The sequence below is a fragment of the Virgibacillus ihumii genome (assembly GCF_902726655.1).
Classification (GTDB): domain Bacteria; phylum Bacillota; class Bacilli; order Bacillales; family Amphibacillaceae; genus Lentibacillus; species Lentibacillus ihumii.
The window spans coordinates 2,882,941-2,940,611 of record NZ_CACVAN010000001.1 but is presented as its reverse complement, the minus strand read 5'-3'; the positions used below and the strand labels follow the sequence as shown (position 1 = coordinate 2,940,611).

54 protein-coding genes, 10 tRNA genes, 3 rRNA genes, 1 pseudogene and 1 riboswitch (1 of these 69 running past the window's edge) are annotated in these 57,671 nt (G+C 42.9%); of the genes and pseudogenes, 9 read left to right on the top strand and 59 right to left on the bottom strand.

Annotation, left to right across the window (positions count from 1 at the left end):
- The 7 genes from HUX68_RS14370 to sigW all read right to left on the bottom strand — a co-directional run.
- Positions 1 to 132 carry the 5' portion of a sensor histidine kinase gene (locus HUX68_RS14370; RefSeq protein ID WP_174615461.1) on the bottom strand. Its footprint begins 1,248 nt before the window's first position, so the window shows 132 of its 1,380 coding nt (coding positions 1–132); it begins with the start codon at positions 130 to 132; the stop codon falls past the left edge of the window.
- Positions 132 to 824 (bottom strand): response regulator transcription factor, encoded by a 693-nt coding sequence (locus HUX68_RS14365; protein WP_174615460.1) that lies wholly within the window; start codon positions 822 to 824, stop codon positions 132 to 134. Before HUX68_RS14365 ends, HUX68_RS14370 begins: the two co-directional genes overlap by 1 nt.
- A gap of 239 nt (positions 825 to 1,063) precedes the next feature.
- Positions 1,064 to 2,410 (bottom strand): phosphoglucosamine mutase, encoded by a 1,347-nt coding sequence (gene glmM / locus HUX68_RS14360; protein WP_174615459.1) that lies wholly within the window; start codon positions 2,408 to 2,410, stop codon positions 1,064 to 1,066.
- Positions 2,411 to 2,492: 82 nt separating this feature from the next.
- Positions 2,493 to 3,722 (bottom strand): CdaR family protein, encoded by a 1,230-nt coding sequence (locus HUX68_RS14355; RefSeq protein WP_174615458.1) that lies wholly within the window; start codon positions 3,720 to 3,722, stop codon positions 2,493 to 2,495.
- On the bottom strand, positions 3,715 to 4,536 hold the full coding sequence (gene cdaA / locus HUX68_RS14350; RefSeq protein WP_174615457.1) for a diadenylate cyclase CdaA: 822 nt from the start codon (positions 4,534 to 4,536) through the stop codon (positions 3,715 to 3,717). Before cdaA ends, HUX68_RS14355 begins: the two co-directional genes overlap by 8 nt.
- A 222-nt stretch (positions 4,537 to 4,758) precedes the next feature.
- Positions 4,759 to 5,397, bottom strand: coding sequence for a zf-HC2 domain-containing protein (locus HUX68_RS14345; protein ID WP_174615456.1), 639 nt, complete (start codon positions 5,395 to 5,397; stop codon positions 4,759 to 4,761).
- A 15-nt stretch (positions 5,398 to 5,412) separates the two neighbouring features.
- Positions 5,413 to 5,976, bottom strand: a complete 564-nt coding sequence (sigW, locus tag HUX68_RS14340; RefSeq protein ID WP_174615455.1) for an RNA polymerase sigma factor SigW — start codon at positions 5,974 to 5,976, stop codon at positions 5,413 to 5,415.
- Between the two features lie 148 nt (positions 5,977 to 6,124).
- Here sigW and HUX68_RS14335 point away from each other — a divergent pair, with 148 nt between their 5' ends.
- Entirely contained in the window at positions 6,125 to 6,271 is a 147-nt protein-coding gene (locus HUX68_RS14335) for an aspartyl-phosphate phosphatase Spo0E family protein (protein ID WP_246206687.1), read from the top strand.
- Between the two features lie 155 nt (positions 6,272 to 6,426).
- On the opposite strand, the gene rocF is transcribed toward HUX68_RS14335, so the two are convergent.
- From rocF to gltB, 3 genes are all read right to left on the bottom strand, one after another.
- Positions 6,427 to 7,329 carry an arginase gene (rocF, locus tag HUX68_RS14330; protein WP_174615454.1) on the bottom strand — a complete coding sequence of 301 codons (903 nt, stop codon included), beginning with the start codon at positions 7,327 to 7,329 and terminating at the stop codon, positions 6,427 to 6,429.
- Positions 7,330 to 7,518: 189 nt separating this feature from the next.
- A complete protein-coding gene (gene gltD / locus HUX68_RS14325; protein ID WP_174615453.1) occupies positions 7,519 to 9,009 on the bottom strand; it encodes a glutamate synthase small subunit in 1,491 nt (496 codons plus the stop codon).
- Between the two features lie 102 nt (positions 9,010 to 9,111).
- Positions 9,112 to 13,668, bottom strand: coding sequence for a glutamate synthase large subunit (gene gltB, locus HUX68_RS14320; RefSeq protein WP_174615452.1), 4,557 nt, complete (start codon positions 13,666 to 13,668; stop codon positions 9,112 to 9,114).
- A gap of 134 nt (positions 13,669 to 13,802) precedes the next feature.
- Between gltB and gltC the strand changes: the two genes are divergently transcribed.
- On the top strand, positions 13,803 to 14,705 hold the full coding sequence (gene gltC, locus HUX68_RS14315; RefSeq protein ID WP_174615451.1) for a glutamate biosynthesis transcriptional regulator GltC: 903 nt from the start codon (positions 13,803 to 13,805) through the stop codon (positions 14,703 to 14,705).
- Between the two features lie 101 nt (positions 14,706 to 14,806).
- Here the strand turns inward: gltC and HUX68_RS14310 are convergent, their stop codons facing one another.
- From HUX68_RS14310 to HUX68_RS14265, 10 genes are all read right to left on the bottom strand, one after another.
- Positions 14,807 to 15,901, bottom strand: coding sequence for a phosphomevalonate kinase (locus HUX68_RS14310; RefSeq protein ID WP_246206686.1), 1,095 nt, complete (start codon positions 15,899 to 15,901; stop codon positions 14,807 to 14,809).
- 13 nt (positions 15,902 to 15,914) lie between these two features.
- Positions 15,915 to 16,892, bottom strand: a complete 978-nt coding sequence (gene mvaD, locus HUX68_RS14305) for a diphosphomevalonate decarboxylase (protein ID WP_174615450.1) — start codon at positions 16,890 to 16,892, stop codon at positions 15,915 to 15,917.
- A 111-nt stretch (positions 16,893 to 17,003) separates the two neighbouring features.
- Positions 17,004 to 17,963, bottom strand: a complete 960-nt coding sequence (gene mvk / locus HUX68_RS14300; protein WP_174615449.1) for a mevalonate kinase — start codon at positions 17,961 to 17,963, stop codon at positions 17,004 to 17,006.
- The gene (locus tag HUX68_RS14295; RefSeq protein WP_174615448.1) at positions 17,960 to 19,249 is read right to left on the bottom strand and encodes a hydroxymethylglutaryl-CoA reductase, degradative; all 1,290 of its coding nucleotides are present in this window, start codon (positions 19,247 to 19,249) and stop codon (positions 17,960 to 17,962) included. The genes mvk and HUX68_RS14295 overlap by 4 nt, the downstream gene beginning before the upstream one ends.
- 210 nt (positions 19,250 to 19,459) lie before the next feature.
- Positions 19,460 to 19,532, bottom strand: a tRNA-Lys gene (locus tag HUX68_RS14290).
- A gap of 124 nt (positions 19,533 to 19,656) precedes the next feature.
- Positions 19,657 to 19,728 (bottom strand) — tRNA-Gln (locus HUX68_RS14285).
- Positions 19,729 to 19,742: 14 nt separating this feature from the next.
- Positions 19,743 to 19,827: transfer RNA gene (locus HUX68_RS14280), tRNA-Tyr, on the bottom strand.
- Between the two features lie 46 nt (positions 19,828 to 19,873).
- Positions 19,874 to 19,949: transfer RNA gene (locus HUX68_RS14275), tRNA-Thr, on the bottom strand.
- 10 nt (positions 19,950 to 19,959) lie between these two features.
- A tRNA-Val gene (locus tag HUX68_RS14270) sits at positions 19,960 to 20,035 on the bottom strand.
- A 5-nt stretch (positions 20,036 to 20,040) separates the two neighbouring features.
- Positions 20,041 to 20,115: transfer RNA gene (locus tag HUX68_RS14265), tRNA-Glu, on the bottom strand.
- A gap of 341 nt (positions 20,116 to 20,456) precedes the next feature.
- Between HUX68_RS14265 and HUX68_RS14260 the strand changes: the two genes are divergently transcribed.
- The 4 genes from HUX68_RS14260 (at position 20,457) to galU (ending at position 25,768) form a co-directional block, all read left to right on the top strand.
- Positions 20,457 to 21,953, top strand: a complete 1,497-nt coding sequence (locus tag HUX68_RS14260; protein WP_174615447.1) for a glycine betaine uptake BCCT transporter — start codon at positions 20,457 to 20,459, stop codon at positions 21,951 to 21,953.
- A 160-nt stretch (positions 21,954 to 22,113) separates the two neighbouring features.
- Positions 22,114 to 22,920 (top strand): YwaF family protein, encoded by an 807-nt coding sequence (locus HUX68_RS14255; RefSeq protein WP_174615446.1) that lies wholly within the window; start codon positions 22,114 to 22,116, stop codon positions 22,918 to 22,920.
- 342 nt (positions 22,921 to 23,262) lie between these two features.
- Entirely contained in the window at positions 23,263 to 24,834 is a 1,572-nt protein-coding gene (locus tag HUX68_RS14250) for a glycosyltransferase family 2 protein (protein ID WP_425509521.1), read from the top strand.
- Positions 24,835 to 24,856: 22 nt separating this feature from the next.
- Complete coding sequence (gene galU / locus HUX68_RS14245; RefSeq protein WP_174615445.1) at positions 24,857 to 25,768, top strand: UTP--glucose-1-phosphate uridylyltransferase GalU; 912 nt, start codon at positions 24,857 to 24,859, stop codon at positions 25,766 to 25,768.
- Positions 25,769 to 25,927: 159 nt separating this feature from the next.
- On the opposite strand, the gene HUX68_RS14240 is transcribed toward galU, so the two are convergent.
- The 11 genes from HUX68_RS14240 to HUX68_RS14190 form a co-directional block, all read right to left on the bottom strand.
- Positions 25,928 to 27,304: an LLM class flavin-dependent oxidoreductase gene (locus tag HUX68_RS14240; RefSeq protein ID WP_174615444.1), complete on the bottom strand. Its 1,377-nt coding sequence runs from the start codon at positions 27,302 to 27,304 to the stop codon at positions 25,928 to 25,930.
- A gap of 31 nt (positions 27,305 to 27,335) precedes the next feature.
- Positions 27,336 to 27,875 (bottom strand): NADPH-dependent FMN reductase, encoded by a 540-nt coding sequence (gene ssuE / locus HUX68_RS14235; protein ID WP_174615443.1) that lies wholly within the window; start codon positions 27,873 to 27,875, stop codon positions 27,336 to 27,338.
- A 461-nt stretch (positions 27,876 to 28,336) separates the two neighbouring features.
- A riboswitch (SAM riboswitch) is annotated at positions 28,337 to 28,444 on the bottom strand.
- 159 nt (positions 28,445 to 28,603) lie between these two features.
- Positions 28,604 to 28,849 (bottom strand): hypothetical protein, encoded by a 246-nt coding sequence (locus HUX68_RS14230; RefSeq protein WP_174615442.1) that lies wholly within the window; start codon positions 28,847 to 28,849, stop codon positions 28,604 to 28,606.
- Between the two features lie 166 nt (positions 28,850 to 29,015).
- Positions 29,016 to 29,088 (bottom strand) — tRNA-Thr (locus HUX68_RS14225).
- Positions 29,089 to 29,092: 4 nt separating this feature from the next.
- Positions 29,093 to 29,167 (bottom strand) — tRNA-Asn (locus HUX68_RS14220).
- A gap of 129 nt (positions 29,168 to 29,296) precedes the next feature.
- Positions 29,297 to 29,412: ribosomal RNA gene (gene rrf / locus HUX68_RS14215) — 5S ribosomal RNA — on the bottom strand.
- A 161-nt stretch (positions 29,413 to 29,573) separates the two neighbouring features.
- A 23S ribosomal RNA gene (locus tag HUX68_RS14210) occupies positions 29,574 to 32,492 on the bottom strand.
- An 83-nt stretch (positions 32,493 to 32,575) separates the two neighbouring features.
- Positions 32,576 to 32,648: transfer RNA gene (locus HUX68_RS14205), tRNA-Ala, on the bottom strand.
- A gap of 20 nt (positions 32,649 to 32,668) precedes the next feature.
- Positions 32,669 to 32,745: transfer RNA gene (locus HUX68_RS14200), tRNA-Ile, on the bottom strand.
- A 236-nt stretch (positions 32,746 to 32,981) separates the two neighbouring features.
- Positions 32,982 to 34,546 (bottom strand): 16S ribosomal RNA (locus tag HUX68_RS14195).
- Together the 16S, 23S and 5S rRNA genes with 4 tRNA genes alongside form the textbook arrangement of a ribosomal RNA operon.
- A gap of 436 nt (positions 34,547 to 34,982) precedes the next feature.
- Complete coding sequence (locus HUX68_RS14190) at positions 34,983 to 35,204, bottom strand: hypothetical protein (RefSeq protein ID WP_077323999.1); 222 nt, start codon at positions 35,202 to 35,204, stop codon at positions 34,983 to 34,985.
- Positions 35,205 to 35,688: 484 nt separating this feature from the next.
- On the opposite strand from HUX68_RS14190, the gene pdaB reads away from it, so the two are divergent.
- Positions 35,689 to 36,447, top strand: coding sequence for a polysaccharide deacetylase family sporulation protein PdaB (gene pdaB / locus HUX68_RS14185; protein ID WP_174615441.1), 759 nt, complete (start codon positions 35,689 to 35,691; stop codon positions 36,445 to 36,447).
- A 40-nt stretch (positions 36,448 to 36,487) separates the two neighbouring features.
- Here pdaB and HUX68_RS14180 read toward each other — a convergent pair whose 3' ends face one another.
- Positions 36,488 to 37,129: a KinB-signaling pathway activation protein gene (locus HUX68_RS14180; protein ID WP_174615440.1), complete on the bottom strand. Its 642-nt coding sequence runs from the start codon at positions 37,127 to 37,129 to the stop codon at positions 36,488 to 36,490.
- 132 nt (positions 37,130 to 37,261) lie between these two features.
- Here HUX68_RS14180 and gerD point away from each other — a divergent pair, with 132 nt between their 5' ends.
- Entirely contained in the window at positions 37,262 to 37,897 is a 636-nt protein-coding gene (gene gerD, locus HUX68_RS14175; RefSeq protein WP_246206685.1) for a spore germination lipoprotein GerD, read from the top strand.
- A 55-nt stretch (positions 37,898 to 37,952) separates the two neighbouring features.
- On the opposite strand, the gene HUX68_RS14170 is transcribed toward gerD, so the two are convergent.
- Positions 37,953 to 39,011 (bottom strand): Mrp/NBP35 family ATP-binding protein, encoded by a 1,059-nt coding sequence (locus HUX68_RS14170; RefSeq protein ID WP_174615438.1) that lies wholly within the window; start codon positions 39,009 to 39,011, stop codon positions 37,953 to 37,955.
- Positions 39,012 to 39,254: 243 nt separating this feature from the next.
- Positions 39,255 to 39,980: an N-acetylmuramoyl-L-alanine amidase CwlD gene (cwlD, locus tag HUX68_RS14165; protein ID WP_174615437.1), complete on the bottom strand. Its 726-nt coding sequence runs from the start codon at positions 39,978 to 39,980 to the stop codon at positions 39,255 to 39,257.
- 138 nt (positions 39,981 to 40,118) lie between these two features.
- Here cwlD and HUX68_RS14160 point away from each other — a divergent pair, with 138 nt between their 5' ends.
- Positions 40,119 to 40,538, top strand: coding sequence for a DUF948 domain-containing protein (locus HUX68_RS14160; protein WP_174615436.1), 420 nt, complete (start codon positions 40,119 to 40,121; stop codon positions 40,536 to 40,538).
- Positions 40,539 to 40,562: 24 nt separating this feature from the next.
- On the opposite strand, the gene HUX68_RS14155 is transcribed toward HUX68_RS14160, so the two are convergent.
- The 25 genes and pseudogenes from HUX68_RS14155 to rpsE form a co-directional block, all read right to left on the bottom strand.
- Complete coding sequence (locus HUX68_RS14155; protein WP_174615435.1) at positions 40,563 to 40,895, bottom strand: DUF948 domain-containing protein; 333 nt, start codon at positions 40,893 to 40,895, stop codon at positions 40,563 to 40,565.
- 18 nt (positions 40,896 to 40,913) lie between these two features.
- Positions 40,914 to 41,372 carry a DUF948 domain-containing protein gene (locus tag HUX68_RS14150; protein WP_174615434.1) on the bottom strand — a complete coding sequence of 153 codons (459 nt, stop codon included), beginning with the start codon at positions 41,370 to 41,372 and terminating at the stop codon, positions 40,914 to 40,916.
- Between the two features lie 55 nt (positions 41,373 to 41,427).
- A complete protein-coding gene (locus HUX68_RS14145; protein ID WP_174615433.1) occupies positions 41,428 to 42,651 on the bottom strand; it encodes an efflux RND transporter periplasmic adaptor subunit in 1,224 nt (407 codons plus the stop codon).
- Positions 42,648 to 43,322, bottom strand: coding sequence for a hypothetical protein (locus HUX68_RS14140; RefSeq protein WP_174615432.1), 675 nt, complete (start codon positions 43,320 to 43,322; stop codon positions 42,648 to 42,650). Before HUX68_RS14140 ends, HUX68_RS14145 begins: the two co-directional genes overlap by 4 nt.
- Before the next feature lie 122 nt (positions 43,323 to 43,444).
- Positions 43,445 to 44,608 carry a GNAT family N-acetyltransferase gene (locus tag HUX68_RS14135; RefSeq protein WP_174615431.1) on the bottom strand — a complete coding sequence of 388 codons (1,164 nt, stop codon included), beginning with the start codon at positions 44,606 to 44,608 and terminating at the stop codon, positions 43,445 to 43,447.
- A 290-nt stretch (positions 44,609 to 44,898) separates the two neighbouring features.
- Complete coding sequence (rpsI, locus tag HUX68_RS14130) at positions 44,899 to 45,291, bottom strand: 30S ribosomal protein S9 (RefSeq protein ID WP_174615430.1); 393 nt, start codon at positions 45,289 to 45,291, stop codon at positions 44,899 to 44,901.
- Positions 45,292 to 45,310: 19 nt separating this feature from the next.
- On the bottom strand, positions 45,311 to 45,748 hold the full coding sequence (gene rplM / locus HUX68_RS14125; protein ID WP_174615429.1) for a 50S ribosomal protein L13: 438 nt from the start codon (positions 45,746 to 45,748) through the stop codon (positions 45,311 to 45,313).
- 186 nt (positions 45,749 to 45,934) lie between these two features.
- Positions 45,935 to 47,428 carry a peptide MFS transporter gene (locus HUX68_RS14120; RefSeq protein ID WP_174615428.1) on the bottom strand — a complete coding sequence of 498 codons (1,494 nt, stop codon included), beginning with the start codon at positions 47,426 to 47,428 and terminating at the stop codon, positions 45,935 to 45,937.
- A 216-nt stretch (positions 47,429 to 47,644) separates the two neighbouring features.
- Entirely contained in the window at positions 47,645 to 48,388 is a 744-nt protein-coding gene (truA, locus tag HUX68_RS14115) for a tRNA pseudouridine(38-40) synthase TruA (protein WP_174615427.1), read from the bottom strand.
- Between the two features lie 17 nt (positions 48,389 to 48,405).
- Positions 48,406 to 49,206: an energy-coupling factor transporter transmembrane component T family protein gene (locus HUX68_RS14110; RefSeq protein ID WP_174615426.1), complete on the bottom strand. Its 801-nt coding sequence runs from the start codon at positions 49,204 to 49,206 to the stop codon at positions 48,406 to 48,408.
- Entirely contained in the window at positions 49,199 to 50,071 is an 873-nt protein-coding gene (locus HUX68_RS14105; protein ID WP_174615425.1) for an energy-coupling factor ABC transporter ATP-binding protein, read from the bottom strand. The genes HUX68_RS14110 and HUX68_RS14105 overlap by 8 nt, the downstream gene beginning before the upstream one ends.
- Positions 50,047 to 50,886 (bottom strand): energy-coupling factor ABC transporter ATP-binding protein, encoded by an 840-nt coding sequence (locus HUX68_RS14100; RefSeq protein ID WP_174615424.1) that lies wholly within the window; start codon positions 50,884 to 50,886, stop codon positions 50,047 to 50,049. Before HUX68_RS14100 ends, HUX68_RS14105 begins: the two co-directional genes overlap by 25 nt.
- A gap of 102 nt (positions 50,887 to 50,988) precedes the next feature.
- Positions 50,989 to 51,105: pseudogene (locus HUX68_RS19620) on the bottom strand (hypothetical protein); the annotation flags it as partial.
- A gap of 188 nt (positions 51,106 to 51,293) precedes the next feature.
- Positions 51,294 to 51,647, bottom strand: coding sequence for a 50S ribosomal protein L17 (rplQ, locus tag HUX68_RS14090; protein WP_174615422.1), 354 nt, complete (start codon positions 51,645 to 51,647; stop codon positions 51,294 to 51,296).
- A gap of 40 nt (positions 51,648 to 51,687) precedes the next feature.
- On the bottom strand, positions 51,688 to 52,632 hold the full coding sequence (locus tag HUX68_RS14085; protein WP_174615421.1) for a DNA-directed RNA polymerase subunit alpha: 945 nt from the start codon (positions 52,630 to 52,632) through the stop codon (positions 51,688 to 51,690).
- 231 nt (positions 52,633 to 52,863) lie between these two features.
- Entirely contained in the window at positions 52,864 to 53,253 is a 390-nt protein-coding gene (gene rpsK / locus HUX68_RS14080) for a 30S ribosomal protein S11 (protein ID WP_174615420.1), read from the bottom strand.
- Between the two features lie 20 nt (positions 53,254 to 53,273).
- Positions 53,274 to 53,639 carry a 30S ribosomal protein S13 gene (gene rpsM / locus HUX68_RS14075; RefSeq protein ID WP_174615419.1) on the bottom strand — a complete coding sequence of 122 codons (366 nt, stop codon included), beginning with the start codon at positions 53,637 to 53,639 and terminating at the stop codon, positions 53,274 to 53,276.
- A gap of 21 nt (positions 53,640 to 53,660) precedes the next feature.
- Positions 53,661 to 53,774, bottom strand: a complete 114-nt coding sequence (gene rpmJ, locus HUX68_RS14070) for a 50S ribosomal protein L36 (RefSeq protein ID WP_080876116.1) — start codon at positions 53,772 to 53,774, stop codon at positions 53,661 to 53,663.
- A gap of 35 nt (positions 53,775 to 53,809) precedes the next feature.
- Complete coding sequence (gene infA / locus HUX68_RS14065; RefSeq protein ID WP_010095735.1) at positions 53,810 to 54,028, bottom strand: translation initiation factor IF-1; 219 nt, start codon at positions 54,026 to 54,028, stop codon at positions 53,810 to 53,812.
- The gene (locus HUX68_RS14060) at positions 54,015 to 54,341 is read right to left on the bottom strand and encodes a KOW domain-containing RNA-binding protein (protein ID WP_174615418.1); all 327 of its coding nucleotides are present in this window, start codon (positions 54,339 to 54,341) and stop codon (positions 54,015 to 54,017) included. The genes infA and HUX68_RS14060 overlap by 14 nt, the downstream gene beginning before the upstream one ends.
- A gap of 172 nt (positions 54,342 to 54,513) precedes the next feature.
- A complete protein-coding gene (locus tag HUX68_RS14055) occupies positions 54,514 to 55,158 on the bottom strand; it encodes an adenylate kinase (protein WP_174615417.1) in 645 nt (214 codons plus the stop codon).
- 35 nt (positions 55,159 to 55,193) lie between these two features.
- Positions 55,194 to 56,486 carry a preprotein translocase subunit SecY gene (gene secY, locus HUX68_RS14050; protein ID WP_174615416.1) on the bottom strand — a complete coding sequence of 431 codons (1,293 nt, stop codon included), beginning with the start codon at positions 56,484 to 56,486 and terminating at the stop codon, positions 55,194 to 55,196.
- Entirely contained in the window at positions 56,486 to 56,926 is a 441-nt protein-coding gene (gene rplO, locus HUX68_RS14045; RefSeq protein ID WP_174615415.1) for a 50S ribosomal protein L15, read from the bottom strand. Before rplO ends, secY begins: the two co-directional genes overlap by 1 nt.
- Before the next feature lie 31 nt (positions 56,927 to 56,957).
- Positions 56,958 to 57,140 carry a 50S ribosomal protein L30 gene (gene rpmD / locus HUX68_RS14040; protein WP_174615414.1) on the bottom strand — a complete coding sequence of 61 codons (183 nt, stop codon included), beginning with the start codon at positions 57,138 to 57,140 and terminating at the stop codon, positions 56,958 to 56,960.
- A gap of 13 nt (positions 57,141 to 57,153) precedes the next feature.
- Positions 57,154 to 57,657 (bottom strand): 30S ribosomal protein S5, encoded by a 504-nt coding sequence (rpsE, locus tag HUX68_RS14035; protein WP_174615413.1) that lies wholly within the window; start codon positions 57,655 to 57,657, stop codon positions 57,154 to 57,156.
- Positions 57,658 to 57,671: the final 14 nt, after the last annotated feature.

Genomic DNA, 57,671 nt, shown 5'->3' with positions numbered 1-57,671 from the left:
GGTCACTTTTTCATCGTTCTTCGGTTTTAAAAACTGCTGATAATAGACATTGGTCACTGCAAATGCGATGATGGCACTTGCTATCATAATCACCATTGTAATGACAATAATCCGTACATATAACGTTCGCATTAACTGCTTCCTCCATCATTATCCCGCGCGTGCAGTTTATAGCCTTTACCCCGCACCGTTTCAATCGTAAAATCACCTTTACTATCTGTGAATCGCTCCCTGAGCCGCTTCACATGAACATCAACTGTCCGGTCAAAGCCAATAAAATCATTTCCCCAAACATGCTCAATTAATTGTTCACGGGTAAAAATCTGCCCCGGATAGCTTGCCAATTGTGCCAGTAATTCAAACTCCTTTAATGGAAGAATAATCAATTTACCATTCGAATGTATTTCATAGCTTTTCCGGTTAATGACCGTCTTTCCGAGTTTTATTTCCGCTTCACTTGCCAATTGAAACCTTCTCAGCAGTGCCTTGATCCGAAATAACACCTCTTTTGGTTCAAACGGTTTAACGACATAATCGTCCGTACCTGCCGTGTACCCTTTTTCCTTGTCAGTCAGTTCCCCTTTGGCGGTCAGCATGATTACAGGAATATCATATGTTTGACGGATTTCGGCGCACAATTCATAGCCGTCAATATTCGGCATCATAATATCAACGATGGCCAGCTGAACACTCTCGACTTCAAGCACACTCAAGGCATGCTGTCCATCTTTCGCTTCCAGCACTCGATATCCTTCTTTATGCAAATAAAAGCGTAGCAACTCCCGAATATGCGGGTCATCATCCGTAATTAAAATGGAAACCATAGCCGCAATTCCTCCTTTGGCATCAGCTGTATGATATATGAATGATTCGGCGTTAACGGCGTTCAGGCAGTGCGGACCAACTTCACTTCTAAAGTGGGAATTTCATCCATTTATATCATTTTGCACACTCCGGCGTGTAGTTCGCATGTTTAACCGGGCATTTCGCACGTTTTTTGATCAGCTGTGCAGGATCAACACAAAAAATTGCTCCCGGAAATGAGAGCAATTTCACATGCCAATTATTCTTTCACACCAAGCAATTCTTCGATAACTGCTGCAACCTGGTTCGTGTATTTTTCGCAGGCTTCCTTTGTCGGCGCTTCGACCATTACCCGGACGAGCGGTTCTGTACCGGATGGCCGGACGAGCACACGCCCTTCACCGTCCATTTCAGCCTCCACCGCATTAATCTCCTCCTGAATTTTAGGATTGGTTAAAGCGTTTTTCTTGTCCGTTACTCTCACGTTTTTTAGAACCTGCGGATAAATTTCCATTTCATCAGCCAGTTCTGAAAGTTTCTTTCCTGTTTCTTTCATAACATTTACAAGTTGAATAGCTGTCAGCATGCCATCTCCGGTTGTTGTATAATCCAGGAAAATGATGTGCCCGGACTGCTCACCGCCAAGGTTATAACCGCCATTAAGCATTTCCTCGAGAACATAACGGTCACCGACTTTTGTTTTATCACTGCGCATCCCATGCTCTTCAAGCGCTTTGTAAAAACCGATGTTACTCATCACCGTGGATACAACTGTGTCATGACGAAGAACACCTTTATCATTCATAAACTTTCCGCAAATATACATGATCTTGTCACCATCAACGAGATTGCCTTTTTCATCAACAGCAATGAGACGATCTCCATCACCGTCAAAAGCCAGACCAATGTCAGCACCTTTTTCAACGACAAAAGCCTGCAATGATTCGGGATGTGTTGAACCGTAACCGTCATTAATATTAAGTCCATCCGGCGATGATCCAATGGAATGGATATCAGCTTCCAGATCTGCAAAAAGGTGTGTTGCAAGACTCGACGTTGCACCATGTGCGCAATCCAGCGCAATTACCATATCTTCAAAATCATTATCAACTGTTTCTTTCAAAAATGAGAGATACTTTTGACCACCTTCAAAATAATCATTAATAACGCCAATATCGGCACCAGTCGGACGTGGAAGATCATCTTCACCATCCATCAACTGTTCAATTTCGTCTTCCTGTACATCCGTCAATTTGAAACCATCCGGGCCAAAAAATTTAATCCCATTATCCGCCACCGGATTATGAGAGGCAGAAATCATAATACCTGCTTCAGCGCTGGTAGCCTTTGTCAGATAGGCAACACCAGGCGTTGAAACCACGCCAAGGCGCATGACCTCGGCGCCAATTGACAACAGCCCTGCTACGAGAGCCCCTTCCAGCATATGACCGGAAACTCGTGTATCACGACCTATTAATATTTTTGGTTTCTGCACACCTTTTGTAAGGGAATAACCGCCAAAGCGGCCTAATTTAAATGCCAATTCGGGTGTCAGCTCAGAGTTCGCAATTCCCCTGACACCATCCGTTCCAAAATAATTTCCCATGCTGTATCTCTCCTTTATATCCGTTCACCCACATACGAGGGTAACATTCGTTCATTCATCCGTTATCCAATACAGTGCATTATCAGGTGATTTCAACCGTCACTTGCTCGAATTCACCAGTCAGTTCCACATTTTCAGGTCCTTCGAGCGAAACCGGAAGCTGGTGCTGTCCCGGATCAAGGCCACCGGCATCAACCGTTGCTGTTATATCCTCTGCAGAAACATTACTGACAGGCTTTTGTAAGCCGTTGATTGTAACATCCATGGAAGCTGATTCCGGCTCAATAAATGTTACTTCTTGTCCATCTCCCACATTTTCCACATCAACTGGGACGTCCTGAAATGTCCTGGTCTGTTCCAATTCAATTGCCACTTCTATTTTTTTGTTTCCCTTTATATGTGCTCCATCAGGAAGGGCAAGGCCAACATCAATTGTTCCGGATTCATTTATATCATTAAGGTTGATTTTTTCTGTTGAAACCTTTTCAATCCCTGTTAAAACTTCACTCTTGCCGTGAATTTTTACTTTGTCCACATTAGCAGAAATAGATGACATTGTATACCCTTCAGGCAGCTCGCCCATTGTTGACAATGTTACCGGAACGGACTTGCTTGGGTTTTGGATATCCACTGAAACTTCAACACTTTCCGGCTCCATCTGTACATTCAATTCATTGCCTCTTGCATCATAGACATTTACAGGAACTTCCCTGTTGTCAATCGGTTCCTTTAACCCGGAAACATCAACAAACACTTTTACAATCGAAATCTGTTCGATAATATCCTTGGAGCTGGTTATTGCCACAGTTTTCGGTTCAGTTGTGCTTTCACCGAGTTCATATCCCTGTGGAAGCTTGTCCGTATTAATGAAATCTGTCGATACCGTAAATTCTTCCGTTGCACGTTCCTGAATCGTAACTTCTATTGTTTTCGGTTCGATATATGCGTTTAATTCGCGAGGTACATTTGCATGTTTCAATTCAACTGTATGTGTTCCTTCTTCCAAACCTTCCAAATCAACATATATATCAAAATTTTTCTGCCTTGCCGTTGCAGTCAGTGTGCTTTCAGAACCTTCCAACGTCACCGAAACTGTCTGAGGCACACCGCTAACAACATAGTTATCCTCATCAATACGGATACTGACCGGCATCTCTTCAATTGTTGCCACCTCTTCATTGCCACTCGGAAAAATCCGCGAATCATCGTTGTCGTACTGATCAATCTCCACCTGGACAAAAATGTATAACACTGCAGCAAAAATCAGTGAAATACCCCGGACAAACCAGCGGCTGTTAAACCATTTATCCATTATTCTTCCCCCTCCGATGTCGTGACTTTGATTCAGAGGTTTTTAATGAAGATGACAGATTTGCGCGAAGAAATTCCCGCAATGCATCCCGATCCAATTCCCTCATTAATTCACCGTTTTTGGTACAGGAAATATTACCGGTTTCTTCTGACACCACAATAGTCAGAGCGTCTGTTACTTCACTGATTCCCATAGCAGCACGGTGCCGTGTGCCGAGCTCCTTTGAAATAAACGGACTTTCGGATAACGGTAAATAACAGGCTGCAGCCATAATTTCCTCATCCTTAATGATGACCGCCCCGTCATGAAGCGGTGTGTTCGGGGTGAAAATATTCGTAAGGAGCTGATGGGTAAGCTTTCCGTCAATCAGAATACCAGTCTCCGCATAATCACCAATACCTGTTTCACGCTCCAGCGAAATCAATGCTCCAATTCTGCGCTTTGCCATATATGTACACGACTGTATAATGGCCTCAATTTTCTGTTCCAGTATTTCTTCCTCAGACCTCGATCCTCTGGAAAATATATTCCCTCTCCCCAATTGTTCCAACGCCCGCCGTAATTCAGGCTGAAACAAAATGACAATAAATACAAATCCCCAAGTAATCGCCTGATTTGTTATGTATTGAATCGTCTGCAGTTCAAAAACTCTACTGAGCACCCAGACAACCAGCACAACCAAAATGCCTTTTAAAAGCTGTATAGCCTTTGTGCCCCTGATAAGCATTATTAATTTATATAAAACATACCAGACGAGAGCAATATCTACGCCGATTCGCAACAGATTTAAAAAATCAAATCCCCCATCAAGCATGTTCACACTTCCTTCTGCACATATTCTTCTTCCCATCCATTTGGAATTCCATTGTATATTATATCATATTCTCTATCCGGTATTGAAATGTTAGCAAAACTTTAGTCAGCATCAATCTTTCAGCTGACGACCTTAGTTGCGCTTATCCGGTAAGAAAGTTATATATGCCAAAAAAAGCCTGGCAACATTGTACCAGACTTAATAATATCTTACGTTTCCAAATCATTCATCAATTGAAAAAACATTCTCAAACATGTCCTTCATATGATACCAGACCCACTCAAAGACCTGATCAACCTGCTCAAGCTCCCCATTCACTTCACCGACAGATGCCATAAGCCCTGAGCCTTCAATTGGCTGATCAATCAGTTCACCATTAATAATGGTGACATTGCCATCCACCGTTCCCTCTAATCGGAGATCACCATTTTTAACCAGCAAATCACCCGAAACGGTAACATTCTCTGGTACAATGACAGTATCACCCTGAATTACCAGATTTTCCTGTTTAGAGACAACGAGTGCGCTGTCCTGGTTCCAGGCTGAAAATATTCCGGTAAACATAAAAAAGAAAAATATTGCAGCTGAAACCAGTACCGGATGGGCTTTAAACCAGCGTTTATACCGCATACGTTTTTGCTCCACAGGCAGATTTCCCATAACTGATTCCGTAAAACCTGAAGGAGCGGAAATCCGGTCTGTGCTCTGGACAAGTGTAATCGTGCGCTTCAGTTCATGAAAATGCTTTTGGCATTGTTCACAATTCTCCAGATGATGCCGCAACTTCTCTTCTTCATCTTTCATTAAATCATTATCCAGGTATTTATGCATAAGTTCAATTGCTTCATTATCGCAGTTCAAGTTGATCACACTCCTTTACACATGGCGAAGCTTTTTGCGTAAAGCTTCGCGCCCCCGGTGGATTCGGGTTTTCACGGTACCTAACGGAATATCCATAATCTCACTGATTTCCTTAAGTGAAAAATCTTCGAGGTAACGTAAAATAATAATGCCACGGTATTTAGACGGAAGCGATGCTATTTCATGATGAATATATTGTTGCAGCTCCATGCTTTCTGCTTCTTCATCGGGTAGCCGATTGTCCGCAGCAAGCTGCGAATACATGTTCAATCCCTCTGTTCCCGTTATTTCCGCATCAAGATAATAGTCCGGTTTTCGCTTCCGTATCCGGTCAATCGTTAAATTGGTTGCAATCCGGTACAGCCAGGTGGAAAACTTTCGATTCACATCATAAGTGTGAATGTTTACATACGCCCTGATGAATGCCTCCTGAGCTATATCTTCTGCCTCATGCCGATTTCCCAGCATACGGTAGCAATGCTGATAAATCTTATGCTGATAAAACGAGACTATATCTTCAAAAGCAGTCTGATCTCCCTTTTTAACCTTTTTAATTTTCTCTTTTATTAATGTTTCCATTGATTTGTACCTCCGCCATCTATGCGGTAATACGCATACGAATAAGTCCCTCGAAAGGTTTCAAATTTTTTTCTGCTTTGAAGTTGTTTAAATATAATTGAATTTGGGTAGGTTCTAATAGTAAGTATACTAGATTGGAGGTTGTTTTGTGGATAATAATTCATTATTATTGGAAAAAATCGAAGAATGTCGGGATGAAATGATGATTTTAAGCAACCACCATGGATTAACCTCTGAAATCGTAATTGAATCCAGCAAAAGACTGGATAACCTTTTAAATACGTATCAGAATTAAATGAAAATAAAAGCATAGCATGGAGATGAAAAGACATGTCAAGCTTTGAGGTGTCTTTTTTTCATGCTGACAGAAAAAAGCCCGTACTGTCTTAACGATAGTAAGGGCTTTTTATTGTGGTTGAATCCGACTTTTGAAGTCAGTTCCTATCCATTTTATTTCAATTTCTCGCCAAACAATGATCCAATCAGTCCGACAGCCATTGTTGCTGTTTTATTTTTATCATCCAGTATCGGGTTCACTTCAACAAATTCAGCTGAAGTAAGCAGATTGGACTCTTCCAGCATTTCCATAGCCAGATGACTTTCCCGGTAGGATAACCCGCCAATTACCGGGGTACCCACGCCAGGTGCTTCTTCAGGGTCAAGCCCGTCCAAATCAAGGCTTAAATGAACACCGTCTGTCCGTTCTTTCAAGTAGTCAATCGTTTCCGTCATCACCCTGGTCATACCCATTCGGTCAATTTCATGCATGGAATAAACTTTTATTCCGCTCTCTTTAATCAGTTCCTTTTCTCCAGGGTCAAGTGAACGGGCACCGACAATGACGATGTTTTCAGGCTTAATTTTTGGTGAATAGCCCAAAATGTTTGTCAATTTTTCGTGGCCAATGCCCATGCTGATAGCAAGCGGCATCCCATGAATATTGCCTGATGGTGAAGTTTCACCGGAGTTCAAATCGCCATGCGCATCATACCAGATGACACCAAGATTCTCGTAGTGCTTGGAAATCCCAGCCAAACTTCCGATAGCAATGCTGTGGTCACCACCAAGAACGAGCGGGAACCGATTATTATTTATTTCTTTATCAACCATTTCAGCCAGTTTCTGATTACCATCAGCCACCTGCTTCAAGTTTCGTAAGTTTCCTTCCTGCGATTCATGTTTATTGTCGGGACGTGAAATTGGCACATCCCCAAGATCGCTTATCTGATATTGTAAATTTTCAAGCGTTTCCATAACACCTGCATAGCGAATGGCGCTTGGCCCCATATCAACGCCACGCCGGCTTTGACCAAGATCCATTGGCACACCGATGATTGATAAATCCTTATTCAACATTATCGCCTCCTCTGTCTGTTCATTCTACCCAAAAAAAACGCCATGACTCAACTCAACATTAAAATGTATATATATACATTAATAATTTGATAACTCAAAAATCATGGCGACAGGTTAGATTATGAACTTTTTCTTTTTGGAGGCAATCATGCACCTGTTTTAAAAGGAATTTTTCATTGTTCACACTTACAAATACGATGGCAATACAGAACTGCCCATTAAATAGCGGTCAACTTTATGAGCCACTTCACGGCCTTCATTTATTGCCCAGACAATTAAACTTTGTCCGCGTCTAGCATCGCCAGCCGCAAAAACATTTTCTGCATTTGTCGCAAAATCACCATATTTTGCTGCAACTTTATTGTTGTCTGTTTGAATTCCGTACTGCTTCAACAATTCTGATTCAGGTCCTTCAAACCCTATTGCAATAAATACAAGTTGAGCTGGCCAAACCTTTTCAGTCCCAGGTATTTCTTTCACTACAAACCTGTCATTTTCATCTTTTATTTTTTCCATCTGAACGGTATGGAGCTCCATTAAATTTCCATCTTCATCTGAAACAAATCGTTTCGTTTGGATGGAATATTGCCTTGGGTCCTCTCCAAAATTAGCTGTTGCTTCACTATGCGCATAGTCAACTGTGAAGACATTCGGATACTCCGGCCACATATTGCTTTCTGTTCTGGCCATTGGCAGCTTTGGATGTTTGCCAAATTGTACAACGCTATTGCAATTATGGCGAAGCGCTGTCGCGATACAGTCAGCACCAGTATCTCCTCCGCCAATGACAATGACATCTTTATCTTTTGCATCAATGAATTTATTTTCTTCCATACTGTTCCCCAGTATTTTTTTCGTGGAAGCTGTCAGATAATCCATTGCAAAATGAACTCCATTTGTATCTCTTCCTTCGATTATCAAATTCCGCTGTTTTTGCGCCCCCGTACAAAGAATGACCGCATCGTGCTTTTCCTTTAATGTTTCCATCGAAATATCCAACCCTACTTCGGTGTTGGTTACAAAATCAATGCCTTCCTGTTCGAGCAATCGAACCCTTCTTTCAACGACATCTTTTTCAAGTTTCATGTTAGGAATGCCGTACATTAATAAACCTCCGGCACGATCATCACGCTCATAGACTGTTACAATATGTCCTGCTTGATTAAGCTGGTCAGCACTGGCTAATCCAGCCGGTCCGGACCCTATAATCGCTACAGATTTTCCTGTTCGTTCAACCGGAACCCGCGGTGTAATCCAGCCGTTTTCAAATCCTTTATCAATAATCGTCTGCTCAATGCTTTTAATGGCAATTGCCGGATCAGTAATGGCAAGTGTACACGATCCTTCGCATGGCGCTGGACAAACCCTGCCCGTGAATTCCGGAAAATTGTTCGTTTTTAATAATCGTTCCAAAGCTTCTTTCCATCGTCCACGATAAACAAGGTCATTCCATTCCGGAATCAGATTATATATTGGACAGCCGGTTGCCGCACCATTGATTTCTTCTCCTATTTGACAAAAAGGCGTTCCACAGTCCATACAACGTGCACCCTGTCTGCTTAATGCTTCATCAGAGAAAGGGGCAGCATATTCCTGCCAGTCGTTTACCCGGGTGAGAGTATCACGCTCTTTGGCCTCTTCACGCTTGTAATCCATAAAACCGGTTGTTTTCCCCATCATTCTCACTCCATTCTTTACGAGTATAGTTATGACCATTCCATAACTATGGAATTCGGACTCAGCCGGATAGCCAAGTCCAGTGTCAATTCAAGTTTGTTCCTATAATGAAACCAGTGGAGATTTTTTTGGAATGATATTCTTGTTCCGCTTTTTGTCATCGAACGCATTCATGGCAGCCTCTTTATTTGTATAACCTTCATTCTTGAACACCTGAATTCGATTAAGCATTTGCTTGTAATCCCTTGGAATAACTTTCACAATATGCTTCACATTCTTATTCCAATTATGAAGGACAAAATTTGCTTTCTGACTTTCGGTATACTGATAATGACGTTGTATCAGCTGTTTTACTTCTTTCCTCTCTTTTACATCTGACATAGCTTCAAACTCCACCATCTCTTTATTGCACAACTGTTTAAATTGATGAGTATCTTCAGCAAGAACATAGGCAATACCACCTGACATTCCAGCTGCGAAGTTTTTGCCAACTTCACCCAGAATAATGACACGACCTCCAGTCATATATTCGCAGCCATGGTCACCGATTCCTTCAACAACAACATCTGCGCCACTATTCCGCACAGCAAACCGTTCACCGGCATAGCCATTTATATATGCTTCACCACTGGAAGCGCCGTATAACGCAACATTACCGATAATTACATTGTTGGGTTCATTAGCTTCCGCTTCCTGCGGTGAAGAGACAATGACCTTTCCGCCTGACAGACCTTTTCCGACATAGTCATTGGCATCACCGGTTAACCGCAGAGACATGCCCCTGGGAATGTAAGCACCAAAGCTCTGTCCGGCAGACCCGGTAAATCGCAATGTGATGGAATCTTCCGGCAGACCGATTTCCCCGTAGCGCTTGGAAATCTCACTGCCTGTAATCGTTCCTACTGCACGATTAATATTTTTGATCGGATAAGCCAAATCCACAGGCTGCTTAAGGACCAAGGCAGGTTTGACAGCTGGCAGAATTTCACGTAAGTCAAGTGACTCTTCAAGATGATGATTCTGTTTGGTTTGACACGTTCTTGCACCATCCACCTTGTAAAGCAATGTCGATAAATCCAAGTCTTTTGCCTTCCAATGCGCTTTCGCCCGGTCGCTTACAGCCAAAACCTCCGTCCGCCCGACCATTTCATCAAATGTTCTGAACCCTAATCCTGCCATGATTTCTCTGACTTCTTCAGCAATATAAAACATAAAATTCACGACATGATCCGAGGCACCCATAAACTTCTTACGCAATTCCGGATCCTGGGTTGCAATACCTACCGGGCATGTATTCAAGTGACATGCCCGCATCATGACACACCCCAGAACAACAAGCGGTGCGGTGGCAAATCCAAATTCCTCGGCGCCAAGCAGTGCAGCCATGACCACATCTTTTCCAGTCATTAACTTACCATCCGCTTCCAGTACAACACGGTCCCGTAAACCATTTAACATGAGCGCCTGATGTGTTTCAGCAAGGCCCAATTCCCAAGGCAGTCCCGTATGTTTGATGCTTGTTTTCGGAGAAGCTCCTGTTCCCCCGTCATACCCACTGATGGTAATCACATCTGCAGAACCTTTTGCAACACCAGATGCAATTGTTCCAATCCCGGCCTTGGCAACAAGTTTGACACTTACACTCGCATGCCGGTTTGCATTCTTCAAATCATGAATCAATTGTGCCAAATCTTCAATAGAATAAATATCATGGTGCGGCGGGGGTGATATCAGTCCTACACCAGGAATTGATCCACGTACATCGGCGATCCATGGATACACTTTATTCCCCGGCAGTTGGCCTCCCTCACCTGGTTTTGCACCTTGGGCCATCTTAATTTGCAGTTCATCGGCATTGACTAGATAATGGCTTTTCACCCCGAAACGTCCGGATGCAATTTGTTTGATGGCGCTTCGCTTCGAATCTCCATTTTCATCCATAGTGAACCGTTCGGGATTTTCTCCGCCTTCACCACTGTTACTTTTTCCGCCAATCCGGTTCATGGCAATCGCCAAGGACTCATGTGCTTCTTCACTCAATGAACCAAAAGACATTGCCCCGGTCTTAAATCGCTTCACAATCGTTTGAGCAGACTCTACTTCGTCAATTGGTATCGATGGATTTGCTTGCTTAAAGGTAAATAAATTCCGCAAAAACGTCAGTCGCTCTTCATTTGCTGCTTTGGAATATTGTTTAAACAGATTGTAATCACCTCTGCGGCACGCCCACTGCAACGTATGGATTGTTTTTGGGTTAAATGCATGATGTTCACCTGTTTTCCGCCATTGAAAATCACTGCCTGATTCCAATGTTTGATCAGGTTCATCAGCATAAGCACGACTGTGACGCAATATCGCTTCTTCCGCAATCGTATCTAACTCAATCCCGTCAAGCTGTGAAGCTGTTCCGGTAAAATAACGATCGATAACCGTTTTACTAATGCCAATTGCTTCAAATATTTGTGCTCCGCGATAACTTTGAATGGTTGATATCCCCATTTTGGACATTACCTTTACAACGCCTTCCGTAATCGCCTGGATATAATGATTTACCGCAACTTCATACCTCTCCGTTACATAATTGTCTCTGATTACCTGATGCAATGTTGCAAATGCAAGATATGGATTTACTGCATCTGCTCCATAGCCGATTAACGAAGCAAAATGATGGACCTCCCTTGCCTCGCCGGTTTCAGCAATGATGCTTACTTTCGTTCGCGTTCCCTGACGAATTAAATGCTGATGCAGTGCACTTATGGCAAGCAGTGACGGAATTGCCGCAGCCTTTTCATCCATTTTACGATCTGACAGAATAAGAAGCTGATTATTATTCGCTATGGCTTCATCAGCTTCCTTACAAACCTCTTCCAGCCTGTTTTCCAGATTATCTGCAAATAATGTGTTTATGGTATGACTGGAAAAATCCGGATAACTATCTTTCTTAATGAGTTGTAATTGGTGGTCAGACAATACTGGAGTACTCAGTTGAAGCCGGTGACAATTCATTTTTCCCGGATGGAGCAGATTTCCTTCAGGCCCTAACAAAGTTGTGGTGGAAGTAACGAGTTGCTCACGATACGCATCGATTGGAGGATTTGTTACTTGCGCAAATAACTGTTTGAAATAGGAGAATAACGATTGTGGCTGATCAGACAATACCGCTAAAGGCACATCATTACCCATTGCACCAATTGGATCCTTTTCATCCGTTACTAAAGGGATCAAATATTTATGGATATCTTCATACGTATAGCCAAAAGCTTTTTGCTTTTTCAACAAACCACTGAATGGCTTTTCTCCATTAAGTTCCACCCGGTTTTCCAATTTCACCAGCTCTTCATCCAACCAGTGGTGATAAGGTCCTGCTCCTGCCATTTCCGTTTTAATTTCCTCATCTGAAATAATCCTGCCTTCGCCTAAATCCAGCAATAACATTTTCCCAGGGCTTAACCGGTCTTTATACAGGACATTGCTTTCTTCTACATCAATGACGCCAACCTCTGAAGAAAAAATTAGATAATCGTCTTTTGTCACATAATACCGGGCGGGCCGCAATCCGTTTCTATCCAGAATCGCACCAATTTGACTGCCATCCGTAAATGAGATTGTCGTTGGTCCGTCCCATGGTTCCATTAACGTACTATGATATTCGTAAAAGGCTCTCTTTTCTTTTGACATATGCGGATTGTTTGCCCAAGGCTCGGGAATCATCATCATCGCGGCATGCGCTGGTTTTCTGCCAGCCAACACTAAAAATTCCAAAGCATTATCTAAAATGGATGAATCGCTCCCATCCTCATCCAGAATCGGATGCACTTTACCCAGATCATCACCGAAAGCTTCCGAAATCAACTGTTTTTCACGAGCCTTCATCCAGTTAATATTCCCTCTTAACGTATTAATTTCCCCGTTATGCATTAAATACCGGTTCGGATGCGCCCGTTCCCAGCTAGGAAATGTATTGGTACTGAAGCGTGAATGGACTAGCGAAAAAGCCGAAACAAAATCTTCATCCTGCAAATCTGTATAGAAGCCATCTAACTGCTCTGGTGTTAACAGTCCTTTATAGACAATAGTTTGACTTGAGAGGCTGGTAAAATAAAACCGCTCCTCCCTTTCGGATGCAAGCTTTTCCGATTGCTTGCGAATAACATATAACTTCCGCTCAAAATCAATATTATTTTCGATAGCAGCATCCGCACCAATAAATACCTGGCGGATAACCGGGCAGCTGGCTTTCGCTTTCTGACCAATGCTTTCACTATTTACGGGCACCGTTCTCCAGCCAAGCACTGTCTGCCCTTCCTGTTCGATAAATTTATTTATTTGAGTTTCCGCCTTTTTCCGGTTCTCATCTCCATTTGAGAAAAAAATCATCCCTGCTCCATACCGCCCCTTTTTTGGCAGGTTCATATCAGAACAAACTTTTTGAAAAAAACCATCCGGAATTTGCACCATTAATCCAGCCCCATCTCCTGTCGCCGGATCACTTCCATGACCTCCACGGTGATCCAATTGACAAAGCATGTGCAGACCTTTTTTAACAATATCATGGGTTGGAACTCCATTTATGTGAGCATATAAGCCAATCCCACAATTATCGTGTTCAAATTCAGGACGATAAAGACCTTGAGCTTCAGGTATCTGATTATAACGCATCATGTTACCCCCGTTTCCATACATTCCGAATTGAATGTCTTATTTAAATTATAAGGTTCTCAAACTGTTCTAAACAATATATAATTTAGATAAGATTGATCTACTTTTGAGATAAATGGAAATGAGTGACTAAAATGGAACTGCGTCAATTACGTTATTTTATGGAAGTAGCCAAGCGTGAACACGTGTCAGAAGCAGCGCTGCACTTGCATGTTGCCCAATCAGCGGTCAGCAGACAGATTGCTAATTTGGAAGATGAACTGGAGGTATCCTTATTTGAGCGTGAGGGCAGAAATGTTAAATTAACACAAATAGGCAAGATATTTTTAACACATACCGAAATCGCCATGAAAGCCATTAATAATGCCAGGCAGCAGATCGATGAATACTTGGATCCGGAACGAGGGACAATTAAAATCGGATTCCCGACAAGTTTGGCAAATCATTTACTGCCGAGCATTATTTCTTCTTTTAAGTCAGAATATCCAAATATTGCTTTTCAACTAAGACAAGGATCCTATAGATTTTTAACAGAATCCGTTAAGAATGGTGATATTGATGTTGCTTTTCTTGGACCTGTCCCTAAAAAAGACCCGGATATCGAAAGTCATATCTTATTTACCGAGAACATCTTGGCACTTTTACCATTATCCCATCCATTGGCGGAGCAAAACAGTCTCCATCTAAGTGATCTGAAAAAAGATGAATTTGTCAGTTTTCCCAAAGGATTTATCCTGGAAAAAATACTGGTGGACGCCTGTAAACAGGGGGGATTTTCACCAAACATCTCTTCAGAGGGGGAGGATTTAGACGCTATCAAAGGGCTGGTAGCAGCCGGTATCGGTGTAACCCTTCTACCTGAAAGTACATTTCACGAATCGACACCGAACATGACCGTTAAAATTCCCATCGATATACCGGAAGTTAGGAGGACGGTAGGCATTATAAAGCAAAGAGAAAAGCGTTTGGCACCTTCCGAAAAGGTCTTTTACACATTCGCAAAACAGTTTTTTGCGAGGTTGCAGCAATTTCAATAAAGCAGAACTTTTACGCAGGGAGTTCCTTTCCAGGACATTATGAATATAAAGGAGGACAGCCCGATTTGTGGCTGTCCTCCTTTATATAGAATGTAAGAGCCTTATATTTTAATCGCTCCATCAGGATGAAGTGCAAGATCAAGCGGCTTGATTCCTGCTCTCTTCCAGGCATCTTGTAATTGTTTTGCCTGTTCTTCAGATGGCAGAAAAGCAATTCCACAGTCGCCGCCGCCCGCTCCGGAAGGTTTTCCGGCACCTCCGTGCTGTTCCGCTAAATTGCACAAGGTGGTCAATGCCTGTGTTTCAATATCCACGCCGGCATTTCTGCCTACCTCCGCAAGCGCCCGCCGGTTTAATCTGACCCCTTCAATCACCTTTGCAGGTTCACCCTTTGTGACCCCATCGAGAAAGCTTCCAACTGCCGCACTGCTGTCAGAAAGAAATTGTTCGTACTGTGATGGATTCGAATCTTTTAATGTCCTGATTTTTCGAATAAGCGAAGAAGTTGATGCAGGCGAACCGGTCCAGCCGATGCAGACATGTATATTATCCGGCAGTATGATGGGTTCAACTGTAAAATACGGCCAGTCCGATACAGCAAGTTCCGTTATCGAACCAGAATTGTTATAAGCACGTTGCAGCCAGTCAGCCTGAAACGACGAATATTGCAATAAACCGCCATAAGAAGAAGCAGCAACATCAGCACCAGAGCCATTTCCTTGGGTAATCACATGGGAAATGGAAGCAAGCTTAAAAATCAGCTGTTCAGATGGTTCATTTGGCAAAAACCGCTTTAAAATCGCTGAAACTACAGCAGTAGAGACAGCCGCGCTTGAACCAAGGCCATATTTGCGACCGCCGGTATCATCCAGTTCACTGCGAACTGACAAATGACACGGCTCCGGCGGAATATTATTTTCCTGCAGATATGTATATACTACCGTCATTGTATTTTCCACAAATCGTATCCGGTCATCACCCGTTTTGACTGAAATTTTGTCCCCAGTCCACTCCCATTTAACATCTGTTAGGCCATAATTAAGCAAAGAAAGACGGTTTTCACCGCTTTGCTCCAATGCAGCATAAACAAAACGGTTAACCGCCATAACCACCAGTTTTTGATAATTTTCAAGAACAGCAAACTCTCCGGCAACCATTAATTTTCCAGGTGTTTTTACAGTTATCGATGTAGTCAAAACATTTCAACCCCTACAAATAGGATATGCCCTGGCCGGCTTTACTGACAATAACATCATTTACACCGGGGACTTCACGGAGAGACTGCTCCAATGTTTCTTCATCCTCCGGCAAATAAAGAACCTTCACGTTCGGCCCAGCATCAATTGTAAAATATGCCGGAATGCCCGATTCTCTTAATTCCTGTACTGCATGCATTACTGCCATTGTAGTATCATGCCAGTACGAAAAAGGCGGATTTGCAGCAAGTGTTGTCGCATGCATCTTCAGACAGTTCATTTCGGCAATAGATCCGACTTTTTCAAAATCCTTGTTTTGTATCCCTGCTTTAATCTGTTTCAAATCACTCGGAATGCTGTCCACCCAACTTGAATAAAACGGTGATGTCTCGACTGTCCGCTTCATTCCTTCCCTGCTGAGGACTTTTTTCGCATTCGATGACAGAACAACCGCCGCCACCCGGATGTCCCAATGATCTGCTGGTGCTACCGGCACAGCATACGAATCAGAACCATCTGCTTGTGTACCTTTTTCCCATTCAACAAATCCACCGTAAATGGAGCGGCATGCAGAACCGGATCCTTGCCTGGTTAATGCGGAGAGGGCCTTATCATCGATGTCGAGGTTCAACGCTCTTGCAGAAGCCGCTGCAAGGGCGGCAAATCCTGATGCAGAAGAAGCAAATCCGGCAGCCGTCGGCACATGATTGGTCGAGTGAACCTCTGCGAACAGATTATCCTTTCCCGCAGAGTTCCGGATAAGACTTAAAAAACTGGAAACACGATCATATTGTTTATCGACTACGGCTTTATCATTTAAATAAAAACGATCTTCAGTCAGCTCATTATGGAATTCAACAGAAGTAGTCGTATAAAATCCGTCCAATGTTAAAGAAAGGCTGTTATTCATAGGGAGAATCAGTGATTCATCCCGTTTCCCCCAATATTTTACCAGGGCGATATTCGTGTGTGCCTTAGCTGTTGCTTTCATGCGTATCCCCTCATTAGAAAACTTGGTTGTCACAAACCTTTAGGTGACAACCTTAGTTGAACTTATGCAGCAAGAAAGTTTTAATTTTCTTGACTGCTAAAACACATCTTTTTAGTTATTACGTAAAACAAATGGCCATACCGCATGTGCTCCGAATTTTCTTAGCTTCTCAGCCAATTGTCTGGAATGCACTTCATTTCGGGCCAGTGCAATAATACAGCCGCCATTTCCCCCGCCAGTTAATTTCGCACCTAATGCGCCTTCCTGCCGTGCAAAATAAATCAATCGGTTTAGACCAGCATCACTCACGCCAAGCGCTTCCAGTTCACGCTGGGCTTCATTCAGCATCTGACCAAGCAGATGTTTGCTGGCGGTTTCCAGCGCATTTCTTGCCCGATGCGTTATTTCTCCAATACGGTCCAACTTGTGTTGAATTCGCTTAGGAGCGGATCTCAGCAAGGTAGCGACTGATTCAACGGCTGAACGTGTGTCACCTACACGACCTGAATCGGCAACAATAAAATGGAAATCACCTTCCGGATTAATAAAATTAATCGGCTCATCTTTTTCATACCAAACCGGTGACCCTGAAGTAATCGTTAAGGTATCAATACCGCTGGGAACACCATGTGCATACGTTTCAGATATATTGGATAGATTAAGCAAATCCTGCTCTGAATATTTTTCGCCAAAAAACGCAAAAAGAGATTTGATTACTGCAATTGCAACAGAAGCACTCGAACCAAGCCCTTTTCCGGGTGGTATTGATGATTTAATCCGAATCATAAAATCCTCGCACGGGAGCTGCAAGTGCTTCATTGTCTCTTGAATACACGTTACAAGTCCTTCCAATGAATCGGGGGCGGATTCAATCGGACCCGTATAAAACGTACTGTTAATCTTAACCGATCCCGGTACATAATCAACAATTGACTCCACACCTACCAGCGGAAAAGGAATGGCGATTGCAGGCTGTCCGTGTACAACTGCGTGTTCGCCGATTAGAATCAATTTACTATGAGCTATTCCGATAGCTGTTTGTTCTGAAGTTGTTGCTTTTTCTGCACTCATTTTGTATATTCGTCCACCAATTCTTTAGCTTTTCCGACACGGATTTCTTTTTCATTCACCAATCGTTCAGCAATGATATCAATCATCTCCCCAGTAGCTCCTGCTGCGATTGCAACAGAACGAGAATGTAACGCCATATGACCTTTTTGAATTCCATCTGTTGCCAAGGCTTTTAACGCCCCGAGATTTTGGGCAAGTCCAACAGTTACAATAACCTGTGCGAGTTCACGGGCAGTCTCCACTCCCAAAATCTTCAATGAAACTTCAGCCATAGGATGTACGCGTATGGAACCACCTACCGTTCCGACTGACATCGGCAATTCCAGCTCACCAACAAGGTTTCCCTTATCATCTTTGGACCAAACTGTCATTGATCCATATTTTCCAAATCTAGCGGCATGAGCATGCGCCCCTGCTTCCACAGCACGCCAGTCATTCCCCGTTGCAATTACAATCGGGTCTATACCGTTCATTATACCTTTATTATGGGTAACAGCCCTATAGGGATCAGATGCTGCAAATTCATAGGCATGAATAACTCCATCCCGCACTGCTTCCCCCGAAAAATCATTCGTCGCCAGCAATTCAGGTGGTATGACACAACGTGCTTTGGCAAGACATCTATCCGGATAATTAGACAAAATCCGCAAATAAACCTTTCCACCCGTCAGTTTTTCAACTGTCGGCGCCAATGACTCGACCATTGTATTAATGATATTCGCTCCCATTGCATCACATGTGTTTATATAAACATGCAGGACAAGCATTTGTCCATACCGTGAATCGGAATTTTCATTTAAAACCCTGACTTCCAGATCCTCTGCTCCGCCGCCTCTGGCCATAAGACTTGGATATGAAGCATTGGCAGCATCAATTAATGCATCTTTTTCCTTTAGAATGGTTTCTTTTGCCGCTGCAAAATCGGAACAGCCAATTACCTGTATCTGGCCGATCATCACACGTTCACTGGATTCAGCAGTAAAACCCCCGGTTTCTCTGACAATTTTAGCAATGTGACTCGCAGAAGCAAGTATGGATGGCTCCTCCACTGCCATTGGTATAGTATATTCCTTATCATTAATCAAAAAATTCAAACCTAACCCCAATGGGAGCGGGAATGTCCCAATGACATTTTCTATCATTTTATCTGCAGTTTCGGCAGGCAGCGGCTCTTTTGAAAACAAAATTTCCATCTCATTTTCGGTAAAATCTTCCATTGTTGCGAGAAGCTCTCTGCGCTCTTCAACAGTCTTATTATAAAAGCCAGGAATTCGGGAAGTCTTCATACCATCTCATCCTTTAGATTATCATAAATTATATATGTTAATGAACTTATTTTTATAGTAATAAATTACTGTATCTATTATGTAAAAAAACAGCTAAAAATGCAAATAAACAAGGTTGTTGATAATCATAACGACCTTGTTTATCTGCTATTATAATATGTGTCATGTATTTCCGCCAGTTATTATGCTTGTATGGCACGGTCAGAATAGTGAGCCATGGAGGATTCGAACCTCCGACCCTCTGATTAAAAGTCAGATGCTCTGCCAGCTGAGCTAATGGCTCATGTTATGTAAAAGTCGTTCAGGATATCCGCAATTTTAAGTCGGTTATCCGCGTTTTTTATCGATGTATCCGCGATTTCAACCGTGATATCCGCGGATCATGAAAAAAGTGGCAATAAAAAAGGCTGGGCCACCAGGATTCGAACCTGGGATACACGGGATCAAAACCCGATGCCTTACCGCTTGGCTATGGCCCAACATGAACTAAGTATGGTGGAGGGGGAGAGATTCGAACTCCCGAACCCTGAGGGAGCGGATTTACAGTCCGCCGCGTTTAGCCACTTCGCTACCCCTCCCAATTTATTCTAGCCCGTATGGACAGTAATTATACAAAAAAATAAATGGTGCCGGCCAGAGGAATTGAACCCCCAACCTACTGATTACAAGTCAGTTGCTCTGCCAATTGAGCTAGACCGGCATTAAAAGAATGGTGGAGGATGCAGGGCTCGAACCTGCGACCCCCTGCTTGTAAGGCAGGTGCTCTCCCAGCTGAGCTAATCCTCCAATTATGGTGACCCGTACGGGATTCGAACCCGTGTTACCGCCGTGAAAGGGCGGTGTCTTAACCACTTGACCAACGGGCCCAGCAATGGTGTACGTATATATAATTGCATGTCTTGTCGGAAACCAACGAATTTTATTATATACAGATTTAATCTCTTTGTAAAGAGGTTTTTTTAATTCTCCAGAAGTTTTTCAAATCCTTGCGAGAGACCTCCAATAATCCTGCTGCTTCTTGTATAGAACATTCCCTTAATGAAATACTATTATTAGAAAACTTTGGTGCCACCAGGCCTTTGGGGGCGACCTTAATTGCATTTGTGCGGTTGAAAGTATATTACTTTCTTATCTGCCTTCGAAAAACAGGAAAAATCCCAGTCTTCAGCTGCAGAATAATAAAATTCATTTCAGGAAGGGGAGCATCATGAAGCGAGTAACATCGGAAGTGACCGCTGTATTTTGGATTACATTAGCAATTACACTGGCAATGGCTATTTGGGGTTCAGTTGCACCCGATCTTTTTGAAAAGATTTCAGGCTCCATCATGAGCTATATATCTGTTCATTTTGGTTGGTTTTATCTATTATCGGTAACGCTCTTTGTACTGATTTGTTTATATTTAATTTTTAGCCGTTACGGCAAAATAAGGCTAGGTAAACAAGGGGAAAAACCGGAATTCAGCTATCCTAGCTGGTTTGCCATGCTGTTCAGTGCCGGCATGGGCATAGGCCTTGTATTTTATGGCGTGGCATCACCAGTATCACATTATATGAAACATCCACCAATAGCCGATCCTGGTACTGTAGCAGCATTGGAGGATTCCCTGCGTATCACTTTTTTTCATTATGGGCTGCATGCATGGGCAATCTATGCGATTATTGCTTTGATCCTCGCCTATTTTACATTTCGAAAAGATAAACCAGCATTGGTCAGCATGACACTGGAACCTGTCTTTGGCGATAAAATGCATGGATTCATGGGAAAAATAATTGATGTAATAGCTGTATTTGCAACGATTGTCGGTGTAGCTACAACCTTGGGATTTGGCGCCACACAAATAAATGGTGGGTTCACTTACCTATTCGGAGTTGACAACGGATTTGTAGTCCAGTTAATAATTATATTAGTTGTTACCGTTTTGTTCATGCTATCCGCATATTCCGGACTCGGCAGAGGAATTAAATACTTAAGCAATACAAATATGGGACTTGCAACCATTTTGCTTATCGCAACACTTATACTTGGTCCAACCATGTATATTTTAAATTCCTTCACCGAAACCTTGGGCACCTACGTTAGGAGCATCCCTACCGAAAGTGTACGGATTGCTGCGAATAACCCTGAACAGCGTCAATGGGTTATGGATTGGACTGTGTTCTTCTGGGCATGGTGGATTGCCTGGTCTCCATTTGTAGGAATATTTATAGCGCGCGTATCCAGAGGGAGAACCATTCGTGAGTTTGTTTCAGGCGTCATGCTGGTTCCCAGTATTGTAAGCTTTATTTGGTTCGCGGTCTTTGGCATGACCGGTATTAATATGCAAAAAAACGGTACAGACCTTGCCGGATTGCCTGCGGAACAAATGTTATTCGGTATGTTTGATTACTTTCCAATGGGCACAGTGCTATCTATATTGGGTATTATGCTTATTGCAACTTTTTTTATTACCTCTGCTGATTCAGCCACATTCGTGCTGGGAATGCAAACGACAAACGGTTCTCTATCTCCATCAGCGGCTGTTAAATTTTCCTGGGGGATTGCCCAATCGGCAATTGCAGCAGTGCTTTTATACACCGGTGGACTGCAAGCATTGCAAAACGCCCTGATATCTGCCGCATTCCCGTTTTCAATTATCATGCTTATCATGGTTTATTCCTTTTTCAAATCACTTAAAAACGAAGGGAGATCAACAAAAGTTTAATTTAGCGGATGTATAGAAAAATCGTTTTGACAAGAATCCCTTCTGCAAATTTGTAAGAAGCGGATTCTTTTTATTCACGATGCAATTATAATTTGGGTTCCTCAACTCTTTCTTTCATCATATAATTAACATACGAATAAATATAATTGGGGAGGATTTTATGGTTGATTGGTTTGTCGGGTTGGACGGGCAGCCATTTATGACGTTTGGGGTAAGCCATATTATAATGCTGATTATTTATTTCTTAGGACTCATTCTATTTTTAACTGCACGCCACAAATTACGCAGAAATGCCAAACTGTACAATATAATCCGCTGGGGGCTGTTTGGAGTACTGGTTCTTTCAGAAATCACTTATCAGATTTGGGCTGCTGTCAACGAAATATGGAGTCTAAGCGAACATATTCCTTTGCATTTATGTGGGATAACGGGAATTACAGGGGCTATCGCTCTATTTAGTCACAATGAAAAATTAATTCATATTACATTTTTCTTCGGACTTGTCCCCGCATTTCTTGCAGTTGTAACACCTGAATTGCCATATGATATCCCACACTTCAGGTACTGGAAGTTTTTCATTCATCACATCGTTGTTTCCTGGGTCAGTTTATTTTTAGTGGTTGCAAATTCCACTAAAATAACGTTCAAATCAATGCTGGAAAGCTACGGATATATACTGCTGTATGCTGCTCTGATAGGATTTGTCGTAAACCCTGTGCTTGGATCAAATTATCTTTATTTATCACATACACCAACAGCTAGTACACCGCTCGACTTACTTGGCAGCGGATTTATATACTATTTTAATCTTTGCTTATTAGCATTAAGCGTATTTTTCGTCCAATATATAGCGTACAATTTCTCTTTAGGACTAAACAAACACCCAGGTAGTTTTGGGTGTTTGTCCCGTTATGAGTACATAAATGCAACCACCCATACGATAACAATAACTGGTAACGATACATAAAGAGACTGCCATAAAGCCATCTTTTGTTTTTTTATTAAGAAATATGCAACAAACAATTCCGCTACAGTGACAATTATGGCGAGGATAAACAGTAAGTTCATTAAAAATGCCACCTCCCTTAATTAATTTTACACATCTTCATGATTTTAGGAAATAATCTGTGCACATCTTTATGTTATTCCCTCTTAATCTTTATAAAAATATGATGAAATTTTCTAACAAAAAGGTTTACAAAGTAGGAGAAAAGTATTATTATATATTTAAATCGTTCTATATAGAAAACAAAATTAAAATAAAATACACTATATAGAACAAACGAAAGATAATTACAGGAGTGATTTAATGAAGACCCTAACGGACGTTTCAGAAGAAAAACAATCACTGCCAAACAGATTAGATTACAATCAATTACTAACGGATAACATATCAAATGCTTCCAATATCGGAAAAATTTATATGAAACCAAGAATTGCCGTTTTTATTCCGGCACATAACGAAGAAAAATCCATCCGTGATTGTTTAGGGGGGCTGCAGGATCAGAATTTACCCAAGGATATTGACCTTGATGTCTATGTAATTGTCGACAATTGTTCCGATCGAACTGAGGAAAAAGCAAGGCAAGCGGGTAAAGATTTTAATCTGAATCTTGAGGTTATCACTACAGAAAACAACAGCCAACGCAAAGTAGGTGCGTTAAACGCTGGCTGGAAGAGGATTTATGGTGATAATATGGATATCTATTTTAAACGATTGACTTCATATCAGGAAATTTATAAGCAATCGGTTAAAGCCATACTCGGCATGGATGCCGATAGCCGCTTGGCACCTGATGCATTAACTCATATGTGGGAGGGACTGATGAGTGCGAGAAACATAGGCGGCGTAATGGCTAAATACACAATGAGAATGCCAAAAAAGAAGAACTTAATTTCCAAAGATAATGTTCATTATGAGGAAATGATTGAAAGCGGCCAATATGGTGGACCAATCACACGCTGGTGGACACATCAGCAAAAGCAGGATATGGCAAGCTGGCTATTGGATTTGCAATATCACGGTGGAAGCACTTATGTTCTTGGCGGGCAAGCGACCCTGTTCCGTCCAGAGGCACTGCAGAATATTGTCGATGAAAATAAACTAGATGGACCATGGCAGAATGGTAGTGACGTGGAAGATATGCTGCTGACCTGGCAGCTGCAAAAATCAAAGTGGAAAACGCTTATCAGTCCAACTGCCCGTTGTTTTGTTGATGCAATGAGGTCCTATCATACTTTCAGACAGCAACGGAATAAATGGAATTCCGGCACTGTTGATTTACTGACAAACAATGACATCGAAGTTAAATCGAAACACAAGGGTAAGTTATGGCGTTCTCAGATGAAAATCATGATTGATTTTTCCGTACGCCTTCTATTCGTTTTATTGATGGCGGTTGCTTTTGCCACTGACCAGTTCCATTGGTCCTGGATTTGGATTACACCGATTGTTTTGGCATCTGTACTTAACATGATCCTTGCTGCAAAAACTCCGATGCATCGACCACTTGATGTTTTACTGGCAGGTTTACTGATCAGTCCTGAAATTTATTTATGGGTCAAATTAATTACATTCACACAAGTTTGGCTGGGGAAATTATCCGCCCATAAAAAAGATGGCTGGGCCAACCAATATAAGGCTGAAAGTGGAAAAACAAGCAGCAAACTTATACAAGGATTATTAATAAGCATCATTTTTGTTATGATCGTCACTTTCCTGTGTTTTCAATTCAGAGATTATTTAACAAGCTCTGCAGTTCAAACGGCTATCCATCCCTATTTAATGATAGGTTGGATCTCATTAACATATTTAACGATATTTTCATCGTTGGCAATGTTATACCAGATTTGGACGTTGAGAGGCCGGCATTCCGCTTAAAATAATAAGGAGGTAATAATTAATGAAGAAAGTAAGGAAAGCAATCATACCAGCAGCTGGTCTGGGAACCAGGTTCTTGCCAGCAACAAAAGCAATGCCGAAAGAAATGTTACCAATTGTAGATAAGCCAACAATTCAGTATATCGTCGAAGAGGCGGTTGAAGCTGGAATTGAAGATATTATTATTGTGACCGGAAAGGGTAAACGTGCCATTGAGGATCACTTCGATCATGCATTTGAATTGGAAGAAAATCTTATCCGAAAAGAAAAGTTTGAATTGCTTCAAAAGGTTCGTGAATCAGCCAAAGTTGATATTCATTATATTCGTCAAAAACAGCCCAAGGGACTTGGTCACGCTGTTTTATGTGCCAGGAAGTTTATTGGAGATGAACCGTTTGCTGTTCTGCTGGGAGATGATATTATGCAGGCAGATACACCCTGTATCAAACAAATTATCAATCAGTATGAAAAAACGGGTGCCTCTGTCCTCGGCGTTCAGGAAGTTCCCAAAAACGAAACTCATCGGTATGGAATTATCGATCCAACTAAACAAGAAGGTCGTTTATATGATGTAAACTGTTTTGTTGAGAAGCCACGTGATAATCCACCATCAAATTTGGCCATCATGGGCCGCTATGTATTAACACCTGATATATTCCGGTTTTTGGAAACAAAAGAAATCGGTGCTGACGGAGAAATCCAGCTAACGGATGCCATCCAACGACTAAATGAACGTCAAGGCGTATATGCGTATAATTTTGATGGCAAGCGATATGATGTCGGTGAAAAAATTGGTTTTATATTAACCACTATGGAAGTCGCATTAAACAATCCGGCTATCAGGCAAGATGTTATGAATGGTATTGAAGACATATTAAAGAAGGAGAAAACCATTCTTGATAGGAATTTTCACTTAATGGAAAGTAAACCGTAACTCCGGGTTCAAATTGTTCACCCTGATTTCGTGTAATTATTTCGGAATCAGGGTTTTCATGTAATTGCTTTAAGAAACTGTAAACATCAAGGATTAGCAAAAAGCGATTAAACCCTGTTTAGATTTAATCGCCTCATTGACTGTCTTCTCCCCTCTTAGTTATTTAACCAGCTCTTTTCTTGTATGTTTTCCAGGATGGTGTTCGGGAAGAAGGTCGCCTTTTTCAAACAGATTATCCCTTAATGACGTTCCGTGATAATCATGTTTCACCAACCCTCTCTCCTGTAAAATAGGAATTACCAACTCAACAAAATCTTTAAATGTCCCAGGTGTGATAGCATACGCAATATTGAATCCGTCAACACCTGTTTCATCAACCCATTCTTCCAGCTGATCTGCAATTTGTTCGGGTGAACCTGCGATATATCCGCTCATGCCGCCAATTCCGACAAAATCTTTTATCTCTCCAACGGTCCATTGTTTATCCGGGTCTATGTTTGTAAAACTTTCCAGCGCAGAGCGGATTGAATCGTTTTCGATGTACTCAATAACCTGATCCTCTTCATATGCTGACAAATCAATTCCTGTCCATCCACCGAATAAAGCAGATGCACCTTCATGACTGATATATTTTTTGTAGTCTTCCAGTTTTTCCAGTGCGTCCGATTCCGTTTTTCCAACAATTGGTGTCAGCATGGTTAATATTTTTATCTCATCCTGGGACCTGTTCGTTTTGGCAATATCCTCACGCAAGCGTCTCACCGTCTCTTTGGCGGCATTTTTGGTAGGCGAACCAATAAAGACCAATTCCGCATGCTTTGAGGCAAAAGCTCTTCCCTTTGGTGATGCGCCAGCCTGATACAATACTGGGGTTCTTTGTTTGGACGGTTCAGATAAATGAGCACCGGGAACCTTATAGTATTTTCCTTCATGATGGATATCATGTACCTTGTCTGGATCAGTGTATACACCATTTTCTTTATCCAATTTTACTGCATCACTTTCCCAGCTTTCTTCCCAGAGTTTGTAACAAACATCGACATATTCCGCTGCAATATCATACCGTTCATCATGTTTAATCTGACCGGCCCTCCCCATATTGACCGCCGCACTCTTAAGATAAGACGTAACAATATTCCAGCCGACCCGTCCATTTGTCAGATGATCAAGCGTCGTCATCCGACGGGCAAATAAATATGGATGTTCATGCGTCACGGAAGAGGTTACCCCGAACCCGAGATGATTTGTAACCGCAGCCATTAACGGTACAATCAGCAGCGGATCATTCACCGGTGCCTGAGCTCCCTGCCGTACCGCTGCATCTCTTGATCCTTTATAAACATCATACGTGCCAAGCACATCTGCAATAAATACCGCATCAAATCTTCCGCGCTCCAACAGTTTAGCAAGTTCAATCCAATAACTGCTGTCCTTATAACGATGTGACTCATCTTCCGGGTGTGTCCAAAGACCCGGTGACTGATGTCCTGGAGTATTCATATCGAATGCATTTAAGTAAATTCGTTTATTTACCATTCTATCCAGCCCCTTTCAGTATCAAATTAGATTAATTCCAAACAACCCCGCCGTTTACTAGTTCCGTAAAATAATACAACTGTTTTTTCGTCCGTTCCAAAATTTCCCGATCAATAATTGGGTTTTCACTATATTTATCTATTTGACTATCCAGCAAATAAAGTCCTTTCAGATTATACCCCTTTAATGTTGCAAGTACCGGCTTTAACGTATACTCAATTGCCAACAAATGTGAAGCACTTCCACCCGTCATCAATGGCAATACCGGGGTATGCTGTAATACATCCTGCGGCAGCACATCAATCAAGGACTTCAATGCTCCGGAATATGCACCCTTATATACAGGTGATCCCACAATCACGCCGTTTGCCTTCCGAATCATCGCCGCAATATCCTGAACGATGGGATGTTCCCAATTTCCGGTAAACAAATCTTTATAAGGCAAATCCCGGACTGAAATATGCGTCACCGTAAAATGCTCCTCTGTTAACAAGTTCCCTAAATATTTCAGCACCTGGTCCGAACGTGAAGTTACAGAGGGGCTTCCTGATAAAATAACAATTTCACTCATTTCAACCATCCTTTCCTGTTTAGAAAACTTGGTTGTCACCAAACCTTTGGGTGACGACCATAGTTGCACTTATGCAATGAGGCTGGGACAAAAGTATTTTATCAAAAGAAAATACGAATTAACTTAGTTGAGGAATCTAGCCGCTCCGGAAATATACTTCGCTTTCACTTTCGAGCATAAGTGCGACATCAGCTCAAGGAAATCACTTTCGCTGTGTCTTCTTTACCGCGGGCGGCTGTTGAGCCTCTTCGTGCTTCGCACTCAGAGTCTCACCTAGGCCTTTCCTCCCGCAGGAGTCTACGCATATTTCCTCCGCTAAAATAGAGTATTGTCCGTCTTTTCTTATACATTTATTTGTTTTGTTCCAACCCCATCTGCTAAAAAGTACGCCGAAAAAATGCGTCAAAAAACCCCCTTTCCTTGGATAAGAAAAGAGGGTTACTTGCGATTATTGGAATCCGCCCTTATCTTCCAAGAAATTAATCTTGCTGGATTTAGCACCTTTCTGACAATGTCAGAGGTTGCTGAAGCTTCACAGGGCCAGATCCCTCAGCTTCTCTGGATAAGATATTTTATTATTACAGCCCATTATATTCCAATTAGTCTGATAAATCAAGTGGGTTTTTAAATTAATTAGTGTTTTCCATTATCGGATGACATTAAAATGGTTATATGGTTTTGATATTAGGGTGGCGGCGGTTGTTTGTTTATATTTAGTAATTCCCTTGCTATTTTTCATCCTCTAGGACACCAAATACTTCAAAAGGTGAGCGACCAGGGAAAAAAGTACGCGTTATTATGAGCGCTTCTGAAAAATAGAAATCATTTCTCATCTCCCCCTCATGTTCATCAAAGATTGTTCCAATCTGATAAATCCTTTCATAAACCTCATTTGGCGTGATTTTTAAACAATCAGCTAGGTCCTCCATTGTCAATCCGGATTTCTTCATTTCAACAACCAATTTTTTATACATTAACAAAATGCCCCTTTTTTATGCCAGCTTGATAATTAAAAGCCCATTTATGGTCTTTTTCCTTCGACGGTTAGAAAAAGCCAAATTTTAGTCTGCAAAACAAACATTCTTAGAATAATTATAAAAAAACGCCTATACCTATTGGAGGATAAGCGTTTAAAATATAAGCTTCCAAGCGGACTCGAACCGCTGACCCCTTCCTTACCATGGAAGTGCTCTACCGGCTGAGCTATGGAAGCATGATGGCTCCACAGGCAGGAATCGAACCTGCGACTAATCGGTTAACAGCCGATCGCTCTACCGCTGAGCTACTGTGGAATAATAATAACTAATTGGTATGTTACCCAAATATACTGCTATTTATAGCATTTCATATTACAAAAACCTGGCTGTTCACCAAGTTTTTACTATCAGAAAGCCTGCTTAAAAACAAGCTTATTATTAATGGCCTGGCGGCGTCCTACTCTTGCAGGGGCAAAGCCCCAACTACCATCGGCGCTGGAGAGCTTAACTGCTGTGTTCGGCATGGGAACAGGTGTGACCTCTCCGCTATTGCTACCAGACCTTCGGGCTGGAACCATGACATCTTTCGTCACGATGTTCTCCCTCATTTTTCAAGACAAGATATATTATAGGCATTTTCGATAAAAAATGCAAGAGCTATTCAGGAATTTATACCCTGAAAACTGAATAAGCGTATATGCAACGCACCATCAAAAGCTGTTTAGTTAAGTCCTCGATCGATTAGTATCCGTCAGCTCCACGTGTCACCACGCTTCCACCTCGGACCTATCTACCTCATCGTCTCTGAGGGATCTTACTCACTCGAAGTGATGGGAAGTTTCATCTTGAGGGGGGCTTCATGCTTAGATGCTTTCAGCACTTATCCTTGCCACACGTAGCTACCCAGCTGTGCTCCTGGCGGAACAACTGGTACACCAGCGGTGTGTCCATCCCGGTCCTCTCGTACTAAGGACAGCTCCTCGCAAACTTCCAACGCCCACGACGGATAGGGACCGAACTGTCTCACGACGTTCTGAACCCAGCTCGCGTACCGCTTTAATGGGCGAACAGCCCAACCCTTGGGACCGACTACAGCCCCAGGATGCGATGAGCCGACATCGAGGTGCCAAACCTCCCCGTCGATGTGAACTCTTGGGGGAGATAAGCCTGTTATCCCCGGGGTAGCTTTTATCCGTTGAGCGATGGCCCTTCCATGCGGAACCACCGGATCACTAAGCCCGACTTTCGTCCCTGCTCGACTTGTAGGTCTCGCAGTCAAGCTCCCTTCTGCCTTTACACTCATGCGAATGATTGCCAACCATTCTGAGGGAACCTTTGGGCGCCTCCGTTACCTTTTGGGAGGCGACCGCCCCAGTCAAACTGCCCGCCTGACACTGTCTCCGGACCGGATTACGGCCCTGGGTTAGAAGGTCCGTACAGCCAGGGTGGTATCCCACGTGTGCCTCCACCGAAGCTGGCGCTCCGGGTTCTATGGCTCCCACCTATCCTGTACAAGCTGTACCAACATTCAATATCAGGCTACAGTAAAGCTCCACGGGGTCTTTCCGTCCTGTCGCGGGTAATGTGCATCTTCACACATCGTATAATTTCACCGGGTCTCTCGTTGAGACAGTGCCCAAGTCGTTGCACCTTTCGTGCGGGTCGGAACTTACCCGACAAGGAATTTCGCTACCTTAGGACCGTTATAGTTACGGCCGCCGTTTACTGGGGCTTCGGTTCTGCGCTTCGCACCGAAGTGCTAACGCTTCCCCTTAACCTTCCAGCACCGGGCAGGTGTCAGCCCCTATACTTCGCCTTTCGGCTTCGCAGAGACCTGTGTTTTTGCTAAACAGTCGCTTGGGCCTATTCACTGCGGCTCACTCGTAAGCAAGCACCCCTTCTCCCGAAGTTACGGGGTCATTTTGCCGAGTTCCTTAACGAGAGTTCTCCCGCTCACCTTAGGATTCTCTCCTCGCCTACCTGTGTCGGTTTGCGGTACGGGCACCTATGAACTCACTAGAGGCTTTTCTTGGCAGTGTGGATGCAGGAACTTCGGTACTCTATTTCCCTCCCCATCACAGCTCGGCATTATTGGACGGATTTACCTATCCAACTGCCTTACTGCTTGGACGCACACGTCCATCGGTGCGCTTTCCTTCTCCTCCTGCGTCCCCCCGTCGCTCAAACGCTCATGAGGTGGTACAGGAATATCGACCTGTTGTCCATCGCCTACGCCTTTCGGCCTCGGCTTAGGTCCCGACTAACCCTGAGAGGACGAGCCTTCCTCAGGAAACCTTAGGCTTTCGGTGAAAGAGATTCTCACTCTTTTTTCGCTACTCATACCGGCATTCTCACTTCCAGGTGCTCCACCAGTCCTCACGGTCTGACTTCACAGCGCCTGGAACGCTCTCCTACCATTGTTCGAAGAACAATCCGCAGCTTCGGTGATACGTTTAGCCCCGGTACATTTTCGGCGCAGCGTCACTCGACCAGTGAGCTATTACGCACTCTTTAAATGATGGCTGCTTCTAAGCCAACATCCTGGTTGTCTGGGCAACGCCACATCCTTTTCCACTTAACGTATACTTTGGGACCTTAGCTGGCGGTCTGGGCTGTTTCCCTTTCGACTATGAACCTTATCACCCATAGTCTGACTCCCAAGGCTACGTAACCGGCATTCGGAGTTTGACTGAATTCGGTAACCCGGTGAGGGCCCCTCGTCCAATCAGTGCTCTACCTCCGGTACGCTTCCCTTGAGGCTAGCCCTAAAGCTATTTCGGAGAGAACCAGCTATCTCCGTGTTCGATTGGCATTTCACCCCTACCCACACCTCATCCCCGCATTTTTCAGCATACGTGGGTTCGGGCCTCCAGTCAGTGTTACCTGACTTTCACCCTGGACATGGGTAGATCACACGGTTTCGGGTCTACGACCGCATACTCATTCGCCCTGTTCAGACTCGCTTTCGCTGCGGCTCCGTGTCTTCCACTTAACCTTGCATACGATCGTAACTCGCCGGTCCATTCTACAAAAGGTACGCCGTCACCCATTAACGGGCTTCGACTACTTGTAAGCGCACGGTTTCAGGTTCTCTTTCACTCCCCTTCCGGGGTGCTTTTCACCTTTCCCTCACGGTACTGGTTCACTATCGGTCACTGGGGAGTATTTAGCCTTGGGAGATGGTCCTCCCGGATTCCGACGGAATTCCTCGTGTTCCGTCGTACTCAGGATCCACTCCGGAGGAGACGCATTTTCGACTACAGGGCTCTTACCTTCTTCGGCCGGCCATTCCAGGCCGATTCGTCTAATGCATCTCTTGGTAACTCCATTGGAGTGTCCTACAACCCCAGAAAGCAAGCTTTCTGGTTTGGGCTGCTTCCGTTTCGCTCGCCGCTACTCGGGAAATCGCGTTTGCTTTCTCTTCCTCCGGGTACTGAGATGTTTCAGTTCCCCGGGTGTGCCTCGCGTACCCTATGTATTCAGATACACGTCCTGTTCCATTACGAACAGCGGGTTCCCCCATTCGGAAATCCCCGGATCGAAGTCTACTTACGACTCCCCGGGGCATATCGGTGTTAGTCCCGTCCTTCTTCGGCTCCCAGTGCCAAGGCATTCACCGTGCGCCCTTCTTCACTTAACTATGAATAGACGTACTTCTTCTTCGCCTTCGCTTTTGATTTGATGTCGTTGATCTTGCTTATTCAGTTTTCAAGGTACAAAAAGTGGAGCCTAGCGGGATCGAACCGCTGACCTCCTGCGTGCAAGGCAGGCGCTCTCCCAGCTGAGCTAAGGCCCCATATGAGGGTTAATTATAGATGGTGGGCCTGGGTGGACTCGAACCACCGACCTCACGCTTATCAGGCGTGCGCTCTAACCAGCTGAGCTACAGGCCCATCTATAAAATAAAATTTAATTTGGAAAGAATTGCTCTCTCAAAACTGAACCAAACAACCAAGTATGCCTTCCGTAATAATCCAGCTCCGGCGCCTATCGACTAGCAGACTTCCTTCTTCTTCCTACGATAAATCAACATCGATTCACTACGTTCATCGTGTTTCTTTTATCTCGTCAGAAGCAGTCCAGTCTGTACGTCGATGACCAGGCGCCTACGCTTTCTTATAATCCTTAGAAAGGAGGTGATCCAGCCGCACCTTCCGATACGGCTACCTTGTTACGACTTCACCCCAATCATTGGCCCCACCTTCGGCGGCTGGCTCCAAAAGGTTACCTCACCGACTTCGGGTGTTGCCAACTCTCGTGGTGTGACGGGCGGTGTGTACAAGGCCCGGGAACGTATTCACCGCGGCATGCTGATCCGCGATTACTAGCGATTCCGGCTTCATGCAGACGAGTTGCAGCCTGCAATCCGAACTGAGAATGGTTTTATGGGATTTGCTACACCTTGCGGCTTCGCTGCCCTCTGTTCCATCCATTGTAGCACGTGTGTAGCCCAGGTCATAAGGGGCATGATGATTTGACGTCATCCCCACCTTCCTCCGGTTTGTCACCGGCAGTCACCTTAGAGTGCCCAACTGAATGCTGGCAACTAAGATCAAGGGTTGCGCTCGTTGCGGGACTTAACCCAACATCTCACGACACGAGCTGACGACAACCATGCACCACCTGTCACTCTGTCCCCGAAGGGAACACGCTGTCTCCAGCGCTGGCAGAGGATGTCAAGACCTGGTAAGGTTCTTCGCGTTGCTTCGAATTAAACCACATGCTCCACCGCTTGTGCGGGCCCCCGTCAATTCTTTTGAGTTTCAGCCTTGCGGCCGTACTCCCCAGGCGGAGTGCTTAATGCGTTAACTGCAGCACTAAGGGGCGGAAACCCCCTAACACCTAGCACTCAACGTTTACGGCGTGGACTACCAGGGTATCTAATCCTGTTCGCTCCCCACGCTTTCGCTCCTCAGCGTCAGTTACAGACCAGAGAGTCGCCTTCGCCACTGGTGTTCCTCCACATCTCTACGCATTTCACCGCTACACGTGGAATTCCACTCTCCTCTTCTGTACTCAAGTCCTCCAGTTTCCAATGACCATTCGCGGTTGAGCCGCGAGATTTCACATCAGACTTAAAAGACCGCCTGCGAGCGCTTTACGCCCAATAATTCCGGACAACGCTTGCCCCCTACGTATTACCGCGGCTGCTGGCACGTAGTTAGCCGGGGCTTTCTGGTCAGGTACCGTCACGGTACCGCCTTATTCAAACGGTACTTGTTCTTCCCTGACAACAGAGTTTTACGATCCGAAAACCTTCATCACTCACGCGGCGTTGCACCGTCAGACTTTCGTCCATTGCGGATGATTCCCTACTGCTGCCTCCCGTAGGAGTCTGGGCCGTGTCTCAGTCCCAGTGTGGCCGATCACCCTCTCAGGTCGGCTACGCATCGTCGCCTTGGTAAGCTCTTACCCCACCAACTAGCTAATGCGCCGCGGGCCCATCTGTAAGTGACAGCTAAAAAGCCGCCTTTCATCACGTCACCATGCGGTGATGCGCTTCATTCGGTATTAGCCCCGGTTTCCCGGAGTTATCCCAATCTTACAGGCAGGTTGCCCACGTGTTACTCACCCGTCCGCCGCTCGTTCCACAAGCTTCCGCCCGAAGGCTTCCGCTTGCTTCCCGCGCTCGACTTGCATGTATTAGGCACGCCGCCAGCGTTCGTCCTGAGCCAAGATCAAACTCTCCATAGAAAGTTGATATATGATTGACACCAATCAACCATAGCTTAGCTTCGTAAATTGAATCCAGGGGAAAGCTTTTGCTTTCGTCCTGTTTCTTGACATACTGGTTGTTTTGTTCAGTTTTCAAAGAGCAATTCATTTATTGTCGTTTTTTGCGACAAGATATAATTTACCATGAATTATATCCGGTTGTCAATACATTTTCTGATAAAGTTTTTTGGAAAACTTGGTTATCACCAAGCCTTTAGGTAATAGCCATATTTGCACTTATGCAGTAAGAAAGAATTTTATACTCCTTTAACTGCTAAGAAAGTTTAAATGGCTCAGAAAGTGTTGTTGCTTTATTGACAACAGAAAATAATATAGCACATATATCTGTTAAGTTCAATAGAAAAAGCCAAAAAATCCTAAAAGATTTTTTGGCTGAATCAAGCTGCTGGTATGTTCATTGATTTTCTGTGCGTCTCGGCATATATTTGATGCATTCCTGCTCGCTTGCGACACGGCGGAACAGATTAAACAAAATCTGGTATCTTTCCCTCATTGCACGTTTGACCATATGATCAATCCTGTGATCTTCCAGGTCCATCAATAATTCTTCCAGTTCACGTTTCAGTAAGTACTCCATTTCCTTTTGTTCAACATCATTAATTAACAATCCAAGCATTACATTCACCTCAATACCTTCTATTAGAACAATTGGTTTTTCGCCAAGCTTTTAGCCTGAGTTGTACTTATGCAAGTACGAAATTTATGCATTCTTGTCCGCCACCCAATCAATTAAAACTTACCCTTATTTTCCGGATTAAAACGTGTATAACTTCCCCGTATGATGATTCCAATATGGGAATGCTGATTATCCGAATGGAGTAATACTTGCTATCCGCTGTACGCATAACATGAAAAAGCAACCAGACTAAAGTAATTCAGGCAACAAAAGACAGTTAAATATCTCTCTTACTAAGTTTGAACGTTATCACCATATTTATTCGAAATAATTATCGAATTAGGTCGGTTAATATTAAGTTTAAGTAAATAAACACAACATCTTTTGATTCTTCCCTTTAATAATTCAGACAAAATACAATGGCTTGTTCATATTACTGATTTCCACTCATAAAATATGATAACGACGATTGGGAGGAATTATCATGAGTCATTTTTATGTCTGGAAACTTAACAAGTGGAAACGATGGTCGGTTGTTGTCTTATTTGCCTTCTTTACCGCGTTATTATTGTGGTTTGAAAGCATAGGCTCTTTGGCTGTTTTTTCCAAAGAAGAACCTGCAGCTTTTACTAGGGGAAATGCTGACCAGTCCAATATTGCCCTAACATTTAACATAAGCTGGGGAGAAGAAAAAGCTCACGATATTTTAAAACAGCTGAAAAAGCATAATGTACAAGCTACGTTCTTTGTTAGTGGTGAGTGGGCTGAGCGCCATCCAAAAATATTGGAGAAAATTACGAAGGGCAAGCACGAGCTCGGAATGCTTGGCTACCGGTATGAGAGCTACCTGGATATGGAGCTTGAACAGGTAAAGAAGGATTTGCAGCACGCCAGAGAGGTTTTTAATAAACTAGGCTATAAAGAGGTAAATTTACTCCGACCGCCGAGTGGTCATTTTAACAAGGAAATTATTGAACTTGCTGAGGAAATGGATTATAAAGTAGTTCACTGGAATGTTAATCCGCATGATTGGGAAAATCCTGGGACACAGCAAATTGTCAACACTGTCATGAATAAAACAGAAAACGGTGATATCATTCTGATGCATGCATCGGATTCTGTGAAACAGACCGGAAAGGCGCTAAATACTATTCTTCCGGGATTAAAAAACAAAGGATTCCAATTTGTCTCCGTTTCGGAACTGATTAATCAGGCGCATGCCGAGGCTAAAATCGTGGATTAAGATTTAGGCCGTATCACCTGAACCGGTGATACGGCTTTTATCAGGCATTTTTTGAACCTGCTTGTGTTTTACTGCCATTTTCAACTTGTTCTGTGGAACTGTTTGTAATTTTGTGTAAAACAAGCAGTTGATACGTGTTACAGGCAAGCAACGGGATAATCATTAACCATGCATAATCCGCTCCACTCGTCCGAAGTCCGGGAACCCATTCAATTGCAGTCATAACGACCATTAGAAATAGTGCTGGAATAAATGCACGCTGATTCGTTGCACGAGCCTTCAGTTTAGCAATAATCCATCCATATCCAAGGATCCCCGCCGACATCAGTATGTATAAGTATAATGGAACCTCACCATTTGACGCACTATAAGGGAAATAAATCAAATCAAATACCACAAAAGCAATCAGCAGCACTTGAACCGTCGGCCAAAACGTCCGAAACAGACTAAGTCCCAACTGATTAAGAAACAAATACGCAAAAAAGCCGGTCTGACTGATTACACTGAATACAAGTCCCAATCCGACAAAAAATATGATTAGTCCAGTTAGTTCCATAAAATCAATTGGATTTAAAATTTTAGTATACGAAGCAGTTTTTACAAAAAAACTGGTAATTAATCCAGTAATCCCGCCTAAAAGAAGCGTTTTTAAAAACAACCCAACCCACTTTCGACTATTCAATCTGTTTTCCTCCTAGTGTTTGTTCAACTTTCAAGCCTATTTTATCATGAAGCATCCCACTTTTCCTCTATAATGTGCATATTTTTTCTGCTTCACACTCATATTAAACATGAGAGGAAGGAGGAATTCCAAGTGAAACGGGCACTATGTATTTTATTTATAAGCATGCTCGTTGTTGTTCTTAGTGCTTGCAATGGGGGAAGTACTGCGGGCAAAGAAGCTGATTATGATACGACCAAAAAAATGGTTGTGGATATATTACAGACAGAAGATGGTAAAAAAGCACTGAGAGAGATATTATCTGATGAAAAAATGAAACAGCAGCTTGTGATTCAGTCAGATGCTGTCAAGAAATCATTAAATGAAGTGCTTACTTCTGATAAAGCCAAAGATATGTGGACAAAGTTATTTGAGGATCCTAAATTTGTCAAAGCATATGCCGAAGCGATGGCTGATGAGCATAAAAAATTGATGAAAGATCTGATGAAAGACCCGGATTATCAAAAACAGATGCTGGAGCTGATGCAAAACCCGCAAATTGACAAACAAATGCTCAGCGTTATGAAAGGTCAGGAGTTCCGTAAACATCTTGAGAAAACAATTCAGGAAACATTGCAGTCACCAATGTTTCAGGCCAAGATGTCGGAAATATTGTTAAAGGCAGCGGAAGAACAAGGTAAACAGCAGGGAGGCCAATCAAAAAGCGGTCAAAGCGGGCAAAGTGGGCAGAGCGGTCAGTCAGGCGGATCCAACTCTGGAGGCCAATAATAAAAGAGGTGACAGTTAATTGCCACCTCTTTTTTCTTTTCAAATGCTGCTCCAGTTATTCGTCCACTTTCGCAATAACTTTTGCAGCTATTTTATGGTATTCTTTCCCGAGTGGATGGTCTTCCTGATAAACAGAAGGAGCGAACTCGTCCTCTTCTTCGTAGGGCTGCTGAAGCGGCAAATGTCCGAGCACCTGTGTTTTCAGTACTTCTGCAAGTTTTTTACCCCCGCCTTTACCGAAAACATATTCTTTCTCGCCTGTTTTTTTACTTTCAAAATATGCCATGTTTTCCACGACACCTAAAATTTCGTGTTCTGTTTTGATTGCCATCTGTCCTGCACGTGCAGCAACAAACGCAGCAGTTGGATGCGGCGTGGATACTATTATTTCTTTACAGGTTGGCAGCATCTCATGCACGTCCATGGCAATGTCACCAGTTCCCGGCGGTAAATCCAGCAGCAAATAGTCCAGGTCGCCCCATTCCACTTCCTTGAAAAAGCTGTTCAGCATTTTACCGAGCATTGGTCCGCGCCAAATAATCGGCGAATTATCCTCCACAAAGAAGCCCATGGAAATTACTTTTACTCCGAAACGTTCAACCGGGATAATCTTCTCACCACGGACAGCGGGACGTTCTTCCACACCCATCATATCAGGTACACTAAACCCGTAAATATCCGCATCAATAATGCCGACCTTTTTGCCAAGCCGCATCAGCGACATCGCAAGGTTCACTGTTACTGTAGACTTGCCAACACCACCTTTACCGCTGGAAACAGCAATAAAGTTAGGATGTTTTCCACCGCCTAACAGACTTTTCTCCTGCGCTTCCTCTGCTGCAGGCTGATACTTCCGAATTACTTCATCAGGCAATTGTTCAAAACGAAGTCCGACAGTTGATGCACCATTTTTCTTCAGGATACCGACGATTTCCTGCTGCAGCTGCATTTGCTCTGCAGTATTTGTCTTACCTATTCCTATCTTAACACTGACATGTTTTTTCTCTTCTTTAATGTTAACCTCTTTTACCCCGCCTGTTTCCCCAATCGTTCTATGTAAAAATGGATCATTAACAGAATCGAGCAATTCCTTCACTTGTTCTTTTGATAGCACGGCCAGTCACCATCCCTTTCCTAGCGTATTTATAGCAATGTCATTATATTTTTGCACACAACGCAAGTATAACACAAATCACACAATTTCTAAGTGATTTGAATCATATTTGGGAAAGTAGAAGCGACCGCTCAGCCACATGGTTCGCATCCATTCATACTGGATAGATTCCTTTTGCCAATGCATTCATTCTCTATGCTTTTATACCGTGGTTCCAAGGGTTAAGCCTGTGTCCGGCCGCAGTCAGTTTCGGTCATCTTCCGCAGGCTCTTCGGTTACATACTTCAAAATTCCCTGATAAATACTTCCGGCCATTTTCCGCTGATAATCATCTTTTTTCAGGTGTTCCCGCTCATGTTCATTCGAAAGAAACCCGGCCTCGACCAATGCACCTGGAATTTCCGCATGTTTAAGCAAGTATACCCCCTTAATTGGCAGTGCCTCTCTGTCAGTGTTTTCCAAGTTACGAATGATTTCAGCCTGAATCATTTTAGCAAGGTGCCTGCTTTTGTCATACCTCGGGAAATAAAAAGTTTGTGCACCACTCCATTTGGTTGACGATAAAGCATTTAAATGGATAGTCAGAAAAAAGTCCGCATCTTTCTCCTTAATAAATTCCAGCCGGTTGCGGATGTCCTCCGATTTTCTCCGTGACAGCCCTGCCGTATCTTCTCTTGCCAGATCTCTGTCATTCTCCCTGGTTAAATAGACGAGAGCCCCTGCCTGCTGTAAAAAATCCCGCGTTTTTTTCGCAATTGCAAGCGCAATATCCTTTTCAAGTGTCTCGTCTTTGCCGACCGCTCCGCCATCCGGACCGCCATGCCCGGGATCAAGCACAATTGTTTTTCCCGCCAGTGGCAATGTCCACGCTTTCCATGTGGAATCGACCTTATTTATCGGATATTGAATAAGAAAAGCTAAAATGATAAAACCAACACCCCATAAAAATACCTTTTTAAATCGTCCCATAGCACTCGCTCCTTATAATTCTGCTTGCACTATTGTATGGGACGAGCGAGTGGTTTATGATTAGTACAGGAAATGGTTTAGAAAAACGCAGCTGTGGTATTATAATTAGCAAAGAACATGCTGGAAGGAGTGTTTTGAATGGATTGGATAGGTATTGGCGTCATTATTATCGGACTTGCATTTTTGGGACTTGTATTTTTCTTGATTAAACCACTGAAAAATTTGACCGAACTATTTGCCAGTCTGCAGAAGACAACGGATGAACTGCCTGATCAGGTTGCTGATATTACCAGCGAGACAACCAGCGCCATCAGTGCCGGGAGAGATGCCATAAATCAGGTAAACAAGCAGATGAATGAATTAAGTCCGCTTTTTCAACTGATCGGTGATATGGGAAATACAACCCGCGGCCTGTCTTCCTCATTAATTAAAGTCAACACAACGATGAGAGAAAAATTAGAAAATGATTCTGCGATTAAACGGAATAATCTGGAATGGATTTATGGAATCATGACCCTGGGATATTGCATTTTTCAGCGAAATAAAGCATCTAATTAAAAAATCCCCTGTAATGGGGATTTTTTACTTTTCATCTGTTTTCTTTTTCCGTGATACATTGAATTTAGCCAGTGGAGTTGTCAGCTTTCTGGACATTTCACCAACATCACCTAACATATAAAATAACGGGCTCAGCGTCCGCAATTTATCATTCACATCGGAAAGTGTATCATTTGTATGGTTAATCAGGCTCCCTGTTTCCCGGAAAATATCATCAAGCTGGTCGGGAAGCGGTTCAACTGTTTTTTCGATACCCCGGAGAATGTTTGCCAGGTTGTTTAATGTCCATGCAAGGTAAATGGCAAGCACTAAAAAAGCCACTCCAATAAATATTACTCCAATTCCTGTCAATGTCATCTTTATCCCTCGTTTCTTTTATTTCTTTGCAGGCAGATTTTTTTTCTGAACCATTAACTCGTTTTTTACACTTTTCTTTTTCAATCGCCGGAAAAGCTTGAAGGCAACTTCTCCCCATTTGGCGCCCTCTGTCAGACGTGCAATCGATTCTGGTGAGTCATACTCCGGGAGCTTTTTGGTTTGCTTGTCCAAAAGCCGGCTGCCGGCATTTATTGCATGACCAGTATTGTCCATCGCGTCAAACAGACCATCTGTTGCAGTTACCTTATCATTAAAGTCGTCAACAAGTTTTTCCGTTTCCTGCAGCGTATTTCGCAGTTCCGGAGTCAGGTAATGGAGCTTTTTCTCGACTTCACCTAATGAATTGCCAAGCGATTTCATCGAATTTGAAACACGTATTAACACATAGCACATATAGATTGTGATGAGTGCAAATGCCAATGCACAAAATAGAATTCCAATATATACGAAATCCATTGGTTATGTACCTCCCTTGTAAACTGATTTACCACCAGCAGTCTGAATTAAAACGTCACCTGGCTAAAAGGCCCGTAATAAAATATCTCTTCCAACTGACATTATCATATTTCCCAATACGTTTCCATTGTATGTCTTTTACATTCAATCCCGTAATAAATACTGCTCCGTCACGAAATTGGTCCCAATCATCCTGTGCTGCCCATTCACCAGGATTTGCTCCCTGTTTTATTTCATAAAAATTGTCCATATGAATGCCTGTTTCCACCTTTTGTTTTTGCAGAAATCCTTCACTGGTCATTTTCCACACGTTCTTGTCCAACAACTGGTTTCCCTGGACAACCGTTGCATCAGGAGAGGCGTTGGTGGTGATTTTCAAATCAGCATGATAACCTGGCAGCAAACCTTCCATATCGCTATTCTCCTCAAACTTCACCTCAAACGGATACATACTGGTTGTATGAATGTTAACAGTCTCTGGCATATCGTCGATGGAGGACAAGGTTCCCTGCAAAACGCTGTCATTTTTCTGAATATCCACTTCAACAGGCATCTCCGGTTCCACCTTCATGCGCTCATTTTCTGTAAGTCTGCCAGTCGCCTGCAGTTGCTGATCCCGAATAGTGACAACCGGATTATTGAGTGATTCCGACAAGTTGGTCACCTGCCCTTGATAAGGGCTTTCAACGGTAATTGTATCACCGGTTGACTCCAAATCAGATAATTGTGCCTGAATACTTTCCAGTTCCGCTTGTTTCTGGGCAAGTTCTTTTTCCTTCTCTGCAATATATGCTTCTTTCATATATTCCACTTCAACAGGCTCGTGTGTCAGATCAAATTGAGCATTTTCTCCTTCAAATTGAGCCTCTAGATCTGACGGAGGTGCCTGAAAAGCGGAAATATTCGCAATGGCCTCCTCAATTGCCGCAATCTGACCATTCAACTTACTTACTTCACTCTCCAACTGTGCTTTTGTGTCATAGTAGTTGCGTGGTTCATATGTAAAAAGCGGATCGCCAATGTTTATTTTTGCGCCATCTTTAATCTGAAACTCCAAGAAACTGCCTTTTTCTTCGTCAAAATAAACATTTTTTGTAGCAGCTGATGCTAAAACACCAGCCGTTTCGATCGTTTCATACATATCTTTCGTCCCGATTACAGACCATTCATCAATATAAGACAATCGTTGAACATTTTCATCATCATCCAAATAAACAAGGAAACAGTTTACTGCAATAAAGAGTCCGGTTAATACAAGTATTAGCTTTCTGCGATTCATCCAAACCACCCGCCAAGTAAATGAATATCTGTAACGGCCAATGCTGCCGCAAGAATCCAATACAAAATATGTAGAAAAATAATACCTGTCCAGACCCAACGTCTGCTGACATCAGCCAGGTAACAGATAAATCTTGCCTGAAACCAAATAATCCAAAATTGGAAAAGGGATATTGCACCGAAAAAGTAAATAATCCATGTTTTAGCCGTGAAATAGGATGCAATAATTCCAAAAGACCACGGAGAGACATGCCAGTCCAATCCCCAGAAAACTGCAAGCGGAATCCATAAAACCCGTTCCATCAGCATAATGAACAAAACAATTTGCTGCATAATCAGCAGTTTTTTGTATGGTATCCCTGTCAACAGATAAAATATATAAGATGGCACAAATAATACAAGTAAAACAAATAAAACAGCAAAACCAATCCTGCCTAAAACAAACCAGAATTTCGTCATTTCATACTGAAGCTGGCTGAAAGCTGTCGCATTAACGGAAATAGGTTGTGTTCCAAGGCCAAGTCCGGCCATCCACCCATGTACAACTGCACTTAACAGCAAGAGCAGCCAACAAACTTTCCAATGATTTTTCAACGCTTCTGCCTCACGAATACGATATAAATTATCATCTATTGGAAAAAAGAAGTTTAAGAGATTTACCCGATAGAGCATGTACCACAGTCCTTTTAGTCAAATCCTGTCAATATCTACCTATTTCCTATTTTAACGTAAATTTCATCAATATCCTATCATTTTCGATATTTTATGAACATAATAGGCAATTTTTCCTATTATTAATAAAAATCCGGAAAATAGGTATGTTGATCAGGTACAATATTTTCCAAAATTTGCAGCTGTTCAGGCGGGCCGGAAATCAAACCCGTTTGATACAGCTCTGTCGGCCGCTTATATCCCATCAGCATAGAAATTAACTGCTGGACAGTGCATTGGATTGTTTTCCGATCAGTCGACGTTTTCAGACAGGATACACCCGTACCGGAGCGGGTGAGCTGGTACGTGCCATTATTGTCAGACAAAAAATCATCCTCGATCTGTAATGCAGGCAGTACTTGATGATCCGACAGTTCAAACGGATATTGTTCCAGAAAACGTTGCACATCGACAATCCGCGCCATGAAATAAGGCTGCAGTTTTTGGTCGAATCGCGGCTCATCAAGCAGAAGTGGAAGATTGTCATATTCCGGCACAGCCATTTCGACTTTTTCCGCCATTGAATCATGATTGGCAATAAATCTCAGTAACTGCTTCCAGCCATTGAGCGTGTTATATACCAACTCTTTTACTGTAAAAACGTCATTTTTCACCTGATAGATAATGTACGCTTCCGGACTCTGATCATCATCATATGCTGCCGCCACATGATCATTACCTTTCAATACTCGCTGTTTCCACCAATTTTCATCCCTGACAAGTGTTCCATTGAATTGGCTGGCGTAAATTGTATAAATTTCGTGAAGCATCCCGATATCATCATGTATCTGTCGAACATAACCATTTACACCCCAATTTTTCTTCAAATTGGCAAGCGGGATGGAGTAATGTTTTTCAACAAAAGCTGTTTCCCACCCGTACTTTCGGTAAAAGCCAAATGAAAAAGGATGAAGAAATGAGATGGTATGGCCGTGTTCTTTCATATATAGCAGGGCATGATGCAACAAATCTTTAACCGCACCTTGACGACGATACTCAGGCCATGTTGCAACCGCACTAATCCCGCCCATTTTGAAAACTTTACCATTGATATAGCAGGTGAGCGGGATCAGATGCAATTTTGCCGCCAGTTCATCATTCGACATCCATCCCCATATAATATGTCGTTGCACTTCTTCTACTTTTTTACGAAATTCCATCTCCGACAACCGATATTGAAACGCAAATTGTGACAGGTCGAAAATTGCTGAATAATCATATTCGGTCAGTGTTTTTATGTACGGCATTGCCTTTCCCCCAGTTTCGATTTTATATTACAATCATACATTAATTTCCTCATAAAGCTCCAACATAACCGATTGTCGAATCATGGAATTTCGACAGCTTTTATCTTGTTGGTATTTGTTCTAACGGCGAATTTTTTATTCTATCGGCGAAAATTAACTTTCTATCGGCGAATTTCGCAATTCTAACGGTGAAAACAATATTTCTATCGGCATTTCCACTCAACAGGTTTTCCCCAACAAAAAAAGCCCTCTTCCCCGCATAAGGGAAGAGAGCTTTTGCAAAAGCGATATTAACGCTTGGAGAATTGTGGTGCACGACGAGCGCCTTTGAGACCGTATTTCTTACGTTCTGTTTCGCGAGCATCACGAGTCAGATATCCTTCGCGCTTCAATGTTGCACGGTATTCAGGATCTGCTTTAAGTAGTGCACGTGCGATTCCGTGACGGATTGCACCTGCCTGACCAGTAAATCCTCCACCATCAACATTTACCAGTACGTCATACGTTCCTTGCGTTTCAGTGCTTGCCAGTGGCTGATTCAAAATTAACAGTTGGGTTTCATATGGGAAATAGTCTTGAGCATCACGATCATTAATCAGTACACGGCCGGTTCCTGGAACCAAACGTACACGTGCAGTTGATCTTTTACGACGACCAGTGCCATAATATTGTACTTGTGCCAATTGCTTTACCTCCTTTTAATTATCCGCGAAGCTCGTAAACTTCCGGTTTTTGAGCTTGATGATTGTGTTCGGATCCTCTGAATACGTGCAGTTTTTTACCCATTCTACGGCCAAGCGGACCTTTTGGAAGCATACCTTTCACTGTAAGTTCCAGCATTTGTTCCGGGTATTTTGTACGCATTTCTTCAGCATTTCGTGATTTCAAACCACCTGGATGGTTTGAATGACGATAATACATTTTGTCGTTCATTTTGTTACCTGTAAGTTCTATTTTGTCAGCGTTAATGATGATCACATGATCACCTGTATCAGCGTGTGGTGTATAAGTTGGTTTATGCTTTCCGCGCAGGATTGCAGAAACCTCACTTGCCAAACGGCCTAAGCGTTGGCCTTCAGCATCCACAACAAGCCATTTGCGTTCAATATTAGCTTCATTCGCCATGAAAGTTGTGCGCATGATGGGTTTCCCTCCATATTTCAATATCGTTTCAATGTTATTCCTATATTTTAACATAATTAGTTTCCGGGGCTAATCATGGTTTAGAAATAAAATGCCACAAATCATCATATACCATAAATAACAGCTTTGTCAAGCATTACATTAAAACAGTTCCTCCCAATTGAGAGGAACTGTCATAACGCCCTATAAAACCCCACGCATGTATACTTGGATTTTTTTCGAAAATGCAAACAAAACGATACCAGCTAAAACAGCAATACCACCAATAATACCAAAATAGACAATTTCGGTTGACGGATCATACAACTTAACGATCTGTGCATTAACAGCTTGTCCGGCTGCATTGGACATAAACCATAGACTCATCGTTTGTGCAGAGAATGCTGCTGGTGCAAGCTTTGTTGTTGCAGACAATCCAACCGGTGACAGGCAAAGTTCACCTAATACGACAAGGAAGAAACTAAGCACCAGCCATAATGGACTTACCAATGTTTCGGTTCCGTTGATCATAGCCGGGAAAATCAGAACCATAAATGATATTCCGCCAAAAATTACCCCCAGGGAGAACTTCTTCGGGGTTGACGGCTGACGGTTGCCAAGTTTCACCCACATCGCGGCAAAAACCGGTGCCAGGAAGATAATGAACAACGGATTTAACGACTGAAACCATGATGCATATAAATCAATACCCATAAAGCTTAATTCAGTTCGTTCTTTCGCATATAATGCAAGAATAATAGAACCCTGTTCCTGAATTGCCCAAAACACCATAGATGCAACGAACAATGGGATATATGCTAAAATACGTGAACGTTCCACTTCATCTGTTCTCGGGCTTTTATACATGACAATGAAGTATGCTGTCGGAATAGCTATCCCCAAGAAACTGACTAAATACGTGAATGTTGTGATCGTCAGTATATTGGTTGGAATGGTAATAACAAGTAAAATAGCAACGATAACAGCACCAATTCCAAACCGTTTGAATACTGTCTTCCTCTCACCATCATCCAACGGGTTAGCCACATATGTTCCGGCAAGACCCAGGTATTTCTTACGTGTAACTACGAAAAGAATCAACCCGAGCAGCATTCCGATTGCAGCCAGACTGAAGCCCAAGTGATAATTGTATTCCTGACCAACTGTACCGACTACAAATGGTGCAATTAATGCCCCCATATTAATTCCCATATAAAAAATGCTGAAACCGGAGTCGCGGCGTGTATCCTTCTCACTGTACATATCCCCGACGACACTTGAAACATTTGGCTTCAATAATCCTGTACCAATTGTAATAAAGAGAATGGAAAGGAATAACCCTGTTACGGCCATTGGCATTGCAAGTATAATATGACCAATCATAATGAGTATTCCACCATAGAAAATGGTTTGCTGTGTACCAAGCAATCGGTCAGCAATCCATCCCCCGATAACACCAGTCATATAAACAAGTGCACCATAGACTGCCATGATGGACGTTGCTATATCTCTGTCGATACCCAGACCACCATTGACAATTTGATCGTACATGTAAAATAGCAGCAGCGCCCGCATTCCATAGTAGGAAAAGCGCTCCCAAAACTCTGTAAAAAACAAAGTGAATAAACCTTTAGGCTGTCCAAAAAAGCCACGTTGGGGCACACTTTGGACTATCTTATCCTTATTAATCTTCCCCATGATGTAAAAACTCCTTCTCTTTTTGAGCTGTACAAATCAGCTGTGTTTAAATTTTAATTTTTTCTGATTTTTTATTAGCCAATTTGTCGAAAAAATAAGGGCACGTACCATCATATTCCCCGATCTGTCGGCTGTCAACTGACCGAAAAAGGAAAAAAATCGCAATAGCATATTAAATTAAAAAAACTTGGTACAATAGTCCAAGTTTTTGAAAGTTCACTTATATGTTACTTTCCAAAGATACAATCCCTGTGCCGGTACAGTATCCCCCAACAGCCGACGATCTTTTTTCATGAGCAGTTTTGCAATGTCATCCGAATCCCGCTTCCCCTGTCCGATATCCAACAGTGCCCCGACAATGATCCGAACCATATTATATAAAAAGCCGCTCCCGCGGAAGACAAATTCAATTGTACTGCCCTCCCTGTTGCATGACACCTCATACATATTCCGGATTTTACTTCCTTTTATGGAGGCTTTGGCCGATGAAAAAGTGGTAAAGTCATGCTCACCTTCCAAAAAATTACACGCACGCTGCATTGCGTTCATATCGAGTCGATAGGGAAACTGATAGTAATAATGTTGCCTAAAAACATCCTTTTCCCGCTCATTCCATACATAATACCGGTATTCTTTCTCCATCACATCATACCGGGCGTGAAATGTATCGTCAGCATTCTCCACTTCATGCACATATAAATCATCGGGTAAAAGGGTGTTAATTGCCATTTTCCAATTATTAACGGGCAACTGATAAGCTGTTTTAAAGTGAATCATCTGACCTTTAGCATGAACCCCGGTATCGGTCCGCCCGGATGCATGTATGCGAATATGTTCTCCTTTATGGATCCGCCGCAGTGCTTTTTCCAATTCACCTTGTACAGTGCGCTGCCGGGGCTGAATCTGAAAGCCTGAAAAGTTGGTTCCGTCATAGCTTATTGTACATTTTATTTTTGTCATGTTGTTTCAGCCGCCCTTTAATAGTTTCTCGTCCATAACAAACCTGCCACTACACATATAAATACAATATAAATGGCAATATCACGTTTTTCAATTTTTAATTCACGGAGCTTAGACCGTCCTTCCCCGCCTTGATAGCCACGCGCTTCCATCGCCATGGCAAGCTCCTCGGCACGTTTAAAGGCACTGACAAATAACGGAACAAGCAAAGGCACAACCGCTTTCACTCGCTCTTTGATTGTCCCAGTCCGAAAATCCACCCCACGCGATGCCTGTGCTTTTGATATTTTTTCCGTTTCCTGAAGAAGTGTTGGAATGAAACGTAGTGAGATCGACATCATCAGCGCCAGTTCATGAACTGGAAATTTTACTTTTTTTAACGGATGCAGTATTTCCTCAATAGCATCTGTGATTTCAATCGGTGTCGTAGTCAGCGTCAGAAGCGAAGTTACAAGAATCAATAGAAAAAAGCGCATTGATATGGCGAATCCCTGAATAAGTGCGCCGGTATATATTTCAAATGAAAACACTTCAAACAGCACCTCACCCTGTTTTGTGACAATCAGGTGCAGGATAAAAGTAAATACGATTAAGAACCATATAGGTGTCAGGCCCTTGACAATAAAACGCAACGGAATTCGGGTCGTAAACGTACTAGCCAGGGCAAAAGCAGTTAATATGCCGTAGCTCCAGACCGAATTTGCAAAAAACACAACAAACACGAAGAAAAAAATGATCGTTATTTTTGTCCGCGGGTCAAGTTTATGGACAAGCGACTGGCCGGGAACATACTGACCGATTATGAGTGCATTATTCATGGCAGCCGCCCCCTTTGAGAAGCTGCCTGATATCATCTGCCGCTTCGGCTATCGTTTGCCGTCTAAAGGGGATGGACTGTCCAAATTTATCCTCAAATGCATTCAAAAAACGAACCATTTCCGGTACATCCAACTGAACCTTCTGCAAGGCTTCTTTTCGCGAAAAAACCTCCTCAGGGGTTCCTTCCATATATTTTGTTCCGTTGTTTAAAATAATCACGTGGTCCGCATATTTCACCGCATCTTCCATGCTATGGGTAACGAGAACCGTCGTTTGTCCCTGTTTTGTATGCATATCATAGAACATTTCCATCATTTCCTTTTGGCCACGGGGATCAAGTCCGGCAGTCGGCTCGTCCAACAAAAGAATCTCCGGCTGCGTTGCCAGCACCCCTGCAATCGCAACTCTTCGCATCTGTCCGCCACTCAATTCAAACGGCGAACGCTGCATCAGCTCTTCCGAGAGCCCAACTTCCGGAATGATTTCATCGATCCGTTCGCTAATTTCTTCTTTTGGCACATCAAAATTTTCCGGACCGAAAGCTATATCTTTCTCAACCGTTTCTTCAAATAATTGGTGTTCCGGATATTGAAAGACAACACCAACACGGCTGCGCAAATCCTTCATATTCTTTGGCTTTTCATCAGCGGTTATGCGGAAACCGCCGACCGTTACTTCCCCTGATGTGGGGCGTACAAGGCCATTCAAATGCTGAATCAATGTCGATTTCCCCGAACCGGTGTGGCCGATAATGGCAACATATGAACCTGATGGTACCGAAAAAGACAAGTCCTTCAGTGCCTGGTGGGCAAATGGTGTATTTGGTTGATAAACATAACTTACTTTGTTGAATGTGATGTCCATAAGTCCTCCAGCAGTTCTTCATGATTTAGTGGTTCATTTGATACTGAAATACCTGCTTTTTTAAGTTCATCGGATAAATGCGCGATAAACGGCACATCCAGGCCAATTTCACGCAACTCGTCCTTTCTTGCAAAAATATCCCTTGGCACGGCTTCTCCCCATATTTCACCTTCATTCATCACAATCACACGCTCCGCCTGTACCACTTCCTGCAGATCATGTGTAATCGTGATCAAGGAAAGTTCACGCTCATTTTGCACACTGGAGATCGTATCCATAATTTCCGTGCGCCCTTTTGGATCCAGCATTGCAGTTGCCTCATCCAAAATAAGTACTTTTGGAAAAATCGCCAGGACACCGGCAATCGCAACCCGCTGTTTTTGGCCGCCGGAGAGTTTATGCGGCTCCGTCATCCGGTAATCAAGCATTCCTGTTGCATTTAATGTTTCGTTAATCCGTTTCACCATTTCCTCCCGGGGAATACCACGATTTTCCATTCCAAATGCGACATCATCTTGTACAGTTGTCCCCACAAACTGGTTATCAGGATTCTGAAAAACCATTCCCACGTCTTTACGGATTTCCCAAATCGTTTCTTCTGTCAGTTTCTGATTGCCAATATATATTTCGCCCTCTTGCGGAAATAGCAGACCATTCATCAGCTTGGCAATAGTTGACTTTCCTGAACCATTGTGACCGATAATCGCCATCGATTCATTTTCATAGATTTCAAATGAACAGTTTTTCAACACCCATGACTGCTCTTCTCCATATCTGAATGATACATTTCTGAACTCTATTAGTTTGCTTCGCATATTTAGGTCCTCCCCGGGTGACGTTGCATGGATTTTCATTTTGCCGCTGATAAAATTGGCTTTGCCGCTGATAAAATTGGCTTTGCCGCTGATAAAATTGGCTTTGCCGCTGATAAAATTGGCTTTGCCGCTGATAAAATTGGCTTTGCCGCTGATAAAATTGGCTTTGCCGCTGATAAAATTGGCTTTGCCGCTGATAAAATTGGCTTTGCCGCTGATAAAATTGGCTTTGCCGCTGATAAAATTGGCTTTGCCGCTGATAGATTCGCTCCTGCTTGGTAAGCAGTCGCTTCATCTATCATTCATGAGCACACAGGACAGTCGCTTTAGCTTTATCCTACAAAAAAAGGGCCTGGATTCACCTCGTGGAAGAGATTCTGTCCTGCCCTTATGCGTACAGTGTATTGTTAAACTAGTTCAATGATTGCCATTTTTGCTCCATCACCTTGACGGGCACCCAGCTTAAGAACACGTGTATATCCGCCCTGTCTTTCTTCATAGCGTGCAGCAACGTCATCGAAGAGTTTCTGAATTACGTTTTCATTATCATTTGCTTCCTGATTGTACAGGAATGATGCTGCCTGACGACGTGCGTGCAAATCACCGCGTTTTCCAAGCGTAATCATTTTTTCTACAACCGTTTTTAATTCTTTTGCCTTTGCTTCTGTTGTTTCAATCCGTTCGTGGATGATTAGGTCAGATGCAAGGTTTCGCAGCAATGCCATACGAGTATCTGTCTTACGGCCTAATTTTCGAGCCATGGACTATCCCTCCCTTTTCTTGAAAGTCTATAGGTGTCGATTAGTCATCATCACGCAGACCTAAACCTAAATCCTCCAGTTTTACTTTTACTTCTTCCAGCGATTTACGGCCCAGGTTACGAACTTTCATCATGTCTTCTTCAGATTTATTTGAAAGCTCTTGTACTGTATTAATACCGGCGCGTTTTAAGCAATTATAGGATCTGACAGATAAATCAAGTTCCTCAATTGTCATTTCCATTACTTTTTCTTTTTGGTCTTCTTCTTTTTCAACCATAATTTCTGCATTTTGTGCTTCATCTGTTAATCCGACAAAAATATTAAGATGTTCTGTGAAAACTTTTGCACCTAAAGAAACAGCTTCTTCAGGACGAATACTTCCATCAGTCCACACATCCAATGTCAGTTTATCGTAGTTCGTAATTTGCCCTACTCGGGTATTCTCCACCTGATATGTTACACGTGATACTGGTGTAAAGATAGAGTCGATTGGAATCACACCGATCGGTCGCTCATCATGATTATTTGCATCAGATGGACGATACCCACGGCCGGACTCTGCAGTAATCTTCATATGCAGACTGCCTTGACCATTAATGGTTGCAAGATGCAGGTCAGGATTCAATACCTCTACATCACTATCATATGTCAGATCTGCAGCCGTAACTTTTCCTTCCCCCTGCACATCAATCTCCAGTGTCTTCTCATCATCAGAATAGATTTTCAGAGCGAGTTTTTTCAGATTCAAAATGACTGTCGTAACATCTTCAACAACACCATCGATTGTTGAAAATTCATGTTGTGCACCATCAATTTGAACTGATGTAACAGCAGCACCCGGGAGTGAGGATAGTAGGATACGACGCAAGGAGTTTCCTAGAGTAGTCCCATACCCACGTTCAAGCGGTTCGACGACGAACTTTCCAAATTTAGCATCATCGCTGATCTCAACCGTTTCGATTCTTGGCTTTTCAATTTCGATCATTCCATAAAACCCTCCTTTAAAACGTCGAAATACCGGTTAGACGACAAGGGTGTCTAACCGAAATTCCCCAAATAGGCAGTAGGCATTTCTGCACTATTTTAAATAATAACGTACGCGTTTGTCGCTGTCATGCTGCATCACAAAGCCTTCCAAAGGGAAGATCTCTTCTGCCTCATACTTTTAGCCATCATAACCCATTATTGACAGGGTGACAAATTCTATACAGTACAATTATACGCGACGACGTTTTGGCGGGCGGCAGCCGTTATGCGGAACTGGTGTTACGTCACGAATAGCTGTAACTTCCAAACCAGCTGCCTGCAAAGAACGAATCGCTGCTTCGCGGCCGGCACCAGGGCCTTTAACGGTAACTTCCAATGTTTTCATGCCATTTTCAACAGCTGATTTAGCTGCTGTTTCTGCGGCCATCTGAGCAGCAAATGGCGTTGATTTACGGGAGCCTTTAAAACCAAGTGCACCAGCTGAACTCCAGCCGATCGAATTACCCTGCACATCTGTAATCGTAACAATAGTGTTGTTAAACGTAGAACGGATATGCGCAACTCCGGTATCTATATTCTTTTTCACACGACGTTTCCGTGTATTGGTTTTACGTACCATAGTTTAAACCCTCCTTCACGTTATTTTCTCTTGTTAGCCTGTGTACGGCGTGGACCTTTACGGGTACGTGAATTGTTTTTTGTTTTTTGGCCGCGAACCGGCAGTCCGCGACGATGTCTGATTCCCCGATAAGATCCGATTTCGATTAAACGTTTAATGTTTAATGACGTTTCACGGCGAAGATCACCTTCAACAGTGAAGTCACCAATTGCTTTACGGATTTTAGCCAATTCATCCTCGGTCAGATCACGAACACGGGTACTTTCTGATACCCCTGCTTCTTTCAGGATTTCCTTTGCAGTAGTTTTTCCCACTCCATAGACATAGGTAAGTGAAATAACTACTCGCTTATCACGTGGAATGTCAATACCTGCAATACGTGCCATAGAATCGCACCTCCTTGTTTATTAGCCTTGTTTTTGTTTGTGTTTCGGGTTGTCGCAAATCACCATTACTTTGCCTTTGCGTTTGATTACCTTGCATTTTTCACAAATTGGTTTTACAGATGCTCTTACTTTCATCATCTTTACCTCCTTTTATATCGGAGCTCACTCGTCTATTTATAACGGTACGTAATTCGTCCTCTGGTTAAATCGTACGGGGAAAGTTCTACCGTTACCTTATCGCCTGGTAAAATACGAATGAAATGCATACGGATTTTGCCTGATACGTGCGCCAAAACCGTATGGCCATTTTCAAGCTCTACATTAAACATCGCATTTGGCAACGTCTCTGTAACGGTTCCTTCCACTTCGATTACATCATCTTTCGCCATCGTGTTGATCTCCCTTCTTCAAATCAGTCACAACTTCATTGACAAATTTTGCTATGGCAAATCGCAGTTTGCCATTTGTGACACGACCAGTTTCCAGAAGGCTGTTTTGGACTTCCGGAGAAATGTAGTCCATGATTTCAATATGATGAAGATTCTTTTTCTTCGGCCGATCATATTTACGTTTCTCTCCGTCTGCCAGCAGGACAAAACGATCATCGATCAGTTTCAATACTACTGCATATTGTCCCGCCTCACGCCCTTGCATAATGCGAACAACTTGACCTGCCTGCGGTATCGAATCAGTTTCGCTCAACAACGATCACCTTCACTTAGGCTTTAATTTTATACCTTTCAAAAGGTAATTCCGAATTATGATCCTGTGTCACTTTATCAAGTAATACATGAATCAGCAACAACTACGTCATACATTATATCGTTTAACAGATGGAAATGCATCCATTCAATGCCGGTATACAGTAAATTGCTTATCTTTCTATTTTAGACTGAATATCCTGAAAAACCTGGTCAATATCCTGATCGCCATCGACCTTTACAAGATATCCTTTTTCCTGATAATAATCCAGCAAAGGCTGAGCTTGCTTGACATTTACATCAAGACGATTTTTAACCGTTTCTTCCTGATCGTCTTCACGCTGGATTAATTCAGCACCATCCTTATCACATTTCCCTTCCACTTTCGGAGGGTTGTAGATAACATGATAAGTTGCTCCACATGTCGGACAAATTCTACGACCTGTTAGACGCTCCAATAATTTTTCTTTTGGTACATCCACATGCAGGACATAGTCAATCGTTTCATTCATATCAGTTAAAATAGATTGAAGGGCTTCTGCCTGTGCAATCGTTCTTGGAAAACCATCAAGCAGAAATCCGTTCTTACAATCATCTTTGCCTAAGCGCTCTTTAACAATTCCTATTGTTACCTCATCCGGAACAAGTTCGCCTTGATCCATATAGGATTTTGCTTTAGTGCCAAGTTCTGTTCCTTCTTTTATAGCCAGTCGAAACATATCTCCAGTTGAAATATGAGGGATGTTATATTTTTCGTTTATTTTTTCCGCCTGTGTGCCTTTACCTGCACCAGGCAGACCCATTAATATCAAATTCAACAAATTTCCCCTCGCTCTCGTTGGCAGTTAACCAACTACTTTATAAACCCTTTGTAGTGACGCTTCACCAGTTGACTTTCCAGTTGTTTCATCGTCTGGAGAGCCACACCGACAACAATCAGTAAGCTGGTACCACCTATTTGTACTGCTTGAGGCAGATTTGCAAGACCACCAAGAATAATCGGAAGAACAGAAACAGCTGCCAGGAATATTGACCCTACAAACGTCAATCGGTACATAACACGTGTCAGATACGTTTCCGTGTTTTTACCGGGGCGTATGCCCGGGATATACCCGCCTTGTTTCTGCAGATTCTCCGCCATCTGCTCCGGGTTCACCTGCACGAATGTGTAGAAATACGTGAAAGCTATAATTAACGCAACGTAAATAACCATCCCGATCGGTTGCGTGTAATCAAAGATCGTTTCGATTGTTCCTGCAATCTCATTACCTTCAAAAAGTCCGGCAACCGTCCGTGGGGCAATAATAAATGCAATCGCAAAGATTACCGGGATAACTCCGGCAGCATTTACCTTTAATGGCAAGTGTGTCGAGTGTCCGCCCACAGGGGAACGATTAACGAGCTTTTTTGCATATTGAATCGGTATTTTCCGCAGTGCCTGCTGGATGAAAATCACACCAACTGTTACTGCAATAACAACCAGTACAATCATTGCAACTATTACAATGTTGATGAACAAATCATCACCGGGATTCATGAAGTACTGACTGTACAACTGCTTAACCCCGTTTGGTACTGCTGCGACAATTCCGGCAAATATCAAGATGGATATTCCGTTACCAACACCATTCGCCGTAATTTGTTCACCAAGCCACATCAAAAACGTGGTTCCGCTTGTCAGTACGAGTGCAATGACAATGAACTTTAATATACCCGGATCTTCAATTAAGGATCCACCTGCCATTGCATTAAACCCAATTGACATTGCGATTGCCTGGATAAACGCAAGAATAACTGTTCCGTAACGAGTAATCTGAGCTATCTTCTTACGTCCCATTTCACCTTGCTTTTTCCATTCTGTGAACTTCGGTACAACATCCATTTGCAGCAATTGCATAATAATCGCCGCTGTAATGTAAGGCATGATTCCCATTGCAAAAATGGAGAAATTCTGTAATGCCCCGCCCCCAAATGTATTCAGAAACCCAAATACATTTTGCTGGTTCATAAAATCAATTGCTTGATTATTTGTAAATGGAACCGGAATAAATGTACCCAGACGGAATATGATTAACATTAATAAGGTAAAGATAATCTTCCGTCTGATGTCACCTACGCGCATTAAATTGGAGATCGTACTGAACATTAAATCACCTCTGTTTTACCGCCCGCTGCTTCGATCGCTTCCTTCGCTGAAGCAGAGAACTTATGAGCTTTTACTGTAAGGTTCTTTTCGACAGCGCCCTTGCCGAGCACTTTAACGCCTGCTTTAAGTTTGCTTACGACACCCTCTTCAAGTAATAGCTCAGGTGTAACTTCTGTGCCTTCTTCAAATCGATTTAAAGCATCAAGGTTTACAATTGCCAATTCTTTACGGTGAATATTTGTAAAGCCGCGTTTAGGCAACCGTTGAAATAATGGCATTTGACCACCTTCAAAACCAACGCGGGTATTACCGCCTGAACGTGCTTTTTGTCCTTTGTGTCCTCTGCCAGATGTTTTACCATTTCCAGATGACATTCCGCGGCCTACGCGATTGCGCTTTTTACGGTTTCCTTCTGATGCGTTCAATTCATGAAGTTTCATGCGAGCACCTCCTCTTTACGCTAATGTTTAATTATACTTCTTTAACCGTTATGAGATGGGATACTTTATTAACCAAACCGCGAACGGCTGGAGTATCTTCACGAACAACGGATTGATGGATTTTTTTAAGTCCTAGTGTTTGAACAGTTTGGCGTTGCGATTCTGTTCTGCCAATAACACTGCGCGTGAGGGTGATTTCTAATTGTTTAGACATAATATTTCCCTCCTTATCCTAACAGTTCTTCTACAGACTTTCCGCGCAGTTTTGCAACTTCTTCCGCGCGCTTCAAGTTTGTCAGTCCGTTTAATGTTGCACGAATCATGTTAATCGGTGTGTTTGAACCAAGCGATTTTGTCAGAATGTCGCCGACACCTGCAAGTTCGAGGATCGCACGAACAGGTCCGCCGGAAATAACCCCTGTACCTTCTGCAGCTGGTTTCATCAATACATTACCAGAACCGAATTGTCCATGAATTTCATGCGGAATAGTCGTTCCAACAATTGGTACTGTAATCAGGTTTTTCTTTGCATCGTCAACCGCTTTTTTAATTGCTTCTGGTACTTCCTTAGACTTTCCGGTTCCAAAGCCTACGTGACCATTTTTATCTCCCACAACAACAAGTGCAGCAAAGCGGAAATTACGTCCACCTTTTACAACTTTTGCAACACGGTTAATCGCAACAACGCGTTCTTCAAGATCTAATTTGTTCGGATCAATGCTAGTATGCATCTGTGTCCCTCCTT

What these genes read in the sequence shown, in the direction of transcription:
- HUX68_RS14365 (WP_174615460.1), bottom strand. Translation starts at nt 824, where the DNA reads ATGGTTTCCATTTTAATTACGGATGATGACCCGCATATTCGGGAGTTG.
- glmM (WP_174615459.1), bottom strand. Translation starts at nt 2,410, where the DNA reads ATGGGAAATTATTTTGGAACGGATGGTGTCAGGGGAATTGCGAACTCT.
- HUX68_RS14355 (WP_174615458.1), bottom strand. Translation starts at nt 3,722, where the DNA reads ATGGATAAATGGTTTAACAGCCGCTGGTTTGTCCGGGGTATTTCACTG.
- cdaA (WP_174615457.1), bottom strand. Translation starts at nt 4,536, where the DNA reads ATGCTTGATGGGGGATTTGATTTTTTAAATCTGTTGCGAATCGGCGTA.
- sigW (WP_174615455.1), bottom strand. Translation starts at nt 5,976, where the DNA reads ATGGAAACATTAATAAAAGAGAAAATTAAAAAGGTTAAAAAGGGAGAT.
- gltD (WP_174615453.1), bottom strand. Translation starts at nt 9,009, where the DNA reads ATGGGGAAAACAACCGGTTTTATGGATTACAAGCGTGAAGAGGCCAAA.
- gltB (WP_174615452.1), bottom strand. Translation starts at nt 13,668, where the DNA reads ATGCGTTATAATCAGATACCTGAAGCTCAAGGTCTTTATCGTCCTGAA.
- gltC (WP_174615451.1), top strand. Translation starts at nt 13,803, where the DNA reads ATGGAACTGCGTCAATTACGTTATTTTATGGAAGTAGCCAAGCGTGAA.
- mvaD (WP_174615450.1), bottom strand. Translation starts at nt 16,892, where the DNA reads ATGAAAGCAACAGCTAAGGCACACACGAATATCGCCCTGGTAAAATAT.
- mvk (WP_174615449.1), bottom strand. Translation starts at nt 17,963, where the DNA reads ATGAGTGCAGAAAAAGCAACAACTTCAGAACAAACAGCTATCGGAATA.
- HUX68_RS14295 (WP_174615448.1), bottom strand. Translation starts at nt 19,249, where the DNA reads ATGAAGACTTCCCGAATTCCTGGCTTTTATAATAAGACTGTTGAAGAG.
- HUX68_RS14260 (WP_174615447.1), top strand. Translation starts at nt 20,457, where the DNA reads ATGAAGCGAGTAACATCGGAAGTGACCGCTGTATTTTGGATTACATTA.
- HUX68_RS14255 (WP_174615446.1), top strand. Translation starts at nt 22,114, where the DNA reads ATGGTTGATTGGTTTGTCGGGTTGGACGGGCAGCCATTTATGACGTTT.
- HUX68_RS14250 (WP_425509521.1), top strand. Translation starts at nt 23,263, where the DNA reads ATGAAGACCCTAACGGACGTTTCAGAAGAAAAACAATCACTGCCAAAC.
- galU (WP_174615445.1), top strand. Translation starts at nt 24,857, where the DNA reads ATGAAGAAAGTAAGGAAAGCAATCATACCAGCAGCTGGTCTGGGAACC.
- HUX68_RS14240 (WP_174615444.1), bottom strand. Translation starts at nt 27,304, where the DNA reads ATGGTAAATAAACGAATTTACTTAAATGCATTCGATATGAATACTCCA.
- ssuE (WP_174615443.1), bottom strand. Translation starts at nt 27,875, where the DNA reads ATGAGTGAAATTGTTATTTTATCAGGAAGCCCCTCTGTAACTTCACGT.
- HUX68_RS14230 (WP_174615442.1), bottom strand. Translation starts at nt 28,849, where the DNA reads ATGTATAAAAAATTGGTTGTTGAAATGAAGAAATCCGGATTGACAATG.
- HUX68_RS14190 (WP_077323999.1), bottom strand. Translation starts at nt 35,204, where the DNA reads ATGCTTGGATTGTTAATTAATGATGTTGAACAAAAGGAAATGGAGTAC.
- pdaB (WP_174615441.1), top strand. Translation starts at nt 35,689, where the DNA reads ATGAGTCATTTTTATGTCTGGAAACTTAACAAGTGGAAACGATGGTCG.
- cwlD (WP_174615437.1), bottom strand. Translation starts at nt 39,980, where the DNA reads ATGGGACGATTTAAAAAGGTATTTTTATGGGGTGTTGGTTTTATCATT.
- HUX68_RS14160 (WP_174615436.1), top strand. Translation starts at nt 40,119, where the DNA reads ATGGATTGGATAGGTATTGGCGTCATTATTATCGGACTTGCATTTTTG.
- HUX68_RS14155 (WP_174615435.1), bottom strand. Translation starts at nt 40,895, where the DNA reads ATGACATTGACAGGAATTGGAGTAATATTTATTGGAGTGGCTTTTTTA.
- HUX68_RS14150 (WP_174615434.1), bottom strand. Translation starts at nt 41,372, where the DNA reads ATGGATTTCGTATATATTGGAATTCTATTTTGTGCATTGGCATTTGCA.
- HUX68_RS14145 (WP_174615433.1), bottom strand. Translation starts at nt 42,651, where the DNA reads ATGAATCGCAGAAAGCTAATACTTGTATTAACCGGACTCTTTATTGCA.
- HUX68_RS14140 (WP_174615432.1), bottom strand. Translation starts at nt 43,322, where the DNA reads ATGCTCTATCGGGTAAATCTCTTAAACTTCTTTTTTCCAATAGATGAT.
- HUX68_RS14135 (WP_174615431.1), bottom strand. Translation starts at nt 44,608, where the DNA reads ATGCCGTACATAAAAACACTGACCGAATATGATTATTCAGCAATTTTC.
- rplM (WP_174615429.1), bottom strand. Translation starts at nt 45,748, where the DNA reads ATGCGCACAACTTTCATGGCGAATGAAGCTAATATTGAACGCAAATGG.
- HUX68_RS14120 (WP_174615428.1), bottom strand. Translation starts at nt 47,428, where the DNA reads ATGGGGAAGATTAATAAGGATAAGATAGTCCAAAGTGTGCCCCAACGT.
- truA (WP_174615427.1), bottom strand. Translation starts at nt 48,388, where the DNA reads ATGACAAAAATAAAATGTACAATAAGCTATGACGGAACCAACTTTTCA.
- HUX68_RS14110 (WP_174615426.1), bottom strand. Translation starts at nt 49,206, where the DNA reads ATGAATAATGCACTCATAATCGGTCAGTATGTTCCCGGCCAGTCGCTT.
- HUX68_RS14105 (WP_174615425.1), bottom strand. Translation starts at nt 50,071, where the DNA reads ATGGACATCACATTCAACAAAGTAAGTTATGTTTATCAACCAAATACA.
- HUX68_RS14100 (WP_174615424.1), bottom strand. Translation starts at nt 50,886, where the DNA reads ATGCGAAGCAAACTAATAGAGTTCAGAAATGTATCATTCAGATATGGA.
- rplQ (WP_174615422.1), bottom strand. Translation starts at nt 51,647, where the DNA reads ATGGCTCGAAAATTAGGCCGTAAGACAGATACTCGTATGGCATTGCTG.
- HUX68_RS14085 (WP_174615421.1), bottom strand. Translation starts at nt 52,632, where the DNA reads ATGATCGAAATTGAAAAGCCAAGAATCGAAACGGTTGAGATCAGCGAT.
- rpsK (WP_174615420.1), bottom strand. Translation starts at nt 53,253, where the DNA reads ATGGTACGTAAAACCAATACACGGAAACGTCGTGTGAAAAAGAATATA.
- rpsM (WP_174615419.1), bottom strand. Translation starts at nt 53,639, where the DNA reads ATGGCACGTATTGCAGGTATTGACATTCCACGTGATAAGCGAGTAGTT.
- rpmJ (WP_080876116.1), bottom strand. Translation starts at nt 53,774, where the DNA reads ATGAAAGTAAGAGCATCTGTAAAACCAATTTGTGAAAAATGCAAGGTA.
- infA (WP_010095735.1), bottom strand. Translation starts at nt 54,028, where the DNA reads ATGGCGAAAGATGATGTAATCGAAGTGGAAGGAACCGTTACAGAGACG.
- secY (WP_174615416.1), bottom strand. Translation starts at nt 56,486, where the DNA reads ATGTTCAGTACGATCTCCAATTTAATGCGCGTAGGTGACATCAGACGG.
- rplO (WP_174615415.1), bottom strand. Translation starts at nt 56,926, where the DNA reads ATGAAACTTCATGAATTGAACGCATCAGAAGGAAACCGTAAAAAGCGC.
- rpmD (WP_174615414.1), bottom strand. Translation starts at nt 57,140, where the DNA reads ATGTCTAAACAATTAGAAATCACCCTCACGCGCAGTGTTATTGGCAGA.
- rpsE (WP_174615413.1), bottom strand. Translation starts at nt 57,657, where the DNA reads ATGCATACTAGCATTGATCCGAACAAATTAGATCTTGAAGAACGCGTT.